This is a genomic window from Neobacillus sp. DY30 (genome assembly GCF_030123065.1).
In the GTDB taxonomy this organism is placed as follows: Bacteria; Bacillota; Bacilli; order Bacillales; family Cytobacillaceae; genus Neobacillus.
The window spans coordinates 5,173,799-5,231,469 of record NZ_CP126093.1; the positions used below are offsets into that span (position 1 = coordinate 5,173,799).

At 39.3% G+C, this 57,671-nt stretch carries 57 protein-coding genes, 1 tRNA gene, 1 other RNA gene and 1 pseudogene (1 of these 60 cut by a window edge); 9 read left to right on the top strand and 51 right to left on the bottom strand.

Annotated elements, in window-relative coordinates:
- From QNH29_RS25650 to QNH29_RS25675, 6 genes are all read right to left on the bottom strand, one after another.
- Positions 1–164 carry the 5' end (the start) of a hypothetical protein gene (locus QNH29_RS25650; RefSeq protein WP_283862087.1) on the bottom strand. 184 nt of this gene lie to the left of the window's left edge, so 164 of the gene's 348 nt are visible here — the first part of the coding sequence; the start codon lies at positions 162–164; its stop codon lies off the left edge, out of view.
- A gap of 311 nt (positions 165–475) precedes the next feature.
- Entirely contained in the window at positions 476–727 is a 252-nt protein-coding gene (locus QNH29_RS25655; RefSeq protein WP_283862088.1) for a response regulator transcription factor, read from the bottom strand.
- 95 nt (positions 728–822) lie between these two features.
- Positions 823–2,187, bottom strand: a complete 1,365-nt coding sequence (locus QNH29_RS25660) for a 4Fe-4S binding protein (RefSeq protein WP_283862089.1) — start codon at positions 2,185–2,187, stop codon at positions 823–825.
- Entirely contained in the window at positions 2,187–2,720 is a 534-nt protein-coding gene (locus QNH29_RS25665) for a hypothetical protein (protein WP_283862090.1), read from the bottom strand. Before QNH29_RS25665 ends, QNH29_RS25660 begins: the two co-directional genes overlap by 1 nt.
- Positions 2,721–3,060: 340 nt before the next feature.
- Positions 3,061–3,273 carry a DUF2933 domain-containing protein gene (locus QNH29_RS25670; RefSeq protein ID WP_283862091.1) on the bottom strand — a complete coding sequence of 71 codons (213 nt, stop codon included), beginning with the start codon at positions 3,271–3,273 and terminating at the stop codon, positions 3,061–3,063.
- A 325-nt stretch (positions 3,274–3,598) separates the two neighbouring features.
- Positions 3,599–4,591: a F510_1955 family glycosylhydrolase gene (locus tag QNH29_RS25675; protein ID WP_283862092.1), complete on the bottom strand. Its 993-nt coding sequence runs from the start codon at positions 4,589–4,591 to the stop codon at positions 3,599–3,601.
- 444 nt (positions 4,592–5,035) lie between these two features.
- On the opposite strand from QNH29_RS25675, the pseudogene QNH29_RS25680 reads away from it, so the two are divergent.
- A pseudogene (locus tag QNH29_RS25680) lies at positions 5,036–5,829 on the top strand (HAMP domain-containing sensor histidine kinase).
- Between the two features lie 438 nt (positions 5,830–6,267).
- Here the strand turns inward: QNH29_RS25680 and ssrA are convergent.
- The 14 genes from ssrA to QNH29_RS25750 all read right to left on the bottom strand — a co-directional run bounded on the left by ssrA (position 6,268) and on the right by QNH29_RS25750 (position 20,482).
- Positions 6,268–6,627: a transfer-messenger RNA gene (gene ssrA / locus QNH29_RS25685) on the bottom strand.
- 147 nt (positions 6,628–6,774) lie between these two features.
- Positions 6,775–7,242: an SsrA-binding protein SmpB gene (smpB, locus tag QNH29_RS25690; protein ID WP_283862093.1), complete on the bottom strand. Its 468-nt coding sequence runs from the start codon at positions 7,240–7,242 to the stop codon at positions 6,775–6,777.
- A 584-nt stretch (positions 7,243–7,826) separates the two neighbouring features.
- A complete protein-coding gene (gene rnr, locus QNH29_RS25695; protein ID WP_283862094.1) occupies positions 7,827–10,184 on the bottom strand; it encodes a ribonuclease R in 2,358 nt (785 codons plus the stop codon).
- Between the two features lie 21 nt (positions 10,185–10,205).
- On the bottom strand, positions 10,206–10,952 hold the full coding sequence (locus QNH29_RS25700; protein ID WP_283862095.1) for an alpha/beta hydrolase: 747 nt from the start codon (positions 10,950–10,952) through the stop codon (positions 10,206–10,208).
- A gap of 137 nt (positions 10,953–11,089) precedes the next feature.
- Positions 11,090–11,323, bottom strand: a complete 234-nt coding sequence (gene secG / locus QNH29_RS25705; protein WP_063252070.1) for a preprotein translocase subunit SecG — start codon at positions 11,321–11,323, stop codon at positions 11,090–11,092.
- Positions 11,324–11,489: 166 nt separating this feature from the next.
- Positions 11,490–12,788 (bottom strand): phosphopyruvate hydratase, encoded by a 1,299-nt coding sequence (eno, locus tag QNH29_RS25710; protein WP_283862096.1) that lies wholly within the window; start codon positions 12,786–12,788, stop codon positions 11,490–11,492.
- A gap of 27 nt (positions 12,789–12,815) precedes the next feature.
- On the bottom strand, positions 12,816–14,348 hold the full coding sequence (gene gpmI / locus QNH29_RS25715; RefSeq protein ID WP_283862097.1) for a 2,3-bisphosphoglycerate-independent phosphoglycerate mutase: 1,533 nt from the start codon (positions 14,346–14,348) through the stop codon (positions 12,816–12,818).
- A complete protein-coding gene (gene tpiA / locus QNH29_RS25720; RefSeq protein WP_283862098.1) occupies positions 14,341–15,102 on the bottom strand; it encodes a triose-phosphate isomerase in 762 nt (253 codons plus the stop codon). The genes gpmI and tpiA overlap by 8 nt, the downstream gene beginning before the upstream one ends.
- Before the next feature lie 33 nt (positions 15,103–15,135).
- On the bottom strand, positions 15,136–16,320 hold the full coding sequence (locus QNH29_RS25725; RefSeq protein ID WP_283862099.1) for a phosphoglycerate kinase: 1,185 nt from the start codon (positions 16,318–16,320) through the stop codon (positions 15,136–15,138).
- 138 nt (positions 16,321–16,458) lie between these two features.
- Positions 16,459–17,466, bottom strand: a complete 1,008-nt coding sequence (gene gap, locus QNH29_RS25730; RefSeq protein WP_283862100.1) for a type I glyceraldehyde-3-phosphate dehydrogenase — start codon at positions 17,464–17,466, stop codon at positions 16,459–16,461.
- 78 nt (positions 17,467–17,544) lie between these two features.
- Positions 17,545–18,567, bottom strand: coding sequence for a sugar-binding transcriptional regulator (locus QNH29_RS25735; protein WP_283862101.1), 1,023 nt, complete (start codon positions 18,565–18,567; stop codon positions 17,545–17,547).
- 133 nt (positions 18,568–18,700) lie between these two features.
- Positions 18,701–18,958, bottom strand: a complete 258-nt coding sequence (locus QNH29_RS25740; RefSeq protein WP_283862102.1) for a glutaredoxin family protein — start codon at positions 18,956–18,958, stop codon at positions 18,701–18,703.
- A 14-nt stretch (positions 18,959–18,972) separates the two neighbouring features.
- Positions 18,973–20,298: an RNA polymerase factor sigma-54 gene (rpoN, locus tag QNH29_RS25745; protein ID WP_283862103.1), complete on the bottom strand. Its 1,326-nt coding sequence runs from the start codon at positions 20,296–20,298 to the stop codon at positions 18,973–18,975.
- A gap of 112 nt (positions 20,299–20,410) precedes the next feature.
- Positions 20,411–20,482 (bottom strand) — tRNA-Arg (locus QNH29_RS25750).
- A 199-nt stretch (positions 20,483–20,681) separates the two neighbouring features.
- On the opposite strand from QNH29_RS25750, the gene clpP reads away from it, so the two are divergent.
- Positions 20,682–21,287: an ATP-dependent Clp endopeptidase proteolytic subunit ClpP gene (clpP, locus tag QNH29_RS25755; RefSeq protein ID WP_283862104.1), complete on the top strand. Its 606-nt coding sequence runs from the start codon at positions 20,682–20,684 to the stop codon at positions 21,285–21,287.
- Positions 21,288–21,371: 84 nt separating this feature from the next.
- Here clpP and QNH29_RS25760 read toward each other — a convergent pair whose 3' ends face one another.
- The 20 genes from QNH29_RS25760 to hprK form a co-directional block, all read right to left on the bottom strand.
- Positions 21,372–21,629, bottom strand: a complete 258-nt coding sequence (locus tag QNH29_RS25760; protein WP_283862105.1) for an HPr family phosphocarrier protein — start codon at positions 21,627–21,629, stop codon at positions 21,372–21,374.
- A 27-nt stretch (positions 21,630–21,656) separates the two neighbouring features.
- A complete protein-coding gene (whiA, locus tag QNH29_RS25765) occupies positions 21,657–22,607 on the bottom strand; it encodes a DNA-binding protein WhiA (RefSeq protein ID WP_283862106.1) in 951 nt (316 codons plus the stop codon).
- 32 nt (positions 22,608–22,639) lie between these two features.
- Positions 22,640–23,623, bottom strand: a complete 984-nt coding sequence (locus QNH29_RS25770) for a gluconeogenesis factor YvcK family protein (protein ID WP_283862107.1) — start codon at positions 23,621–23,623, stop codon at positions 22,640–22,642.
- Positions 23,620–24,513, bottom strand: coding sequence for an RNase adapter RapZ (gene rapZ, locus QNH29_RS25775; protein WP_283862109.1), 894 nt, complete (start codon positions 24,511–24,513; stop codon positions 23,620–23,622). The genes QNH29_RS25770 and rapZ overlap by 4 nt, the downstream gene beginning before the upstream one ends.
- 17 nt (positions 24,514–24,530) lie before the next feature.
- Positions 24,531–24,989 (bottom strand): NUDIX hydrolase, encoded by a 459-nt coding sequence (locus QNH29_RS25780; protein ID WP_283862110.1) that lies wholly within the window; start codon positions 24,987–24,989, stop codon positions 24,531–24,533.
- A gap of 384 nt (positions 24,990–25,373) precedes the next feature.
- A complete protein-coding gene (trxB, locus tag QNH29_RS25785; protein ID WP_283862111.1) occupies positions 25,374–26,324 on the bottom strand; it encodes a thioredoxin-disulfide reductase in 951 nt (316 codons plus the stop codon).
- Positions 26,325–26,667: 343 nt separating this feature from the next.
- On the bottom strand, positions 26,668–28,161 hold the full coding sequence (locus tag QNH29_RS25790) for a tetratricopeptide repeat protein (protein ID WP_283862112.1): 1,494 nt from the start codon (positions 28,159–28,161) through the stop codon (positions 26,668–26,670).
- Positions 28,162–28,356: 195 nt separating this feature from the next.
- Positions 28,357–28,974: a bifunctional phosphoribosyl-AMP cyclohydrolase/phosphoribosyl-ATP diphosphatase HisIE gene (gene hisIE, locus QNH29_RS25795; protein ID WP_283862113.1), complete on the bottom strand. Its 618-nt coding sequence runs from the start codon at positions 28,972–28,974 to the stop codon at positions 28,357–28,359.
- Entirely contained in the window at positions 28,971–29,732 is a 762-nt protein-coding gene (gene hisF, locus QNH29_RS25800; protein WP_283862114.1) for an imidazole glycerol phosphate synthase subunit HisF, read from the bottom strand. The genes hisIE and hisF overlap by 4 nt, the downstream gene beginning before the upstream one ends.
- Positions 29,729–30,451, bottom strand: a complete 723-nt coding sequence (hisA, locus tag QNH29_RS25805; protein ID WP_283862115.1) for a 1-(5-phosphoribosyl)-5-[(5-phosphoribosylamino)methylideneamino]imidazole-4-carboxamide isomerase — start codon at positions 30,449–30,451, stop codon at positions 29,729–29,731. Before hisA ends, hisF begins: the two co-directional genes overlap by 4 nt.
- A complete protein-coding gene (hisH, locus tag QNH29_RS25810; RefSeq protein WP_283862116.1) occupies positions 30,448–31,074 on the bottom strand; it encodes an imidazole glycerol phosphate synthase subunit HisH in 627 nt (208 codons plus the stop codon). The genes hisA and hisH overlap by 4 nt, the downstream gene beginning before the upstream one ends.
- Positions 31,075–31,662, bottom strand: a complete 588-nt coding sequence (hisB, locus tag QNH29_RS25815) for an imidazoleglycerol-phosphate dehydratase HisB (RefSeq protein WP_283862117.1) — start codon at positions 31,660–31,662, stop codon at positions 31,075–31,077.
- A 23-nt stretch (positions 31,663–31,685) separates the two neighbouring features.
- The gene (gene hisD / locus QNH29_RS25820; RefSeq protein ID WP_283862118.1) at positions 31,686–32,957 is read right to left on the bottom strand and encodes a histidinol dehydrogenase; all 1,272 of its coding nucleotides are present in this window, start codon (positions 32,955–32,957) and stop codon (positions 31,686–31,688) included.
- Between the two features lies 1 nt (position 32,958).
- Complete coding sequence (gene hisG / locus QNH29_RS25825; protein WP_283862119.1) at positions 32,959–33,597, bottom strand: ATP phosphoribosyltransferase; 639 nt, start codon at positions 33,595–33,597, stop codon at positions 32,959–32,961.
- Position 33,598: 1 nt separating this feature from the next.
- Complete coding sequence (locus QNH29_RS25830; protein WP_283862120.1) at positions 33,599–34,762, bottom strand: ATP phosphoribosyltransferase regulatory subunit; 1,164 nt, start codon at positions 34,760–34,762, stop codon at positions 33,599–33,601.
- 155 nt (positions 34,763–34,917) lie between these two features.
- Positions 34,918–35,451 (bottom strand): acyltransferase, encoded by a 534-nt coding sequence (locus QNH29_RS25835; protein ID WP_283862121.1) that lies wholly within the window; start codon positions 35,449–35,451, stop codon positions 34,918–34,920.
- 2 nt (positions 35,452–35,453) lie between these two features.
- Positions 35,454–36,101: a pyrophosphatase PpaX gene (gene ppaX / locus QNH29_RS25840; RefSeq protein WP_283862122.1), complete on the bottom strand. Its 648-nt coding sequence runs from the start codon at positions 36,099–36,101 to the stop codon at positions 35,454–35,456.
- Entirely contained in the window at positions 36,091–37,044 is a 954-nt protein-coding gene (locus QNH29_RS25845) for a nucleoside recognition domain-containing protein (protein ID WP_283862123.1), read from the bottom strand. The genes ppaX and QNH29_RS25845 overlap by 11 nt, the downstream gene beginning before the upstream one ends.
- 17 nt (positions 37,045–37,061) lie before the next feature.
- A complete protein-coding gene (lgt, locus tag QNH29_RS25850) occupies positions 37,062–37,892 on the bottom strand; it encodes a prolipoprotein diacylglyceryl transferase (protein WP_283862124.1) in 831 nt (276 codons plus the stop codon).
- A gap of 273 nt (positions 37,893–38,165) precedes the next feature.
- A complete protein-coding gene (hprK, locus tag QNH29_RS25855; RefSeq protein ID WP_283862125.1) occupies positions 38,166–39,098 on the bottom strand; it encodes an HPr(Ser) kinase/phosphatase in 933 nt (310 codons plus the stop codon).
- A 265-nt stretch (positions 39,099–39,363) separates the two neighbouring features.
- On the opposite strand from hprK, the gene nagA reads away from it, so the two are divergent.
- From nagA to QNH29_RS25870, 3 genes are read left to right on the top strand one after another with little or no spacing between them, the layout of a single operon-like run.
- Positions 39,364–40,542: an N-acetylglucosamine-6-phosphate deacetylase gene (nagA, locus tag QNH29_RS25860; protein WP_481858845.1), complete on the top strand. Its 1,179-nt coding sequence runs from the start codon at positions 39,364–39,366 to the stop codon at positions 40,540–40,542.
- 4 nt (positions 40,543–40,546) lie between these two features.
- Complete coding sequence (gene nagB / locus QNH29_RS25865) at positions 40,547–41,272, top strand: glucosamine-6-phosphate deaminase (RefSeq protein WP_283862127.1); 726 nt, start codon at positions 40,547–40,549, stop codon at positions 41,270–41,272.
- Between the two features lie 23 nt (positions 41,273–41,295).
- On the top strand, positions 41,296–42,018 hold the full coding sequence (locus tag QNH29_RS25870; protein WP_283862128.1) for a GntR family transcriptional regulator: 723 nt from the start codon (positions 41,296–41,298) through the stop codon (positions 42,016–42,018).
- Positions 42,019–42,050: 32 nt separating this feature from the next.
- Here QNH29_RS25870 and QNH29_RS25875 read toward each other — a convergent pair whose 3' ends face one another.
- From QNH29_RS25875 to QNH29_RS25905, 7 genes are all read right to left on the bottom strand, one after another.
- Positions 42,051–42,407, bottom strand: a complete 357-nt coding sequence (locus QNH29_RS25875) for a phage holin family protein (protein WP_283862129.1) — start codon at positions 42,405–42,407, stop codon at positions 42,051–42,053.
- 16 nt (positions 42,408–42,423) lie between these two features.
- Complete coding sequence (locus QNH29_RS25880) at positions 42,424–43,539, bottom strand: DUF4097 family beta strand repeat-containing protein (protein WP_283862130.1); 1,116 nt, start codon at positions 43,537–43,539, stop codon at positions 42,424–42,426.
- 33 nt (positions 43,540–43,572) lie between these two features.
- Positions 43,573–43,893, bottom strand: coding sequence for a magnetosome magnetite crystal formation protein family (locus QNH29_RS25885; protein ID WP_283862131.1), 321 nt, complete (start codon positions 43,891–43,893; stop codon positions 43,573–43,575).
- Between the two features lie 87 nt (positions 43,894–43,980).
- Positions 43,981–46,857, bottom strand: coding sequence for an excinuclease ABC subunit UvrA (uvrA, locus tag QNH29_RS25890; protein WP_283862132.1), 2,877 nt, complete (start codon positions 46,855–46,857; stop codon positions 43,981–43,983).
- Positions 46,858–46,864: 7 nt separating this feature from the next.
- The gene (uvrB, locus tag QNH29_RS25895) at positions 46,865–48,844 is read right to left on the bottom strand and encodes an excinuclease ABC subunit UvrB (RefSeq protein ID WP_283862133.1); all 1,980 of its coding nucleotides are present in this window, start codon (positions 48,842–48,844) and stop codon (positions 46,865–46,867) included.
- Between the two features lie 253 nt (positions 48,845–49,097).
- Entirely contained in the window at positions 49,098–49,331 is a 234-nt protein-coding gene (locus QNH29_RS25900; protein ID WP_283865746.1) for a DUF2198 family protein, read from the bottom strand.
- Between the two features lie 112 nt (positions 49,332–49,443).
- Positions 49,444–50,085, bottom strand: coding sequence for a YcnI family copper-binding membrane protein (locus QNH29_RS25905; protein WP_283862134.1), 642 nt, complete (start codon positions 50,083–50,085; stop codon positions 49,444–49,446).
- A 198-nt stretch (positions 50,086–50,283) separates the two neighbouring features.
- Here QNH29_RS25905 and QNH29_RS25910 point away from each other — a divergent pair, with 198 nt between their 5' ends.
- From QNH29_RS25910 to QNH29_RS25925, 4 genes are all read left to right on the top strand, one after another.
- Entirely contained in the window at positions 50,284–51,093 is an 810-nt protein-coding gene (locus tag QNH29_RS25910; RefSeq protein WP_283862135.1) for a sensor histidine kinase, read from the top strand.
- Positions 51,080–51,718 carry a response regulator gene (locus QNH29_RS25915; RefSeq protein ID WP_283865747.1) on the top strand — a complete coding sequence of 213 codons (639 nt, stop codon included), beginning with the start codon at positions 51,080–51,082 and terminating at the stop codon, positions 51,716–51,718. Before QNH29_RS25910 ends, QNH29_RS25915 begins: the two co-directional genes overlap by 14 nt.
- Before the next feature lie 272 nt (positions 51,719–51,990).
- A complete protein-coding gene (locus tag QNH29_RS25920) occupies positions 51,991–52,989 on the top strand; it encodes a permease (protein ID WP_283862136.1) in 999 nt (332 codons plus the stop codon).
- Between the two features lie 12 nt (positions 52,990–53,001).
- Entirely contained in the window at positions 53,002–53,934 is a 933-nt protein-coding gene (locus QNH29_RS25925) for a TIGR03943 family putative permease subunit (protein WP_283862137.1), read from the top strand.
- 47 nt (positions 53,935–53,981) lie between these two features.
- Here QNH29_RS25925 and QNH29_RS25930 read toward each other — a convergent pair whose 3' ends face one another.
- From QNH29_RS25930 to QNH29_RS25945, 4 genes are all read right to left on the bottom strand, one after another.
- Entirely contained in the window at positions 53,982–54,926 is a 945-nt protein-coding gene (locus QNH29_RS25930) for a cation diffusion facilitator family transporter (protein ID WP_283862138.1), read from the bottom strand.
- Positions 54,927–55,000: 74 nt separating this feature from the next.
- A complete protein-coding gene (locus QNH29_RS25935) occupies positions 55,001–55,369 on the bottom strand; it encodes an ArsR/SmtB family transcription factor (protein WP_283862139.1) in 369 nt (122 codons plus the stop codon).
- Between the two features lie 325 nt (positions 55,370–55,694).
- The gene (locus tag QNH29_RS25940) at positions 55,695–56,276 is read right to left on the bottom strand and encodes a putative ABC transporter permease (protein WP_283862140.1); all 582 of its coding nucleotides are present in this window, start codon (positions 56,274–56,276) and stop codon (positions 55,695–55,697) included.
- Positions 56,277–56,416: 140 nt separating this feature from the next.
- Positions 56,417–57,607, bottom strand: coding sequence for a PDZ domain-containing protein (locus tag QNH29_RS25945; RefSeq protein ID WP_481858757.1), 1,191 nt, complete (start codon positions 57,605–57,607; stop codon positions 56,417–56,419).
- Positions 57,608–57,671 lie beyond the last annotated feature (64 nt).

A 57,671-nucleotide genomic window follows, 5' to 3' on the forward strand; every position in this document is an offset into this window, starting at 1 on the left:
TTATCTTCTAAAACTACTTGAGTAATTAATCCTGCCCCAGATTGCGACTTTTGATTGTTAGCTACAGAATAATCTACCCTAATCAATTTGTATATAGAACTTTTCCTTATATTTTCATACATTTCAGTAGCTTGTTGTTCAATAAAATTAATAGGTGCACACACAATTATCACCTCATTAGATTGATTTTAGGTGAGATATTATTACTTTATTATACAGTCCTTTTTTCCTTAGTACTAATAATTTTCCCTAGACCAACTTTTATTTTATTTTATGATTTTTTTCCATTTTGACAACAACCATCAACATTAAATAAAAAAGAAGAACCACTATGGCTCCTCTTTAAGAATTTATAATCAAATTGTTACTTCATTATTCTTGTGAATTAATGATTGAACATATTTTATTAGGGTATATTCTTCGATTGGCTTAGATATATGACCATTTGCACCACTGTTAATACTGTTTATAATATCTACTGCCTGATGGCTGTCACCATTATAATAGGAATATTTGAAAACTCCCTTATTTCCCTTGTTGTTTCCCATCCATCTTTACCCGGCATCATAACATCCATAATAATTAATTCAGCTTTTTTTTGTTGCAAATATACAACTGCTTCATGACCAGAAGTCTTACTAACACAGTTAAATCCATATGGAACTAAATAGAGTTCTAACAACTTTAGCATTAATGGCTCATCATCTACTAATAAAATTTCAGACATGGTTGGCACCTCTTTTTTTAAGATGCTTTTATAAGTTAAGGAAGCACACCGACTTCAGTTCCAGCAATTAGACTATTTTCAGACAACTTCTATAATTAAACCCTGTGACTCATTGGAAGTGAGAATAAATAAATATTCGCAACCGCAAGTGCAAACATAAGGATATAATATGGCAGCATTGCTTTGAATGATTCCTTTTTTCCCATTCTGTACACTACATAAGTGGTACCAACTAAACCTACTAAAATAATCAAATACTGAATCATTTGTACCGTTGGGGTGGATGCAAGACTTAAGCTGGCAGGATTCGACTTTACTCCAAATAAACCAATAGAGTTATACCAAATTGCCTTTCCTTCAGTAAAGATATGGAATAGGTTATGACCTAGGTGACCTGCTAAATCTAAAGGAATAATTGCATATCCAAAACGGGTAAAGTTCTTCTTCACTGTACCTTCCATTCCAAAGAATGATGCAATCTTTGCAGTACCTAATAATAGAAGAATAGGAATAGCCATTGCAATGATAAAGGCTACAGTAAAGTTTACAACATAACTATCCGTTCTAGTAACAGTACCAATAGCATTTAAAATAGCCTGCCATGGTTCAAGCATCGTAATGTTCTGTACGAACACAATCCCCATGATAACAGCAGCTAATGAGGCATGCTCAAGCTTGGGATTCTTTAAGCCCCACAATTCTTTTGTAGGAATTCTCGTTGTAATTTTAATAGATTCATTTGGACAGTTTTTCACACAATTTCCACAAATATTACATTCTGCACTTGACTCCATTGTTCGTGGAAATTGGAACATTGGACATCCTTCAACTTTCTCCGTTCCTTTGTAGCATGATTGGACTTTACATGTTTTACAAATATCAGGGGTTGCCTGTACTTTTACTGCTCCAGACCGTGCATAGTTACCGGCCAGACCGCCTAGGAAACAAAGTGTTTTACAGAATGTTCTTCTTTCATAAAATACTGAAGTTGCTACAACCATTGTTACTAATAATAGAAGTAAATAACCTGATCCTCGCGGCGATTCTACAATTCCCCATACGTGATCACTATATGTAATTGCAATAAAAAATAAATCAATTAGCCAAATTCCATACTTTCTTAAAAATTTAGGCATTGGGCGATTGGCACCAATTGTTTTTCGAATGATATCACTTAATTTTCCAAATGGACAGATTGCACACCAGAAACGACCTGCTACTAAAAATAGGATTGGTATGATCGGCCACCAAAGCACCCAAGTCATGGTTGTACCAAAGTTTTTACTCGGATTGACTGTTCCCATTACTAATTCAAAAACAATGATAGAAAAAACGGTGATAACAATCCATTGAAAGATACCTGGATACCATTTACTTCTTACAAACTTATTAACAACTGGAATAGATAAGAGATCAAAAGGTTCTTTTTCTGGTTTTAAATTTTTCTCTGGCAATGCCATTATTTAATCCCCTTCCTTCTAAACCATTTATTCCAAACACCTATTAAAATAAATGATAGATTAACTGCTCCATACGACCCTAGTACTTTATAGTTTGGAGGAGTTTCTACTACCGGCCCATGATGATCACCAGCTCCTGCTTCCTCTTCATGAGCACCTTCCTCTTCAGCATGGGTATCTGCTTCTTCACTTTGGCCGTCTTCCTCTTCACCGTGGGCAGCCGAAGCCTCAGAATGACCATCTGCCGCATCGGAGTGAGCGTCTGCCGCTTCCGTATGAATGTCGGCCTCTTCAGGATGCGCCTTCGCCTCCTCGGCATGGGCATCCGCTTCTTCTACATGAGTAGCTGCCTCTCCTAAATGAGTATCCGCGTCCTCACTATGTTCCTTTTGTTCACCGGTTGTTCCATTTCTGAAATTCTCTGTTGCGTTCTTTACATTACTGTCATCTGAATGTCCTTCATCTGCTGAAACTGTTACATTAAAACCGAAAATAAATGCTAAAGCGAATAAAGATAAAAATATCTTTTTCAATCTTCCCACCTCCACAAAGGTAATTACGAATAAAATATTTATATTGGGTACATCTATAATTTACTGGGTATGTTTGCAGTTTTTATGCATTTTTAATGGAGATAATATGTCATATCCCTTTTATTCCAAATTTGTTCATACATTTGTAATAAAAACATCTTTTTGAAAATTTGTTAAACCGAATCTACTATTTAAGATGGCTATTTTAAAAGGTTTGGTAAACTTACCAAACCTTTTTTGCATCCTTTATGATTACCTCTCTCTACCAAGAAAATAGGTTATTTTTTATTCTTTTACTTTTTAAAATAGCCGTAACCTTTTAATGGAAACGGCTTTAAAACTATGACTCTTTTTCTTTTTTCACTAGCTCTAAAAGGAATATTATCTCCTCCCGCTGCATCTCATTTTCCTCTTGAAGATACTTAATCTTTTTATTTAAGTTCTTTAAAATATCTGTTTCATCATAGTGTTTATGCTTCCCTCCATGGCTTTTCATGCAAAGAATCATCATTATAGGACAAAGTAAAATGAGTAAGTATGATAACCATTCCATAACATCGCTCCTTTTTTACCTTTCTGATTGTAGTTATGACGCAACCAAAATGTACTCTTCCTTTTTCATTTTCTTATATAACTTTGCATTTTCTTAGGAGTTTGAGTGACGATTTTTTGAAATATTACGGCGACCATTAAAAAAAGCCCATCAGATTAGCTTTTTCTGATGAGCTTTTAAATACCAGCCTGCTTCGTAAATATAATAATGGACCCATAATCTTCCTTAACCAGAAATGTAATTACGCTTTTTCTTTATTCTTGGCTCTAATATGGCTGTTAGGAAGGGAGATTCAAGAAAACCTTCTTCTTTGTCTGATGATGATTTACTGTAACTTGCCCTCTTCTACGACAAGCTTCCAGGTTTCCGCACCATCAGTTGATTGATAGATGCTTCCATTAAAAGAAACAAACGTCATTTCTTCTTCATTCTGGGGATTTACTGCAAAATACAGAACAGCGTCCTGCTTCAACTCTGGAAGAATAACTTCCTTTTCAGTCTCGTCATTTAATGACCGCTTTACCAGTTTAGGTGTACGTCTATAACTGCCGTACCATAGGCTATCTTCTGTAAAAAACACTGAAGTTCCCTGCATCTCATTTGTGATAAGTTCGAAACTTTCTCCTTTATCCTTTGACAAATAAATACCATTCTTTCCTGCGGCAGCTACTATAGCAGCATTATCTGGATGTAAAGCAACACTTAAGATTTCATCGTTTAACCCATTAACGTTTGCTTCACTCCATGTCTCTCCACCATCTTCACTCATATAGAATTTGTTTGATTCCATTAAAGAGTTTTTCTCTGGATTTAAAACAAAAATTGCGTTGTTTCTATACCCAACACCCATTACATGAAAATCAGTCTCACCCTCGAGTGTAATATCTTCTATCGTTTCTCCATTATCAGTACTTTTTTTGATGCCTATAGGATTTGGAAGCTTTGAATCTGCACCTGGATGCCCACTTGAATAGAATCCCTGCTCTGTAGCATTAAACCCCATATAGTCATTATTTTCTTTTTTCGTCTTATACCATTTCCCATATTCATAAATCTTTAGGCCATCATGTGCAGCAAAAAAGACAGCGTTTTGATTGCCCGCATAACCAATTCCGTGGATATGGTCAATGTTTCCCTTGAATAGTTCAAAAAAACTGTTTGATGAAACAGCCCCTTTTACATCATCGTTAATAGCAGTATCTCCACCATTCAGTGATTGTTCATCAGTTTTTTTTGGCGTCTCCTTAGCTTCCTGACCACATGCGGCTAAGCTACATATAATAACCATCAGTCCTATAGTACTTAATATCTTTTTCAATTCATGCTCACTCCTAAATATTTTGAAGATGCTATTTTCCATTGTATCAAATAATACTAGCCAAAAATAACTTGGCTGTCCAAAATCTTAGAGGTAACTCCAAACACAATTAAGCTGCCGATTTCTCGACAGCTTAATTAAAAGAATATGTTTAATCTTCTGCAAGTAGAAATGCGATTTTTTGTATAGTCGTGCCTTTTTGTAATCTTGAGTTTTCTAATAGTTGGTATTCACTCACTAATTTATTGTATTCTTCGTTTGTTAGTTTTTTTTGTCTTTTTGCATCAAGATGCAGCGAAATTGCAATTTGTGAACACTGATGATGTCCAAAAGCTCATTTCCCAATTAAATAAACATATTTTTGTTGCATCGCTTTTAATCATATTTACTGTCCTAATTTTGATTTTCTTTTTATCGAAGGCTTTGACAAAGCCTTTGATTACTATGAAAGAAGCCACAAAAAAACTTAGTAAAGGTGATTTTACTGTTACCCTTCCTAAACCGTCTAACGATGAATTAGGTGAACTTTCTCATAGCATCCAAACGCTTGCGAATGACTTAAAATACTTAAAACAGGAAAGGAATGAATTTTTAGCTAGTATTTCTCACGAACTTCGAACTCCCTTAACCTATATTAATGGATATGCAGATATAGCTAGGCGAACAAACCTTGAAGAAAAGGATAGAGTACAATATCTTGAAATTATCAAGGAAGAATCCCAACGTGTAAGCAGTTTACTAAAAGAATTATTTGACCTGGCAAAGTTGGACCACAATAGGTTTTCCATAAAAAAAGAAAAGGTTAATTTATGCAATTATATCCAATCTATTTATGAACGAGTTTTGCCAGCCTTTAAAAACAAGGATATACAATTAACTTTAGACTGTCCTAAAAACTTATTTATTGATTTAGACCCAATTCGATTTGAACAAGTTTTAATAAACTTATTAGATAATAGTCTTAAATACTCTAGGGAATTTAGTACCACCTCTATAAGGGCAATTGAAGATAACGGGATAATCGAAATTACTATTATGGATCAAGGCGTAGGTATACCAGAAGAAGATCTCCACATATTTTTGACCGCCTTTACAGAGTAGATAAATCTCGTTCAAGAGCCACAGGTGGATTCGGTCTTGGCCTCGCCATAGTAAAGCAACTAGTCGAAGCCCACGGAGGAGAAATTACGGTTGAAAGTCAAGTTGATGTTGGAACTAGCTTTACTATCACTTTTTAAATAGATGATATAGATTCAGTTTAAAAAAGCAAAAAACAACGAGGACATTCGTTGTTTTTGCTTTTTCATCAATTATCATAAAGTTCAATAATAGGTATTATTGTACTCTTTAATTTTGTTTTTCTCTTTGCTGACTTCCCCAATAAATAAGTATAACTATAACATTTTCCTTTAAGCTAAAAGTGAAGTTTTTGGTAGCGATTAAACCTCTAGCTCTCAGTTGGTAACTTTTATTAATAAAAAAAATTTGTATACAATGGTATAATTCGTTTCTATGAGTTATGAGCTTAAAATAAAAAGAACTGCAGAAGGTTAGATTCTACAGTTCTTACATATTTGAAGCATATTCTTACCAGCAGTTTTTTGAAGCAGAACGTTGCCAGTAAGGCAATCTTATGGTTCAAGTCACACAGTTGATCTTGTTATCCACCTTATGTATGGTGGAGACGGCGGGAATCGAACCCGCGTCCAAAGATATCGGCACTTAAGCTTCTACGAGTGTAGTCGACATATTGGCGCTTCGCTGATCCTTTTGCCTGTCGACAGGCGTCCGGTCAGCTAGTCTGGTTGTTCTCTTCCTTCGCCCTCAGACGGTGAGCTCCGGCGTAGCCTACTAAGAGTGAGTCCGCTACCCTACCACATAGGCGATGGAGGGGCGAACAGCTATGCAGTTATTAAGCTGCGAAAGCTAGGTTGTTGTTAGTTTTGCCAGTTATAGGCTTTGACGTTTTAACGAGGCCGATCCCCTCGACTCGCAACCCAAGCTCGAACTACCCCTGTCGAATCCGTAGCGCCCCCATATAAAATGAGCTGAAATCTACTTAAAGATTAAAGCTGCAGACGTTAGGATGCTCAACAATAGTTTGAGCAAAAGTTATCATCGCTCCTTAGCGACAAACTTATTATAACACACTGAGCGAATTTTTCAATTGTAAGTATTTGTAATTATATTTTCTGACGATCGCGGAATGCTCGCTCGATATCACGCTTAGCCTCTTTTTGTTTCAAGACTTCACGTTTATCATAATTCTTTTTACCCTTTGCTAACCCTAATAAAACCTTAGCAAAGCCATTTTTCAAATAAATTTTTAAAGGAATCAACGCATAACCTGCTTCTCGAGTTTCACCGAAAAGTTTATTAATTTCCCGCTTATGAAGCAATAGCTTTCTCTGTCTCAAAGGATCATGGTTATAGCGATTTCCTTGCTCATATGGGCTTACGTGCATATTTAATAAATGCATTTCACCGTTGTGGATTCTTGCATAGGAATCCTTTAAATTTACTTTTCCGGCACGTATAGATTTAATTTCCGTCCCTTGAAGAACGATACCAGCCTCATATGTTTCTTCAATAAAGTAATCATGGTATGCCTTTTTATTTTGCGCAACCACTTTTCCTTCACCTTTTGGCATGTCTCTCACCTCGTTATGGGTTTATTTTAGCAGAAAACTGTAGTCATAACAATTGAAACAAGAGAGCCTACAATATGGTTAACCACTATTCCTCCATTATAAAACTTCAAAGTGACTGCAAAACCTTTCGTCACTATATAACTGGATATATTCCCATGAGTGAACAATTTCACAGGTTTCCTTTAGATTTTGGGCACTATGGAGACTTTATAGTTACCCAAATTCCTCTATCCTAAGTTTTCGGGCACTATGAAGCCTCTATAGTTACCCAAATTCATCTCCCCCAACGTTTTCGGGCATTATGAAGCCTCTATAGTTACCCAAATTCCTCTATCCTAAGTTTTCGGGCACTATGAAGCCTCTATAGTTACCCAAATTCATCTCCCCCAACGTTTTCGGGCATTATGAAGCCTCTATAGTTACCCAAATTCCTCTATCCCAACGTTTTCGGGCATTATAAAGCCTCTATAGTTACCCAAATTCCTCTATCCCAACGTTTTCGGGCATTATGAAGCCTCTATAGTTACCCAAAACCTTTTCATGAGAAGGTTTCGGGCGCTATAAAGGCCGCGCTAACTTACGATTTATCTTTTTTTATTCTTCCGCTTCGTACTTTTATTTTTAGGAACGTTATCGTAAAACTTCTTTTTCTTACGATTGCCAGATCCTTGACCTGATCCGCCGCCTCGTGCTTCAGACTTTTGCCCTCCGCCACGGCCTTCCTGTTTATTACGACGCGGCTTTTTCGTATCGCTGCCTGTTTTAAATACTCTCGGTGTCTCTGAACGCTCGCGGCGTGTCCCTTTCATTCCGACGATTTCAAAGTCGATGGAACGCTCATCCTTATTGACTTTAACGACTCTGACAGTAATTTCATCGCCAATACGGAATACATTACCTGTCCTCTCACCAATCATCGCAAAATGGCGCTCGTCAAAACGATAATAGTCATCCGTCAGATAGCTGACATGGACAAGACCTTCAATCGTATTTGGAAGCTCGACAAACATCCCAAAATTAGTTACAGAGCTAATGATACCATCGTACTCTTCACCAATCTTATCTTCCATATATTCAGCTTTCTTTAGCTCATCGGTTTCACGCTCTGCGTCAACCGCACGGCGTTCCATTTTCGATGAATGCTGAGCGATTTCAGGCAGTCTCGCATTCCATTTTTCCCTTGTTGACTCATCTAGCTTTCCTTCAATAAGGTATGTCCGGATTAAGCGATGAACAATCGTATCAGGGTAACGTCGAATAGGAGATGTGAAATGAGTATAGAACTCCGTCGATAACCCAAAGTGGCCTAGGCTTTCAGGATCGTATTTTGCCTGCTGCATAGAGCGAAGCATAACGGTGGAAATAACCATCTCTTCCGGTTTTCCTTGTACTGCTTCAATAATTTCTTGAAGAGCTCTAGGATGAACATCATTCGCTGTCCCTTTTACGATGTAACCAAAGTTGGTGATAAACTCAAAAAATCTTCTTAGCTTATCTTCTTTTGGATCTTCATGGATTCGATAAATAAACGGTACTTCCATCCAGTGAAAATGCTCAGCAACTGTTTCGTTTGCAGCAAGCATAAATTCTTCAATTAATCTTTCTGCAACCGAGCGCTCGCGGAGAACTACATCAGTCGGTTTACTATCTTCGTCTACCAATACCTTGGATTCTTTAAAATCAAAATCAATAGCCCCACGCCTCATTCTTTTTTCTCGTAATATTTGTGCCAACTCTTCCATTTGTTCAAACATAGGAACGAGAGACTCGTATCGGCTCCGGGTTTCTTTATCTTTATCAACTAAAATCCTATTTACATCAAAATAGGTCATTCTCTCAGTGGTCTTGATGACACTTTGGAAAATCTCATGATTCACTACCTGGCCTTCGGGGTTAATTTCCATATCACACGATAACACCAGACGGTCAACGCGAGGATTCAGTGAACAAATCCCATTGGATAAACGATGTGGAATCATTGGAATAACCCTGTCAACTAAATAAACACTTGTAGCTCGTTCTTCTGCTTCAAGGTCAATTGGCGTTCCTTCTTTTACATAATAGCTGACATCTGCAATATGTACGCCAAGCTTATAGTTGCCATTTTCAAGCTTGGTTACAGTAACCGCATCATCAAGGTCTTTTGCGTCAGCACCATCAATCGTAACAATGGTTTCATTCCTGAGATCACGGCGGTTCGCCAATTCGCTTTCATCAATGGTATCCGGTGTCTCATTTGCCTGCTTTAAGACTTCTTCTGGGAAAGCCATAGGCAGTCCATGCTTATGAATAACAGACAGAATATCTACACCTGGATCATTTTTATGTCCTAGTACAGTTATAACTTCTCCTTCAGCACTTTTACGTCCTTCTGGATAAGTAGTAAGCTTTACCACCACTTTATGGCCTTCTACCGCACCTTTGGATGCTGATTTTGGAATGAAGATATCACTTGCAAATTTTTTATCATCCGGGATTACAAAGCCGAAGCTTTTGCTTTCCACATAGGTACCGACAATTTGCTGAACGCCTCTTTCTAATATGCGAATAATACTTCCTTCTCTTCGCTGACCAGAAGTTTCAGAAGAAATTCGAGCAAGTACGGTATCACCATGCATGGCATTATTCAGTTCATTTGGCGGTATAAAAATATCATCCATTCCTGCTTCGTCTGGAATCACAAACGCAAAACCCTTAGCATGCCCTGTCAGCTTACCACGAATAAGATTCATTTTTTGCGGCAAGCCATATCGGTTGCTGCGCGTACGGACTACAAGTCCTTTTTCTTCCATCTGAACAAGCGCTTTAACAAATTCTTTAAAATCACTTGAATCCGAAATTCCAAAGGCTTCTTCCAGCTCTTGTACCGTTAGAGGCTTGTAAGCCTCATCTTTCATATACTGTAATAGTTTATCAACGTGCAGTTGAATATTATCTTCCAAATAAAATCCCTCCTCAAGAGATTAGTTCTGCCAGTCTAATTTTTCTAAAAAGGCGTAAATATCTTCATGAAGCTGATCACGTTCTTTATCCAGCGTAATCACATGTCCAGATTCCTCGTACCATTTAATATCTTTCTTAACGGACTCTACTTCATTGTAAATGATGTTTGCACTATCTGTGTTGATCATTTTGTCGTGTCGTGCTTGGACAACAAAGGTTGGCGCATAAATCATATCCACATGGCTGCGGACGTCAGAAATCAAAGTTTGCAGGGCCTTTAACGTTTTCATTGGCGACTTAGCAAACTCGTTCATTTCCAATTGTATTTGCTCTTCGGTTTTCCCTTCCCGTACTTTATATTCGCGGGCATACTCAAGAATTCCTTGATACATCACTTCTTCACTTTTTATATACATAGGTGCACACATTGGAAATATACCCTTTATAGGTACAGTGTAACCCAATTTTAAGGAAAATACGCCGCCAAGTGAAAGTCCCCCAACAGCTATTTCCTCATGACCTAGGCTTTTTAAAAAATTATAGCCATTTATAACATCCTGCCACCAATCTTCTGGACCTGTATGTACTAATTCTTCTGGCGGAACTCCGTGTCCTTTATAATGGGGGGCATGACAGGTATATCCCCTTTTTTCTAAAAAGCGTCCCAACATCCGAACATCAGCCGAATTACCTGTGAATCCGTGAAGCAATAAAACGGCTCGTTTTCCTCCTTTAAAGGTAAATGGCTTTGGTGCTGCAATTTTCATGATTAAAACTCCTTCAACTCAAAAAATCTATTACCTTAGTTTAAGCAAACATTTGGGTAACATTCCAGAAAAAAGCCTTCAATTGTTTTGCACATTAAAAAAAACCTGACATGAGCCAGGTTTTTGAGCATTCTTTATTAAACTTCGAAGTATGCAACTAAAACAGCAAGGATAATGAAAAGAACTGCTAATACAACCGTAATACGATGTAAAATCAAATCAAGTCCACGTGCTTTTTGCTTGCCAAATAATGTTTCTGCACCACCTGAAATGGCACCTGATAATCCAGCGCTTTTCCCTGATTGCAATAAGACAACAAGAATAAGTCCAATACTAACGATTACTAATAATGTTACAACCAATGCATGCATGTAGGCTACCTCCTGTTCGTTCGTACAGTTTTACAGTATTTCTAATGTACCATAATATTGAACTTTTAACAATACTACCTTTTGTGTCAGCATTTAGGAGTTATTATACTCTAATCTCATATGAAAAAAGGCACTCATTCGTCAATGAGTGCCTTAGCTTAGTTAATTATTTTTTAAGGTTATAGAAAGATTTTAATCCGTTGTATTGTGCAGTTTCACCTAATTGATCTTCAATGCGCAGCAATTGGTTGTATTTGGCTACACGGTCTGTACGTGAAGGAGCACCTGTTTTGATTTGACCCGCATTTGTTGCAACAGCGATGTCAGCGATTGTGTTATCTTCTGTTTCACCAGAACGGTGAGAGATAACTGCAGTGTAACCTGCACGCTTCGCCATTTCAATTGCTTCAAATGTTTCAGTCAATGTACCAATTTGGTTAACTTTGATAAGGATTGAGTTGCCAATTCCTTTTTCAATACCTTCAGAAAGCTTCTTCGTATTTGTAACGAATAGGTCGTCCCCAACTAATTGGACCTTCTTACCAAGACGCTCAGTTAGAAGCTTGTGGCCTTCCCAATCGTTTTCATCTAAACCGTCTTCGATAGAGATGATTGGATATTTAGTAGCCATATCCTCGTACCAATCAACCATTTCTGCAGAAGTCTTAACGACGCCTTCACCTTTAAGGTGGTATTTTCCATCTTCTTTGTTATAAAACTCTGAAGACGCAGCATCCATTGCTAAGAATACTTCTTCACCAGGCTTGTAGCCCGCTTTTTCGATTGCTTGAACAATTGTTTGAAGAGCTTCTTCGTTAGAACCTAAGTTTGGAGCAAATCCACCTTCATCCCCAACAGCTGTGTTAAGACCTTTTTCTTTAAGAACAGATTTTAAGCTGTGGAAAATTTCTGCACCCATACGAAGAGCTTCTCTGAAGTTAGGAGCTCCTACAGGCATAACCATGAATTCTTGAATGTCAACGTTGTTATCAGCGTGCTCTCCGCCGTTAACAATGTTCATCATTGGAACTGGAAGCTGCTTAGAGTTGAATCCGCCAAGGTATTGATATAAAGGAATATCTAAGTAGTTAGCAGCAGCATGAGCTACAGCCATAGAAACACCTAGAATAGCATTGGCACCTAATTTACCTTTGTTTTCAGTTCCATCAAGCTCGATTAAAGCTTGGTCAACAGCAACTTGATCTAATACGCTGAACTCTTCACCAACAAGGTGCGGAGCAATAATTTCATTTACATTATCTACAGCTTTTAATACACCTTTACCAAGGTAACGCTCTTTGTCACCATCACGAAGTTCTACTGCTTCATATTCACCAGTAGAAGCACCACTTGGAACTAAAGCACGGCCAAAAGCTCCGGATTCAGTAAAAACTTCTACTTCAACTGTTGGGTTACCGCGGGAATCTAATACTTCACGTGCATATACATCTACAATAAATGGCATTTAATTTCTCTCCTTTTAATATATAAATTATTTAATTAACGTTTTTCCTGTCATTTCTTCTGGCTGCTTAACACCAAGCAGGTTTAACATCGTCGGAGCTAAATCCCCTAAGATTCCACCTTCTCGCAGTTCCACATCATTTTTTGTAATAATGACTGGAACTGGATTTGTTGTATGAGCTGTCATTGGCTCGCCTTCAAGGGTAATAACTTCATCTGCATTACCATGGTCAGCTGTAATAATCGCTGATCCACCTTTTTCAAGAATTAAATCCACAATTTTACCTAAACATTCATCAACTGTTTCGATTGCCTTAACAGTCGGTTCAAGCATACCTGAATGTCCTACCATATCAGGGTTAGCAAAGTTTAAGATAATAGCGTCAAATTTATCGTCTTGAATTTCCTTAAGTAAAGCGTCTGTCACTTCATAAGCACTCATTTCAGGCTGCAGGTCATAGGTTGCAACCTTTGGAGAGTTGATTAAGATTCGTTCCTCTCCAGGGAACTTGTCCTCACGGCCGCCGCTCATAAAGAAAGTAACATGTGGATATTTCTCTGTTTCAGCAATTCTTAATTGCTTCAATCCATTTTGCGATAATACCTCGCCTAATGTGTTATCTAAGTTAGTAGGCTTAAACGCAACATATCCATTTACCGATTCACTGAAGTGTGTTAAACACACGAAGAATAAATCCTTCGGATGTTTCTCACCACGGTCAAACGGACGGAAATCTTCGTTTGTGAATACATTAGAAATTTGGATTGCACGGTCTGGACGGAAATTATAGAAAATGACTGCGTCATTGTCTTTGATTGTCGCAACTGGCTGGCCATCTTCCTTTGTAATTACAGATGGAATCACGAATTCGTCAAAAATTCCATGCTGGTATGAATCCTCTACGACATCTAAAGGATTGGTGTAGGTAGGTCCATCACCATAAACCATGGAGCAGTATGACTTTTCAACACGCTCCCAGCGCTTATCACGGTCCATTGAATAGTAGCGACCAGAAATGGTAGCAAATTCACCAATGCCATACTCATTAATTTTATCCAAAGTTTGCTGAATATATTTAGCAGCAGTTTTCGGACCGACATCACGTCCATCAAGGAAGCCATGAATATAAACCTTTTCTACGCCTTCCTCTTTTGCCATCTTCAATAGAGCAAACATATGATTAATATGACTGTGTACGCCGCCATCAGATAATAATCCAAATAAGTGCAAGTTTGTTCCATTTTTCTTCACATGATCCATTGCACTGCAGATGGTTTCATTTTTTACAAATTCACCTTCACGAATGGCAATGTTCACACGTGTTAAACTTTGGTATACAATCCTGCCGGCACCGATATTTAAATGACCAACTTCCGAGTTACCCATTTGTCCCTCAGGAAGACCCACCGCCTCACCGGAAGCCGTTAAATGGGAGTGCGGGAAAGTATCCCAGTAGCGATCAAAATTCGGTTTTTTCGCATGATAAACTGCATTCCCTTTTTGTTCATCCCTGCATCCAAATCCATCAAGAATGATGAGGGCAACGGGAGACTTACTCATAGCTTCCTGCCTCCAATAGCTGCAGGAATGAACCTGACTCTAGGCTGGCTCCGCCAACAAGAGCACCATCAATATCTGGCTGCGCCATGTATTCCTTAATGTTTTCTGGTTTTACACTGCCGCCATACTGAATTCTTACAGCATTAGCAACTTCTTCACTAAATTGCTGTGCTACCACTTGGCGGATATGAGCACATACTTCATTTGCATCTTGTGCGGTTGAAGATTTGCCTGTTCCAATAGCCCAGATTGGTTCATAAGCGATAACAGTTTGCTTGACTTGCTCATCTGTTAACCCAGATAATGCTTTTTGAACTTGTGAGCCTACTAGTTCATTGGTTTCACCGTTTTCACGCTGCTCTAATGTTTCGCCGCAGCAAACGATTGGAGTTAAGTTATATTTAAAAGCTGAAAGTGTCTTTTTATTAACACTTTCATCGGTTTCATTAAACATTTCACGACGTTCAGAATGTCCAAGAATCACATATTGAACCCCGATTTCAGCAAGAGGTTTTGGGCTGATTTCCCCAGTAAAAGCTCCGCTTTCTTCGAAATGCATGTTTTGAGCACCTATTTTTACATCGCTGCCTTCTGTTAGTTCCACAAGACTTTGTAAAAATAATGCTGGTGCACAAATAACGGAATCCATTTTCTCATGATGTGGAACAAGACCTTTTACTTCTTCAGTAAAGCTTTTTGCTTCAGCAAGTGTCTTATTCATTTTCCAGTTACCTGCAATAATCGGTTTACGCATGGTTACACAACCTTTCAAGATAGAAAGTTCTAATTATTTATCATTTAAAGCGACTACACCTGGAAGTTCCTTACCTTCCATAAACTCAAGTGAAGCTCCGCCGCCTGTTGAAATATGACTCATTTTTTCTGCTAAATTAAATTTTTCTACTGCTGCTGCAGAGTCTCCGCCGCCAATTACTGAATATGTACCTTCTGCCTCTGCAAGTGCTTCAGCAACAGCTTTGGTACCTCCAGCAAATTTATCGATTTCGAACACGCCCATTGGTCCGTTCCAAATAACCAGTTTTGATTTTTGAATGACGTCACGATAAATTTCAGCTGTTTTTGGTCCGATATCAAGAGCTTCCCAATCTGCTGGAATCTCATTGATAGCAACTGCCTTTGAGTTCGCATCTGCAGAAAAATCATCCGCAACGATTGCATCAACCGGCATATAGAAATTGACACCTTTTTCTTTTGCTTTTTCGATAAAAGAATTGGCTAAGTCGATTTTATCTGCCTCAAGAAGAGATTTACCAATTTCATGACCCTGTGCCTTAATAAAAGTATAAGCAAGTCCGCCGCCAATGATTAGGTTATCAACCTTTTCTAATAGGTTTTCAATAACACCAATCTTGTCCTTAACCTTTGCACCGCCAATAATCGCCGTAAATGGACGTTCAGGATTGGATAGAGCTTTTCCTAATACATCAAGCTCTTTTTCCATTAAAAGACCAGATACTGCAGGAAGATGGTGAGCAATACCTTCTGTAGAAGCATGTGCTCTGTGTGCTGCACCAAATGCATCATTTACATAGACATCAGCAAGCTCTGCGAAAGATTTTGCAAGTTCAGGATCATTCTTCTCTTCTCCTGGGTAAAAACGAACGTTTTCAAGAAGAAGAACATCGCCTTCATTCATAGATTCAATGATAGCTTTAACAGAATCACCGTATGCCTCATCAGCCTTTTGTACGTTTTTGCCAAGAAGTTCAGAAAGTCTTACACCCACTGGAGTTAAGCGCATTTCCTCTACTACTTTGCCTTTTGGACGTCCAAAGTGGCTCGCCAAAATAACCTTAGCACCTTGATCGATTAAATATTGAATAGTAGGTAATGCAGCGCGGATTCTTGTTTCATCCGTGATTTTCCCATCCTGCATAGGAACGTTAAAATCAACACGGCAGAAAACGCGTTTTCCTTTTACATCTACATCTTTTAATGTTTTTTTGTTCATGTGAAAAGCTCCTCCTTATGTATTGACAGCATATTCCACAAAAAAAGGGAAGGGGGGAATGTTCCCCGCTCCCCTTTGTATACCCTAAATCATTATAGCTTTTTGATGAGAAATTTTCCAACCTCAGCTAACTAAAGATTAAAGTCCTTTTTGAGCGATATAACCAATTAGGTCAACTACACGGCTAGAATAACCAACTTCGTTATCATACCAAGATAATACTTTAACCATATTACCTTCAAGAACCATAGTTGATAAAGAATCAATTGAAGATGAAGCTGGGCTGCCATTGTAATCTGTAGATACTAATGGAAGTTCGCTGTAGTGTAGGATTCCTTTTAATGGACCTTCAGCAGCTGCTTTTAATGCTGAATTTACTTCATCAGCAGTTACTTCTTTGTCTAATTCAGCAACTAAATCTACGATTGATACGTTTGGAGTTGGTACACGAACAGCCATACCATTTAATTTACCTTTAAGTTCAGGAAGAACTAAAGAAACTGCTTTAGCTGCACCAGTTGATGTAGGAATCATGTTCTCAGCAGCTGCACGAGCACGACGGTAGTCCTTGTGTGGTAAATCAAGGATTTGTTGGTCATTAGTATAAGAGTGGATTGTAGTCATCATTCCACGCTTAATTCCGAATTCGTCATTTAAAACCTTCGCAAAAGGAGCTAGACAGTTTGTTGTACATGAAGCGTTTGATAGTACGTGGTGGTTTGCCGGATCGTATTGATCTTGGTTAACACCCATTACGATAGTGATATCTTCGTTATCTGCTGGAGCAGAAATGATAACTTTCTTAGCACCTGCTTCAAGGTGTTTCGCAGCGTCTTCACGCTTTGTGAAACGTCCAGTAGATTCAACTACTACTTCAACACCAAGTTCTCCCCAACCTAATTGAGCTGGATCGCGTTCAGCAATTACTTTTACCTTTTGGTTGCCAACAACTAAATATTCGCCGTCAACGGTAACTTCTTGTTGAAGAGTTCCATGAACAGTATCGTATTTTAAAAGGTGCGCAAGCATTTTTGCATCAGTTAAATCATTAATTGCTACGATTTCCATTTCTGCATTATTTAATGCCGCACGGAATACGTTACGGCCGATACGACCAAATCCATTAATACCAACTTTTACTGTCATTTTATTTTCCTCCTTGTATTTAAAAAGGTTTTATTATTTAGGCTCTTTTCTTAGAAAACAGCCTTATTTAAAAAGGGATTAACCTTTTAATAACTTTCTTGCTGCACCCTCGTCGGTAATTAAAATTGTCGAGGCAGGTGCTTTTTTCATATAGGCCTTAATAGCTTTCGCCTTAGTGGCGCCGCCGGCAACTGCAATTACCTTGGGTATCTGTGAAAGGTCTTCTAGCTGAAGTCCAATCGTTAACACCTTGTGGACGATTTCACCTTTTTCATTAAAATAGTAACCGAAAGCTTCGCCTACAGCAGCATTCGCTTCTAGCTTCTGGATAACCTCAGGTCTTGATTTTCGTCTTTCAGCCATTGTAATAGCGTCCCCAATTCCATGAAGAACCATGCTTGCAGATTTAATTAAGTTCAAAACTTCATGAATTTCAGGTTCTTTTATAAGGGATTGATAAATTTCGTTACTAACTTGATCGGGTACATAGAATACACGGTGCTTAGACTGTGTATTTTTTGACATAATTGAGCTTATTGTATTTGCCTGGTTCTGGACATCCTCACCAATTCCGCCGCGTGCCGGTACAAACAATAATTCCTTTTTCCCAAGCTCGGGAGTAAGCACGTTTGCGACAGCCGCCATCGTTGATCCGCCAGTAACAGCGATAATATTTTTCCCAGTTAGATATTTTTTCATGCAATAGGCACAAGCCTTGCCTAAATCCTCTTTTACCATCTGGGATTCATCACTATTTCCAGGAACAATAATAACCTTTTGAATCTTAAGGCGGTGTTTCAATTCCAACTCCATTACATCAATACCGATTAATTCTCGGATGAGTCCTTCTAAATCTTCTAGTAAATTTTTCCCTTCGGAAGTTAAACTCATTCCAATATTGTTTATTGAAACAAGATTTTGTTCCTTTAGAAAATCAACCTCACTGCGCAAAACTCTTTCCGTGTACCCAAGGTTGGAAGCAAGACTCCTTCTTCCCACTGGCTGCATAAAACCGATATGTCTGAGGATAGAATATCGTTTATGTAGAACTTGAAGGAGATCAGGTAATAATCTTTTTTGAATATCGATGAGTGATTGCATATTGTCCTGCTCCTTTAATATATGTAACTGGTCACAAAATGTCCACCCTAGACAAATTATGTCCCACTTCATCGAAAAAAAATCACCCCTGCTAACAATTTTCATTCTAACAGGAGTAAAAACCTTTTTCAACTTAAAAGTTTTCCGTTTTTTCTTGCAAACGTTTACTTATGTCAATTTTGTTAATAATTCCAAAAGCGACTTCTTCCCCATCAATCTGAACGACTGGAATCATGATTCCGTACAATTCTGTTAACTCATCACTTGTATCTATATCAATTTCTTCTAAAGTAAAATTCCAATCTTCCTTTAGTTCATCAATCATGTTTTTGGCTTTGTCACAAAGAGAACAGCGTTTTCTAGTATAAAGAGTAATGATTGTTTGTTTCATTAATTTGTTTCCTTTCAATCGAACCTTTTTCTTTTGGAAGAAGAGGCTATACCAAGTTGATCTCGATATTTTGCAACCGTTCTTCTCGAAACCACAATTCCTTGACTCGACTTTAACAATTCGACAATTTCTTGATCCGAAAGTGGCCTTTGTTTGTTTTCTTTTGCAACCAACGCAGAGATTTCATTTTTTACTTGCTTCGAAGAAGCGTTTTCATTTGAAACCGTTTGAATCGTGCTAGTAAAGAAGGACTTCAGTGAATACGTTCCGATAGGTGTCTGCACATATTTCTCCTTCACAGCCCGGCTGACAGTAGATTCATGGATATCAAGTTCACTTGCCACTTCTTTCATGGTCATGGGAACTAGAAATTCACTGCCTTTTTGAAAAAATTGGGTTTGCTTTTCCACGATTTTACTCACGACTTTAGTTAACGTTTCCTTCCTCTGCTCAATACTTTTCATGATCCACTGGTAATCCTGAACTTTTTCTTGCAGGAAGCGGCTTACCTGAGAATCCTGAGTGGAGGTAAGTTTTTGATAATAGTGGTCATTGAAACTTAGTTTAGGAATTATATCATCACATAACCGTACTGAAAAACCATCCTCAAACCGTTCAACGATGGCATCAGGTATAATATATGAAGGAGCTTCCTGCTCCAACAACGACCCGGGACGTGGATTTAACTGCTGGATAGTATCAAAAATCTCTTGAATTTTTTGTAATGGAATCTGCAATTCTTTCGAAATTTGCTTCCATTTCTTTTCGGCAAAGGGTTGAAAATAATGAGTTAGAATGGTTAGTGCCAAGTCATCTTCTAGGTTTTCCCGTTCTATTTGTATTAGTAAGCATTCTTGAAGGTCACGCGCCCCAATCCCAGCCGGCTCTAATGTCTGGATTACAATAATGCTCTCCTCTACCAACTCGAGAGGTACACCTAAATGTTTGGAGATTTCAACAGGATCTGCGGATAAGTATCCGTTTACATCCAGGTTGTCGATTAGATATTTTATAACCTTTAATTGTTTTGCAGAGTATTTATTTAAGTTAAGCTGACTAATTAATTGGTCTTGAAGCGAAGTTGATTTTGCAGCAATTTGTTCAATCCACTCATTTTCTGTATTTTTAGTATGTTTGCGCCGATTTCGGTCAATTAATGGATTAATAGGCTGGATCGTATTATTTTCTACCTGAATAAGGGGATTTTCGAGCGCCTTGTTTTCTAAGAAAGACATTAGCTCTTGTGCTGAATATTGTAAGAGCGTAATCGCTTGAGTCAATTCCTGCGTCATCGCCAATTTCAATGTTTGCTGTTGCCATAAACCTGCTTTGATATCCATACTATCTCCCCCCTTGCTCTATTTTACATGATGATAAGGATTTCGTGTATGGTTATTAATTGTCAGAAAGAAAAAAACCTCCTGTTAACAAGTAACAAGAGGTTTTAGATGACGCGCTCGGAGGGAATCGAACCCCCATTTTAAGAACCGGAATCTTACGTGCTATCCGTTGCACCACGAGCGCATATATGCGACTTAGATATTATATGCCAATTTACGAAACTTTGCAAGTAGGATAGGTTTAAAAAAATCACCAGCGGGTATGATGTATTAGGGAAAGATGTCGAACAAATATAAAGGCGAATTGTTTGACCTTAATTGACCATCAGTGTATGATTACTATACATAAGTTAAAACCATTCATACTTAAAGGAGGAAGAAAAATGAATTTGATTCCTACAGTTATTGAACAAACAAACCGCGGAGAAAGAGCCTATGACATTTATTCTCGTCTCTTAAAAGACCGTATTATTATGCTGGGCAGCGGGATTGATGATCATGTTGCGAACAGCATTGTGGCACAATTACTATTCCTAGAAGCTGAAAACCCTGAAAAGGATATATCCATCTATATCAACAGCCCTGGCGGCAGTATTACTGCTGGTATGGCCATTTATGACACCATGCAGTTCATTAAGCCAGATGTGCAAACGATTTGTATCGGTATGGCTGCTTCTATGGGCGCATTCTTACTTGCAGCAGGTACAAAAGGTAAGCGTTATGCCCTGCCAAATGCAGAAGTAATGATTCATCAGCCATTAGGCGGCGCACAAGGGCAGGCAACTGAAATTGAGATTGCAGCTAAGCGAATTCTATTCCTTCGTGAAAAATTGAATGGAATCTTAGCAGAGCGCACTGGCCAGCCGATGGAAGTCATCCAAAAGGACACTGACCGCGATAACTTTATGACAGCTGATAGAGCGAAAGAATATGGCTTAGTTGACCATATCATTACTCGAAATATTATTGAAGAAAAGAAAAACAAATAAGATACGATAAAACAGCCGGTGCGAGCCGGCTGTTTTTTACATAAAAAGAGTTTGGCCATATTTTAAGGTCAAACTCTTTTTATTTTAATGTTCATTTTGAACAAAATTAGACAAAGCATCAATTGCTTTTTCTTCGTCATCACCGTCAGCGACAATATTAACTAACACTCCTGAACCGACAGCTAAGCTCATAAGCCCCATAATGCTTTTCGCATTTACTTTTTTTCCATCCTTCTCTAAAAAAATATCCGATGAAAAACGGTTTGCCTCCTGAACAAACAGTGCTGCTGGTCGTGCCTGAAGACCTGTTTTTAATTTAACTTCTACCTGTTTCTCTACCATTACAAAAATCCTCCTTGTGTTTTCCCTCTATTTTCTTGGAGCCAATTCACCCATCCGTAATTTTTCTGCAATTTCATCTATTTTTCTTAATCGATGATTAATTCCTGACTTACTAATTGTACCACCGGAAACCATTTCCCCTAGCTCCTTTAAGGTTACATCCGTATAGTGGAGCCGGAGTTCTGCAATTTCTCTTAACTTTTCTGGTAAAATGTGCAATCCAACCGTATCGTTAATATACCTTATATTTTCAACCTGCCGGATAGAAGCACCAATTGTCTTATTTAAGTTCGCAGTTTCACAATTAACTAAACGATTTACAGAATTCCGCATATCTCTTACAATCCGCACATCTTCAAAGCGAAGAAGAGCATTAACGGCACCAATAATATTTAAATACTCGGTTATTTTTTCTGCTTCTTTTAAGTAAGTAATATAGCCTTTTTTTCGCTCAAGTGTCTTGCTATTCAGATCAAATTTATTCATTAGTTCACACAGGGAATCATTATGTTCCTTGTATAGTGAAGCAATTTCCAAATGATATGATGACGTTTCCGGATTATTTACGGAGCCTCCAGCCAGAAACGCTCCCCGTAAATAAGAACGCCTGCAACATTTCTTTTTCACAAGATCACTATCTATGTCATGGATGAAGGTAAATCCTTCACCAAGGATTTTCATATCCTCTAGTATTTCCTTAGCCTGCTGTGACAAACGGACAATATAAACATTATTCTTTTTTAATCTCATTTTTTTTCGAACAAGCAGTTCTACGGGAACATCATAGCTCTTTTTAATTAACGTATAAATCCTTCGAGCAATGGCTGCATTTTCAGTCTGAATATCAACAACTAACTTACGGTTTGAAAATGACATCGACCCATTCATTCGGATGAGTGCGGAAAGTTCCGCTTGTGTGCAGCATTGCTTTATTTCTAAATTCGTTAATTCTTTTTTCGTTTCCGAAGCGAAAGACATCCCTTCACCCCCTTTTGCACGTGCATTAGTATTTACGCTTTATATCGCTGTTTGGTTTCACTTATTAGAATATTATATAATATTTTTGCTACTTTTTTCGGATCATGGCGCAAAACGCCAGTTTCTTGTACAGCTATATCCGCATGAACCACTTCAAGTCCAAGCTCAGAGATGCGTTCCAAATCATAATGAACTGGATCAGCAAGCTCTTCATTATACCGGAGCTGGATGTCTTCAGGAATTTCTTTATCATTTACTAATATCGTATCCATGAAAGCACAGGTCATATGATCATAAATGGCTTTAATATGGTCACTCGCTGTGTATCCATGTGTCTCACCAGCTTGTGTCATTAAATTGCATATATACACCTTTTTAGCGTGAGAACGGCAAATTTCTTCACCTAGTTTTGGTACAAGCAGATTCGGTAAGACACTGGTATATAAACTTCCAGGTCCGATAATAATTAAATCCGCTTGTCTAATGGCTTGGATGGATTCTGGCAAAGGAGTGATAATCTCTGGTGTTAAAAAAACCTTTTTTATTTTTTTGCCTGAGTAAGGAATTTTGGATTCACCTGATACGACTGAACCATCCTCCATTTCTGCATGAAGCACAACACTTTGATTGGCTGCAGGCAGAACCTTACCGCGAACATTTAACACCTTACTCATTTCTTGAATGGCGTGAACAAAGTTTCCGGTAATTGATGTCATGGCTGCCAGTATTAAATTACCAAGTGAATGCCCAGATAACTCATTGGAGGTCTTAAAACGATGTTGAAACATCTCCTCCACAAGCGGTTCAACATCGGATAGTGCAGCTAATACATTTCGGATATCCCCAGGCGGCGGGATTTGCAGGTCATCTCTAAGCCTGCCTGAACTGCCGCCATCATCCGCAACCGTTACAATGGCGGTAATATCAACCGGATATTGTTTTAATCCTCGTAATAAAACCGGCAATCCTGTTCCACCGCCAATGATGACGATTCTTGGCTGTCCTAAGTCCTTCATGTCGTCTGTTCCTTTCTCCTCTCAATGTCACGGTGTGAAACGAATGTCTTGTAATCTTTTTCAAAGTATTTAGCAAGATATTCTGCCAGAGTTACGGAGCGATGCTGTCCTCCTGTACAGCCTATTGCAATCACAAGCTGTGCTTTTCCTTCCCGCTTATAATGCGGAAGCATAAAGCTTAGTAAATCTGTAACCTTTTCTAGAAATTTATGCGTTTCGTTCCATTTTAAAACATAACTTGAAACTTCTTGATCTAATCCTGTTTTAGGCCTCATGTGATCGATATAATGCGGGTTAGGCAGGAAACGCACATCAAAAACGAGGTCTGCGTCAATTGGAATTCCATGTTTAAATCCGAAGGACATGACATTTACAGTAAAAATTGATTTTTTATTCGTAGTAAATTCCGTTATAATTTTTTCGCGTAATTCACGCGGTTTCATTTGGGAAGTGTTGTAAATAACCTGGGCCCTGCCCTTTAATTCATCAAGCAATTCCCTCTCCAATTTGATTCCTTCCAGCGGCAGTCCAGATTGTGCCAAAGGATGAAATCTTCTTGTTTCTTTATATCTTCGTACTAAAGTAGCATCGTCTGCATCTAAAAACAGGATTTGCGGGCTCACCCATGAGGTTTCTGCAAGGTCATCAAGCGCTTTAAACAAATGGTCAAAGAACTCTCTTCCCCTTAAATCCATCACCAATGCTACTTTATTCATTTTATTCCCAGATTCCTTCATAAGTTCAAGGAATTTTGGAAGCAGAGTCGGCGGTAAATTATCTACACAGAAAAAACCTAAATCCTCTAGACTTTGGATTGCAACCGTTTTTCCGGCTCCAGACATCCCCGTAATAATGACCATTTGTGTTTCATTTGTTGACCCGGTACTCATTTATTTTCCCCCTCCTATTAACTTGGATCTAATCGATAACTGATTAGTTGAAAGTCCTTGGTATATGTAAAAGTACCATAAATAATTCCATTTCCATGTATCATGTAATCAATAATATGATAGTCTCCGGCCGCCATTGGCAGGTTTTTAAGTTGATCAAGCTGCTGCCATTCAAGCTTTCCTTCATCCGATTCGTCAAAACGCATCCCATCAGAATCGGTTGCAAAAAAGGTAAACATCATCCACTCAGATAGAACCTGATCATTTTCTTTTATAATGAATGTAAAAATCCCCTTCAATTGTGGATTTTTTAAGTAAATTCCAGTTTCCTCCCGGTACTCACGAATACACGAATCTCTAACTGACTCGCCAGGCTCCATCTTGCCACCCGGTGCTACCCACCAGCCGCGGCGCGGTTTCTTCAACATTAATACTTGATTATCTCTAATTAATACACAATTGGTGACACGCTGCACAACAAACACCCTCTAACAAGAAAAGCGAAAGCCCCTAGCTGGGCTAGACATTTCTCAAAGTTAAATATTTCTTTCTCATTTAATAATAAAGCTGTTCAATAGTAAAATAGCGTAGATTTATTCTTCTTATTATACTCTTTTTGGTAAGCGGTCACAAACAAATCAAATTTCTTTATTCTGTTAAAAATATGTAAAGCAGAAAAATGGAAATTCTCCTGCCGGTGTTGCAGCTATACAAAAAAAAATAGCACAGGCGTTTTCTGCCTGTGCACCAAGTGAATATTTTAAAGGGGGTCAATTCTTATAATCATTGTACCTTATTAATATTTCACCACTGTTACAAGAGAATTAAAACGGAGTTACGATTATGAAGAAAATGTAAATTTACTTCTTAATTTTCAATTCCTCTTTCAGTTCCTCTACATAGTGCTGCACACTCTGTGCAGCGATGCTGCCATCACCAGTAGCTGTAACAATTTGTCTTAGTGTTTTCTCGCGAATATCTCCTGCTGCAAAGATTCCTGGTACTTTTGTTTCCATTCGCTCGTTTGTCTCGATATAGCCGTTTTCATTTGTAATCCCTAAGTTTGTAAATGGTTTAGAGAGTGGAATCATTCCAATATAAATGAAAACACCGTCTGCAGGCAGCTCCTGTTCTTCTCCTGTTTGCGTAGAAACAAGTGTAACGCTTCCCACTTTTCCTTCTTTATCATTAATCGATTTAATCGTGTGATTCCAAATGAAGTCAACCTTTTCATTGGCAAAAGCTCGATCTTGGAGAATTTTCTGTGCACGCAGTTCATCACGGCGATGCACAATCGTTACCTTAGATGCGAAACGAGTTAAGTAAACTCCTTCCTCAACTGCAGAGTCTCCGCCGCCAATGACGTACAATTCTTTTCCTTTAAAAAACGCCCCATCACAAACTGCACAATAAGATACGCCGCGGCCGCTAAGTTCCTTCTCACCGGGTACGCCTACTTTTTTATATTCAGCACCTGCTGAAATAATAACTGAATAGGCTTTGTATTGCTTTGAGCCAGCAACAACGGTTTTCACATCACCATTATCAATAATTTCTTTAATATCTCCATATGCATATTCTGCACCGAACTTTTTCGCATGCTCAAACATTTTTGTTGATAAATCTGGCCCTAGAATGCTTTCAAAACCAGGATAGTTTTCAACATCCTCCGTGTTTGCCATTTGACCACCAGGCATACCACGTTCAATCATAAGTGTAGAAAGATTTGCACGTGATGTATAAACAGCAGCTGTCATTCCAGCAGGACCAGCACCAGCGATAATCACATCATAGATTTTTTCCTCAGACATGTTCGTCACTCCCTTATTTAAAAGCGGAAGCGCCTTGCACAGGGGCGACAGGCATAAGACAAGCCGGCATGAAGGTTCGCTTTTTAACCTTCTTGACGGATTGTCAGAAATGTGGAGGCGACTGTCCTGGGACGAAGGAATAAGACGAACCATGAAAGAAGGCGCTTTTTGCCTTCTTCATGGGGTGGCTTATTCCTCGAGTCCCAAGGAGCCGCAACTAGACAAGCTTATGACCCCGAGCCCCTAGGCGCTGCAGCTAGATATAAATATAAAAAAATACGATTAAGTTTAGTATTACCTACTTAATCGTATTAAACAATTGCATTGAAGTCCATTTATCTGCTTAATTTAGATGTTGAGTTACAATTTTCACATATTTGCCAATGGTTGCCGGTGAGATATCGTACCGTTTGGCAATTTCTTGCTGTGATACTTTTTCATTGCTTGCCTTGTACCAGACATATTCCATTGCACCTGCCCAAGCCCGCTTGTTGTTCAAGTTAATCTCTGACTTAGACAATTCTACAAACACGGAAAACCACATTAAATATAAACCTGATTCAACCGTTCCGATTGGCTGATGTTTTTCATATAGGACCTCGGCAATTTCCTGTGCATCGAGTATCGCTGAAGGAGTACCTGATTTTATTAAAGAAACATAACTTTTTTCTAATGTTGTAAGCTTTTGATTTTGATAAAAACGTTTGGAAGTAAAGATTTCTTCTGTTTTACCAGAGACAGAAGCCAGGAATAAAGCAAATAATCGCTCTTCCATGTAATCACTTTCTAGTTTTTGAAAAATAGATCCCGAATGATCCTCGAACCCATTTGCAATTGGTTTTTCCACATTCCATGGTTCAAACCCTTCCTTATCAGGGGTATGCTCAAGGACAACCTTCCAAATGCTTTTTGCAAAGTTTTCTCGTCCTGTAAAATAAGCTGAGTAGGCTAACCAATAGTAAAATGGACCGTCGCCTTCAAAACCTTTTTTTTGCAGCTTTTTCAGCCAAAAATAGGCTGGTTCATACTCACCAATTAAGGCAAAGGTTGCACCTAATTTAAATTGATGATCAATAAGCATAGGCTGAATTTTCTTTAACGATTCCATTAAACGTGTGACAGCTTTAGTTTTACCCTGATAATGGGCAAACACTAGCCTATTACACAACGCATGAAGATTTCCTGGATTTCTTTCTAACACATCATCAAGAATGGATTCTGCTTTTTTTGTTTTGCCTAAGTAAAAATAAGCAAGAGCTAAATTATTATAGGCAGACCAATATTCAGGATATGCTTCCACAACATCGTTTAACAGTTCAATCGCTTTTGGAAAATAACCTGATTCCAATAAATCACGAGCCTGTTCCTGCTTAATGATAAGATCGTCCTGTTCATAAAGCTCATCTTCTAACCCCTCTGCCTCAAACGATAACAGCTCTAGAAGGTCTTGTGTATCTTCAATAAAATCACCATTTGGATCCAATTCTAAATACAAATTTGCGTGATGATATGCATCTTTAAATAAACCCATATGAGCATAATTATTTGCTAAAAAATAATGACATTCTGCCATATCTTCATCAAGATCTTCAAGGATTAAATGCAAGAGTCGATTAGAATTTTCAAACTCACCAAGTTCCGTTGAAACTATGGCAAGCTGACAGGTTATCATCGGTTCACCCGGCTCCAGCTGCATCGCCCGCCCGAGATACTTTTTAGCTTTTTTAAAATCACGGCGATGGTATGCCTTAATACCCTTCGTGAAATAATATTCCCCAGTCGGAACAAATGACAGGATCTTTCCCTTTTGAATTCTTGCTTTCGAATCTTTAACCATGGAGACCTCCATCTATACAATAAACTAACTTATGTAGTATACCACAACCAAAGCCCGTACGAGAAGGGTTAGAAGCAATTCCAGCACAATGGAAGATATTCCAAATATACAAAAACACGCTGCATAACAGCGTGTTTTTGCATATTTGGTGCCTGTCACCGCAGCAGCGGTGACAGGCACCAAAGTGATTTCAATTTATCTTTTATGTCTTTCTTCTAATGTTTTTAATACTTCTTTAAATGGCAGGCCTTGTTCCACTAATAGTACTTGCAGGTGGTAGAGGAGGTCGGCGGCTTCCCATTTGAGTTCTTCTTTGTCGCGGTTTTTGGCGGCGATGATGACTTCTGATGCCTCTTCACCGACCTTTTTCAGGATTTTATCGACGCCTTTTTCAAATAGATAGGTAGTATATGCTCCCTCTGGGCGTTCTTTTTCCCGTTCGATTATCAATTTCTCTAATGACTGCAAAATCTGGTAGTCTGCAAGACTAGAAGCAGCTCTTTCTGTAACAATACCTTCTGTGAAGCAGCTGACAGCTCCCGTATGGCAGGCTGGTCCTTTAGGCTGGACGAGAACAAGGACTGCATCCTGGTCACAGTCATATTTTACACTAATGACAGACTGAGTGTTACCGCTCGTTGCACCTTTATGCCATAACTCCTGTCGAGAACGGCTGTAGAACCAAGTTTCCCCCGTTTCCAGCGTTTTGGTCAGAGATTCCTGATTCATATATGCTAGCGTTAATACCTCTTTAGTGTCTGCATCCTGGACAATGGCAGGCACAAGTCCTTTTTCATCAAATCGAATATTCATCGCACCGTCACTCCTCTCTCTAGCAAATAACTTTTTACTTCATGAACTGAAGTTTCTTTATAATGGAAGATAGAAGCTGCAAGCGCTGCGTCGGCCTTTCCATTTACAAACGCCTCCTCAAAATGAACGGCGTTTCCAGCACCGCCTGAAGCAATCACCGGTATTGTTACTGCTTCACTGACTGCTGCAGTCAGCTTCAGGTCAAATCCATTTTTTTCGCCATCGCTATCCATGCTTGTCAATAAAATTTCACCTGCACCTAATTCAGCTGCTTCTTTTGCCCACTCAATGACCTTTCGATCGGTTGGTGTCCTGCCGCCATGTGTATATACTCGCCATGTTCCAAGTTCTTCATCGTACTTCGCGTCGATGGCGACAACAATACACTGTGTCCCAAAGTAGCCGGCTCCCTCAGAAATAAGCTTAGGATTCACTACAGCAGCCGTATTTAATGATACCTTGTCGGCTCCAGCACGGAGAATTCGTTTCATATCCTCCAAGGAATTAATTCCGCCTCCCACTGTAAAAGGAATGGCAAGCTCCGAAGCAACCGCCTTAACCACTTCTACCATAGTTTTCCGCCCTTCAACAGAGGCTGAAATATCAAGGAATACCAGTTCATCGGCTCCTTGTTCATCATAAAATCTGGCCAATTCCACAGGGTCTCCAGCATCACGGAGCTGAACAAACTGAATACCCTTCACAACTCTCCCTTCTTTTACATCAAGGCACGGGATGATTCGTTTTGTTAATGTCATTTTCCCACCTCATCCAGCGCTTCTTTCAATGTAAAACGGTTCTCATAAAGAGCCTTGCCAACAATTGCTCCTCTAACCCCTTCCGCATTAAGAGCGCGCAAATCTGCCAAACTGCTCACACCGCCAGACGCAATGACAGTTTTCCCCGTAACCTCAGCCATTTCACATACAGCAGCAATATTAGGTCCAGAAAGGGTACCATCCGTAGCAATGTCAGTAAAAATAAATGTCTCCGCGCCCTTATCAGCAAAGCGTTTGCTCAATTCAACAGCTTTCACTTCTGAAGTATTCAGCCAGCCATGGGTAGCAACATAGCCATTTTTCGCATCAATCCCCACAACAATTTTCCTGCCGTACTTCTGAATCATGTCAATCGCAAATTCAGGATTTGATACAGCAATACTCCCAATAATTACACGAGTAATGCCATTTTCTAAATAATGAAGGATGTCCTCTTCGGAACGGATGCCCCCGCCAATTTGGACATTTACATTGAGCTGCTTAGCTGCTTCTATTACGAAGCGATCATTAACCCTTTTTCCATCCTTAGCGCCGTCCAGATCAACCATATGTATCCATTCTGCTCCATCTGACGCAAACGCTCGCGCCATATCGAAAGGAGAATCGCCATAAATGGTTTCCTTATCATAATCACCTTGGAGGAGGCGTACGCAATTCCCGCCGCGCATATCAATTGCCGGATAAATTGTAAGTGTCATCGTACTGCCTTCCTTTCCTCAACCAATTTTAAAAAATTATTCAGCAGTGCCATTCCAAGCTTGCTGCTTTTTTCAGGGTGAAATTGCATTCCAAATATATTATCTTTGCCAACAACGGCAGAAACTTCTTCATGATAATCGGCTTTTGCCAACAGTGCTTCCGAGTTGTCTGCACTTACATAGTATGAATGAACAAAATAAACATAATCTTCTTCTAAACCATCCAATAGCGGTGATGATTTAACAAACTCAAGTTTATTCCAGCCCATATGGGGTACTTTGTATGTCTCACCTGAAGCATTTGTGCCAGAAAAACGTCGTACATGACCAGGTAATAAACCAAGACCTTTCGTAAACCCATTTTCATCACTATCTTCAAACAATAGCTGCATACCTAAGCATATCCCAAGAAGTGGTTTTCCACTTGCTGCAAACTCCTTGATGGTGTCTGCCTGTAATACTTCCATCGCGTCCCGGAATGAACCAACGCCTGGAAGTAATAATCCATCAGCGCTTAGAAGCTCTTCGCGATCACCTGAAATAAAATAATCAGCATTCAACCTCTCTAATGCCTTGCTGACACTAAAGAGATTACCCATACCATAATCGACAATACCAATCATCTATAACATCCCTTTCGTAGATGGAACTCCTTTGATGCGAGGGTCAATGGTTGTTGCTTCGTCAAGCGCACGGCCTAGTGCTTTGAAAACAGCCTCAATCATGTGATGTGTATTTTGACCGTAATGAACAATGACATGAAGGTTCATGCGAGCCTCAAGGGCAAGCTTCCATAAAAATTCATGAACCAGCTCTGTATCAAACGTACCTACCTTAGCACTTGGGAACTCAGCTCTCATTTCAAGGTGCGGTCGATTACTCAGATCAACCACTACTTGTGCTAATGCCTCATCCATTGGAACGAATGCATTTCCATAGCGTTTAATTCCTCTTTTGTCGCCGAGTGCTTCTCGTAATGCCTGTCCTAAGACAATTCCGATATCCTCTGTAGTATGATGATCATCTACCTCGATATCCCCATTAGCATCAACAGTGAGGTTAAATTGTCCATGTTTCGTGAACAAATCGAGCATGTGGCTCATGAATGGAACTCCTGTTTCAAGTTCGGATTTTCCTTCGCCATCTATATCCAGCGATAAACTGATTTGGGTTTCATTTGTTTTTCGTTCAATGCTTGCATATCTTTCCATGGAAGAGCCCCCTAGCTAAAATATTATTGATTTTTAAGCCTTAACTCAACTGCTCGCGCATGTGCTTCTAGACCTTCCATGCGGGCAAATTTAGCGATTTTTTCTCCATTTTCTTTTAACGCTTTCTCACTGTATATAACTACACTTGATTTTTTTTGAAAATCATCCACATTCAATGGACTTGAAAAACGTGCAGTCCCATTGGTTGGCAGGACATGATTAGGTCCTGCAAAATAATCACCTACTGGTTCTGAACTATAACGCCCAATAAAAATAGCACCTGCATGCCGGATTTTCCCAAGCAGTTCGATCCCATTTTCAGTTAAGATTTCAAGATGCTCTGGTGCCAGCTGGTTAACTGTTTCAACAGCTTCCTCTAAGGATGAAGTCACATAAATGACACCAAAATCGGCAATTGACTTCGAAGCTATATCCTTCCGAGGCAATTCGGCTAATTGTTTCTCTACTTCTGCCGCCACTTCTTCAGCCAATTGTGGAGAAGGAGTAACAAGGACACTGCATGCACGCGGGTCGTGTTCTGCTTGTGATAACAAGTCAGCAGCGACTTCATCTGCACGGGCAGTATCGTCAGCAATAATCGCTATTTCACTCGGCCCCGCAATCATATCGATATCAACATCACCGAAAACCTCTCGTTTAGCCAATGCGACAAAGATATTGCCAGGTCCTGTAATTTTATCAACAGCTGCGATCGACTCTGTTCCATATGCTAGAGCACCAATGGCCTGTGCTCCGCCTACTTTATAGATTTCTTTCACCCCGGCTTCCTTCGCAGCAACAAGTACAGCTGCTGGAAGTTTTCCCCCACTGTCTGGTGGTGATACCATAACAATTCTTCTCACCCCAGCCACTTGAGCAGGAATGACATTCATCAGTACCGAAGATGGATAAGCCGCTGTTCCTCCAGGGACATAAACTCCAACAGAATCAAGCGGTGTTATTTTTTGGCCGAGTATACTGCCATTTTCTTCGGTGGTCATCCATGAAGGCCGCAATTGTTTTTCATGAAATCTTCTAATATTATCAGCAGCTTCTCGAACAATCGAGATAAATTCAGCATCTATTTTCCCATAGGCTTCATTTATTTCACTTTCAGTAACCAAAAAGGAATCTAATTTTATCCGGTCAAATTTTTCCGTATAATCACGTAAGGCGTTATCCCCTGAGGACCGAATGTCCGAAATGATCTCTTTAACTACAGCTAACTGTTCCGTGGTACCCGATTCAATTGAACGTTTAATTGAAACAAGGTCATTCACTTTTACGATTTTCATACTATTTTACCTCCAAGGAGACAACTGTGCTTAACCTTGTCACTAATTCGTTTATACGTTCGTCCTTAATCCGGTAACTAACAGGATTAACGATAAGCCTTGATGTAACATCTTTAATTCTTTCATATTCAACAAGCCCATTTTCAACAAGCGTTCTTCCCGTGGAAACAATATCGACAATTCGATCTGCTAATCCGATTAATGGCGCAAGCTCAATTGAACCATTTAATTTAATGATTTCGACCTGTTCACCTTGCTCGCGGAAATATGCAGCAGCCACATTAGGATATTTTGTTGCCACTTTTGGCGCCACATCGTTCATTGCCGTCCCGGGCAGGCCGGCAACAGCCAGGTAGCAGGCACTGATTCTTAAATCTAGCAATTCGTATACATCTCGTTCTTCTTCAAGTAATACGTCCTTACCAGCTATACCGACATCCGCAACCCCATGCTCCACATATGTAGCTACATCCATCGGCTTTGCCAAAATAAAACGCATGTCCTCCGCGTCAACATCGAGGATTAATTTTCGCGAATCATCGAATTCAGGAGGCAGTGAATATCCTGCTTTTCGCAATAACTCCAACGCTTCTTCAAAAATCCTGCCCTTCGGCATCGCAATTGTTAGTTTTGTATTCATCTTAAGCCCCCCCAATTAGAAAGGTGGTATTGGCAAACTTCTTCGTAAATGCATCCAGATTCTTCACACCATTAATATCCTGCAGGACAATTTTCTTTCCTTCACCCTTCATGGTTTCAGCCAATTGAAAGGCTTCCTTTCGCCGTTCCTGGCTAAAAAAGATACATTCAACTGTATTCGTTACTTCTAGTGAACCCATTGCCTCAAGCAGTTTATCAAGCCTTACCGCGAAACCAGTGGCACTGGCCTGTTTCCCAAACTTCTCAATCAACCCGTAACGGCCGCCATTCCCAATCGGAAAGCCGACATTACCGGCATAAACCTCAAATAAAATCCCAGAATAATAACTCATATGGCTGACTATCGTAAAATCAAATTTCACATAGTCCTTAAGACCGTAGTCTGAGATTACTTCCCACAATTCCTTCAGCTGTAGAAGTGATTCTTTTCCATAGCCATCTTCAACAATATCAAGTGCCTTTCCAATTACCTCTTCGCCGCCTCTTAATTCCAGCAGCTGCAGCAGCCTTTTTTTATCAATAGATGATAGCGAATAAGAGTTCACTTGCTCACGATATCCAACAAAGTTCTTTTCATATAAAAACCGTCTGAGTGCGTTGGCACGTCCATTGGTTCCTAAAATTTGCTTAAATAATTCCTGTGCAAAGCCAACATGTCCTACTGAAACTTGAAATTGACTCAGCCCTGCCTTTTTTAACGAAGATACAAGCAAGGCGATAACCTCGCCGTCGCTTGAAACGGTATCGTCATTTATATATTCCACACCAATTTGCTCAAACTCGGCGGGTCTTCCGCCTTCTCGCTGCTGTGCACGGTATACATTTCCGGCATAGGCCAAGCGAAGCGGCAGATCGTTCTCTAACAGGCGTGAAGCGGCCACCCTGGCAATTGGTGATGTCATATCCGGCCTAAGTACAAGCGTATGTCCATCTTTATCGAGTAATTTAAAAAGCTCCGAGTCCAGTATCGCAGAGGCTGTTCCCACGGTTTCATAGTATTCCAGGGTAGGTGTTTCAATAAATTGATATCCCCACTGTTTGATGGCGTCTTCCATAAAAGTGCGTACACGGTGCTTTTTTTCATATAGTTCCGGAAGCGTATCTCTCATGCCTAAAGGCTTTTCAAACATAAATAAACGGCTCATTTCAATCATCCTTTATTTTCAGAATCCTTTAGTTCGCTAATATGCTAATAAATTAAAGTTTACCTTTTTGGGAAATTTTCGTCAACTGAAAACTGATTATTCCCCATTTATTATGTAAAAAAAAGCCAGGTACAACACCCCAGCTCAATAATTCGTTATTTATTTTTACTATATATCGGGTCTTCGGCCCATCGTTTTTCCATTTCTTCTTTAGTATAAATGACCCGCATAGGGTTGCCGCCGACAAATGCACCAGCTGGGACATCTTTATGGACGAGTGTTCCGGCAGAAACGATGGCGCCGTCACCAATCGTTACGCCAGGCAGAATAGTTGAATTCGCTCCAATCATCACTTCACTGCCAATATCAACAGGACCAAGACGATACTCTTTTATCAAATATTCATGTGCAAGGATTGTTGTATTATAGCCAATGACCGTGTTGCGTCCGACACTGATTTTCTCAGGAAACATTACATCGAGCATCACCATTAACGCGAAGGACGTTTGCTCGCCGACCTTAAGTCCTAAAAAAGTACGGTATAGCCAATTTTTCATTCCTAAAAAAGGAGTATAACGTGCCAATTGGATGAAAATGAAATTCCTGACCACCTTCCAGAAAGGAACGGTTTTATAAACATGCCATAAGGAGTTAGCCCCTTCAACAGGGTAGCGGGTCGTATTCCTCATTCTTATTCCTCTCCGAGAATCGTTAATAAATCCGTCATGTTCTCTAACATGTAATCTGGTTCATATTTTGCCAGATAATCTCTTCCCTTAATCGTCCAAGCAACTCCCGCTGTTTTCGTACCTGCATTTTTCCCGGCAAGTACATCGTGAAAATTATCCCCCACCATTAAGGTTTCTTCTGGCTTTGATTCTAACTTTTCAAGCGCCAAAAAGATTGGTTCGGGATCTGGCTTCACTTTTTTCACGTGATCGTAAGCAATCATAACATCAAAAAAGGGATCTAGTTTCATCAAGCGAAGTCCTTTAAAGGCAACATCCTCACGTTTTGTCGTTACGATTGCCAGTTTATATCCTTTTTTCTTTAATGTCTCGATCGTTTCCATCACGCCGACAAATTCTTTTACAAGTAGATCATGATTCGCTAAGTTGTAAGTGCGGTATTCTAAGATCATTTCCTCAACCCGCTCAGGATCCATATTCCCAAAAACTTCATGTAGGGTTGGACCTAAAAAAGGCAGGACATCTTCCCTTCCATATTTGCCCGGATAGTATTTTTCAAGTGTGTGCAAATAAGTAGAAATAATTAAATCATTCGTATCAATTAATGTTCCATCTAAATCAAATAAAATGGTCGTAATATTACTTTTCATATGTTGGTTGTGCTCCCTTTCTGCTCAAAATGCCTGACCGTTTCCAAATGAATCCAACGATCAAAGTTAAGATAATGGCTACACCCAGCCGGATTAAAAACAGCGGCCAGACTGGAATACCCAGCGGAATAAAAATCAATGTATCCTCCACTACCGCATGGCAGGCCATGAGAAAAAGAAAAGCGAGTGTTAAATCCTTTTTACTAACTCCATCTTCCTCCACTGCCTGGATCACCACTCCTGCACCGTAGGCAAGCCCAAATAATAAGCCTGCTGCCATCGTAGTAGAAGTATTTTCATGCATTCCAAGACTCCGAGTAATAGGAGACATTCCATTAGAAAATTTCTTCAGCCATTGCAAATCCTTTAAGATTTGAATGAAAATCATCAGCGGAATAACAATCATTGCTAACTGGAGGATTCCAAGTCCCGCTTTTTCAATTGCGGTGAGTAAGATCGCACCTATTCCCGTAATCTGTTCCTCAGCCTTTGCCTGGATGAGACCATATTGAGCGGTTTCGCTTCCTCCATGCCAAACAAGGTTAATCACGATTGCGGAGGCAAATGCAAGTCCCAGACGTGTAACCAATACAAGCCAAAGCTTAATACCCACCTTTAGAGCAACGCCTGATTCAATAATTAAATTATGAGAAAATGAGAGCATAACAGCTAATATAAAAACTTCCTTCACTGTTAAATCAAGTGTTAAAATCGCACCAATGGCAGCATATAGGTTTAGGAAATTCCCCAAAACCAGCGGAATTGCGGCGTCTCCTGACAAACCAAACAGCTTCATAATTGGCGCAATCAATTTAATTACCCAAGGCAAGATAGGTGTATACTGCAGCACTGCTACAATAAGGGTTACTGGAAAAATAATTTTCCCCAAGGTCCATGTTGTTTTTATCCCCACCTGAAAACCCTTTTTTATCGAGTCAACCATTTCTCCACAATCTCCTTCTAGTGCGTAAATGCTTGATTGTTTTTATCTAAGTATCTGTCTTTTGCTAGATTCTTTTTTCGGCGGTATATCATGATGATTACAGCACCGAGAATCAATGCAATGGAAATCGTTTGTGCCATGCGAAGACCGCCAAGCATTAAACTATCTGTTCTTAAGCCTTCAATAAAGAAACGGCCAATTGAGTACCAAATAACATATGATAGGAATAGCTCTCCGCGGCGCAGGTTTACACGTCGGAGTAAAATCAATAAAATAAACCCTAAAATATTCCAAACTGATTCATATAAAAAAGTTGGATGATAATAAGCGCCATTTATATACATTTGATTAATAATAAATTCAGGCAGCTGCAGATTTTCAAGGAAAGCTCTAGTTACTTCGCCTCCGTGGGCTTCTTGATTCATGAAGTTGCCCCATCGGCCGATGGCTTGACCCAGAATAATACTTGGTGCAGCAATATCGGCAATTTTCCAAAAAGAAATTCCGCGTTTTTTTGCAAAAACATATGTGGTTAGAACGGATCCAATTAAAGCTCCATGGATCGCAATTCCTCCATTCCAAATCTGAATGATTTGTCCTGGGTGCTCGGTATAATAATCCCATTCAAAAATTACATAATATAAACGGGCGGAGAGGATAGCGATCGGAATTGCCCAAAGCATTAAATCCGCAAACGTATCCTTTGGAAGTCCTCTCTTATCTCCTTCCCGAATAGCTAAAAACAGTGCCAATGCTAAGCCGCAGCCAATAATAAGGCCATACCAGTGTACTTGAATTGGTCCTAAGCTAAATGCAATCGGATCAAGCGGCTGAATAGTTGATTCCATACGATTTCTCCTTTTATTGAACTTGGCTGTGTTAGAATAGGCTGTTGATTTGCGCTCCAGGCGCTACGCTTTCCGCGGGCTCGCCCGTGAGCCTCCTCCGTCGTTCCGACCTGCGGGGTCTCACTCAGCTCGTTCATCCCGCAGGACATTGAATTTTCTTCCTCGAATAGGCACCGCACGAAGAAAATGCGATAGCATTTTCGAGGATCGAGCGCCTTCCACTCCAATCAACAGGTTCTAAATTCAACAGTATCCATTAATACAGCCATTAAATTATTCCTCATGGTCTCCATCCTCAATGACATCGGATAAACGCTCTGTAAATTGCTGCGCAGCATTTACACCCATTCTCTTTAAGCGATAATTCATTGCAGCTACTTCAATGATGACAGCAAGGTTTCGCCCTGGACGAACGGGAACTGTAATCTTAGTAACGTCTGTATCAATAATTTTCATCTTTTCCTCATCTAAACCAAGACGGTCGTATTGCTTTGCAGCATCCCAGATTTCGAGGTTGATGACCATCGTAATCCGCTTATTACTGCGTACAGCACCCGCGCCAAAAAGAGTCATGACATTAATGATGCCTAGACCGCGGATCTCTAATAAATGCTCAATTAAATCTGGCGAGGTTCCAACAAGCGTATCTTGGTCTTCCTGACGAATTTCAACACAGTCATCAGCCACCAGGCGGTGCCCGCGTTTAACAAGCTCCAATGCTGTTTCACTTTTACCAACGCCGCTTTTTCCAGTAATCAGAACACCAATTCCATAAATATCTACTAAAACTCCATGAACAGCTGTTGTTGGTGCGAGTTTACTTTCTAAGAAGTTGGTTAGACGACTTGAAAACCGAGTTGTTTTCATGTTTGAACGCAGCACTGGAACAGATTCACGCTCTGAGGCTTCAATAAGCTCTTGCGGTATATCCAGACCTCTAGTAACGATGATTGCAGGGGTTATGTCTGTACATAAACGCTCCATTCTTGAGATACGTTCATGTTCTGGTAATTCTGAATAGAAGGAAAGCTCTGTTTTTCCTAATAGTTGAATTCGTTCCGCAGGGTAATATTCGAAATATCCTGCCATTTCAATTCCAGGTCTTGAAATATCGCTTGTCGTAATCGGACGATTTATTCCCTCTTCACCGCTAATCAATTCCAGCTGGAATCTTTCATAAATATCCTTCGTACGTACCTTTGGCAAAAGTTTTCCTCCTTACCTGAAAAGCATAAAGCACCCTTGGCGCGGCAGCTTGACAGTTATCATCGTAAAAATTTGTTTTAATTTCTTCTTATTTTAGCACTATTTAATTTATTTTCATAACCAAATAGAAGGTTATTCGTTTTCATATAATCTTTTTTTATCGGAAAAATAAATAATAGTGCAGTACACAACTGGTATAGACAACTAAACCAGTTAAAGCTATAATATTTCATAGAGGTCATACTTTGAAATGGAGATGAAGATGTTGAGCCTACTATTGATGGTTCATGGCAAGGCAGTACTCGAAAATAAAGCGGCAGAATCAATCTATATCTTTATAGAGAATGGAAAAATTCAAGAGATTGGTCCTATTCATGCCCTTCCTGCTCATTTAAATAATGTAGAAAAAATTGAAATTGCAAAGGACCAACATGTTGTTCCAGGCTTTATAGACGTGCATATCCATGGAGCAGCAGGTGCTGATACGATGGATGCGACCATTGAGGCGTTGGAAACAATGGCTAAAGCACTCCCAGCCGAAGGCACCACCAGCTTTTTAGCAACAACCATCACACAAAAACACGAAAGTATTGAAAAGGCCTTAAAAAATGCAGCCAATTATCTAACAGGTCATAATGATGCTGGTCAAGCAGATGTACTCGGTGTTCATTTAGAGGGTCCCTTTATTAATAAGAAACGCGCCGGCGCACAGCCGAAAGAATACATTATCGATCCTGATATTGAATTATTTAAGTCCTGGCAAGAACTAGCTGAAGGCAGTATTAAACTAGTAACTGTGGCTCCTGAACTAGAGAATGGGACAAACTTTGTCCGCTATTTGCATGAAAATGGGGTTATTGCTTCCATTGGGCATACCGATGCTGTTTACGAGGAAATGAAAAAAGCCGTCCAGGCCGGTGCAAAACAAGTGACACATTTGTTTAATGGCATGCGCGGGATACATCACCGTGAACCAGGCGTCGCGGGGTCAGCTCTTATTTTTAAGGAGCTAATGGTTGAACTGATTGCAGACGGAATTCATGTACACCCTGAAGTTATGAAGTTTGTCATCGACGCGAAAGGAACAGAGGGCATGATCTTGATAACAGACGCTATGAGGGCAAAGTGCCTTAAAAACGGTGTCTATGATCTTGGGGGACAAGATGTTTCGGTTGCAGATGGAAAAGCACTTCTAGCCGACGGAACACTGGCTGGCAGTATTTTAAAAATGAACGATTCTATTAAAAATATAATGGAAGCCGCAGAGATTACACTAACAGAGGCTGTTCAAATGGCAAGTGTGAATCCTGCTAAACAATTAAACGTCTATGATCGAAAAGGCAGTATTTCGGTAGGAAAAGATGCGGATATAACAATCTTATCGAATGAATATCAAGTTGAAATGACGATTTGCCGTGGAGAACTAGCATATAAAAAGGGGTAATGACATGAAACTAATTCGTACTGAAAATTATGAAGCGATGAGCTTAGAGGCCGGAAAAATTATTGTTGATAAAATCCGATCTAACCCAAGCCTTACGTTAGGATTGGCAACTGGAAGCACACCTAAGGGACTTTATAAGTACTTAATAAAGGAACATCAGGAAAACGGCACCTCCTATAAACAAGTAAAATCGGTAAATTTAGATGAGTATAGCGGACTGCAGGCACATGACCCAAACAGCTACCATTATTTTATGAGACAGAATTTGTTTAATCATTTAGACATCAGCGAATATGAAACTCATATACCAAATGGGGCGGCCCGTGATTTAGAACAAGAATGTATCCGTTATGAACAGCTAATACAAGAGCTGGGCGGGGTTGACCTTCAAATTTTAGGCATTGGACAAAACGGACATATAGGTTTTAATGAACCAGGTACTCCTTTTTCAAGCCGGACACATATCGTCACACTAGCTGAAAATACTAGAGAAGCAAACTCTAGATTCTTCAACTCTCTTGCAGAAGTGCCGACACATGCCATAACAATGGGCATCGCTTCGATATTAGACAGCAGAGAAATTCTTCTGCTGGTTTCTGGAGAAAAAAAAGCAGAAGCATTACTCAAGTTTATGAATGGAGAAATTAGCGAAGATTTCCCGGCTTCTGCCTTAAAGCACCATCAAAATGTCACTGTTATCGCTGATAAAGATGCGTTAAAATATATCTAGTACTTTTCGCAAGGAGTGTTTGGATGATAAATAAAAATTCACCGGTTCCCATCTATCATCAACTAGAAGAGTACATTAAACAACAAATCGAGAGTGGTCTTTTAATGGAAGAGGCTGTCATTCCTTCAGAAAGGGAATTTGCTGAAAGATTCCAAATAAGCCGCATGACAGTCAGACAAGCCATCAACAATTTGGTTTCAGAAGGCTATCTAAATCGACAAAAAGGCAAAGGGACCTTTGTTAGTAAAAAGAAGGTTGAACAAGAACTTCAGGGAATGACGAGTTTTACCGAGGATATGTTATCAAGAGGAATGAGCCCAAGCAGCACTCTTTTATCCTTTCAAATCATTCCCGCTGATAAAAAAACGGCACTTGACCTTAGAATAGAAGAGAATGACTCTGTTTATAAAGTTAAGCGGATTCGTTTAGCAGATGGTGCCCCAATGGCATTAGAAACGGCCTATATTCCAGTTGATCTCGTTCCCGGGCTGACAGAGGAAAACAGTAATCTTTCTCTCTATCAATACATTGAGGAACATCTATCCCTGTCCATAAGTGAAGCGAAACAAGAAATTGAAGCTTCTATTGCAAGCAGTCATGACGCGGAAGTCCTTGGAATTCATATTGGGGATCCCATCCTCTTGATTGAACGGATATCTTATTTACAAAATGAAGTTCCATTTGAGTTGGTTAAATCTACTTTTCGGGCAGACCGGTATCGTTTTGTTCATACAATGAAACGTTAAAAAAGCAAATGGCGTAACCATTTGCTTCTTTTTTATTCCTTTTTGGATTTAAGTATTGTATTATTCAAAACCAGTGTGACAATCGACATAATCACCGCGGCCAGCAGTGCCATTCCAAACCCTGCAATTTCAAACGAATCACCCATTAAGTAATCGGTTATTTCTAGGGTGATCGCATTAATGACAAACAGAAAAAATCCTAATGTTAAAACCGTTGCCGGCAAGGTTAAAATAACTAAAATCGGGCGAACGATGATATTTATGATTGATAGTAAAACACTTGCTGTAATGGCAGCCGCAAAGCCTTCTAGAACAAAACTTTCAGAAAAATAACCCGCTATTGCCATGAACAATATCGCATTTACTAAAATTCCAATCAACCATCTCATTTACCTTAGTCTCCTATTAATTGGTTACCTCATCGGATTTATGAAGTGTAATCGATCCAGTTTTTGTATCGACAAATATCTTTAACATGCGGTCAGGATGATGGACGGATTGAAAGCGAAGCATCTTTTGGATCATTTCACTTTTTTCCTCTAGAACCTGAATTCCATCAAGCTTAATATTAAAGCCGCCCAAATTTGTCTTTAACTCCCCGCTGGCAGCCACTCCATCAGGAATAAACAAATCAACCCCGCCCGTAGTCGCTTTTGCTGCAATTAATTCACAGCGATTTCCGGTAAGGTTATAAGTAGTATTCCCATTTAATGTTTGTGTTTCTACCTTTCTAAAATCTCCATCAAGTTTTATCGCACCATTGATCGTTTCAACCTCAAGAATATCTATGATACTGGTATCTAAGGTAATATGGCCATTGGCTGTTTCGACTTCTGCCTTTTTTCCGTTTAAGCGTGAAAGTTCGATTTTTCCATTCGCTGTTTTCATCCGAAGATCATTAATCGTTAATTCTTCCCCCGAAATTGGACCATTAAACATTCTAACGCGAACCCGTTCATATTCCGCTAGAGGAACATAAACCACTGCGTCAACCTTCATCCATTTCTGCTGTGTCATGAACCGAAGCTTTTGACCATCTATGGCAAACAATACATCTTTCAAAAAGTTTTCTCGAGCTTGGTCAGTGTTTTCTACACGGTACACCTTTGCCTGACACTCGATTCTCACATCGTTCTGATCCCAAGGAACAAGTTTTAATGAACCGTTCGCAAGGTCAATATCGATATCGCGTAAGTATACATCGCCCTGATGAAAGATGTGGGAGATTTCTACAGAGTGGCCAAAATTCAAATCAAAATCAAGATCTTTTATTTTTTTAAAAGCGGTGTCGACAAAATCAATAATCTTTTCCTTTGTTGAGTGAACTTTGTTTTGTGACGATTCTCCCTTTTTTGCCTCTTCAAACTTAACGGCACTTGAAATCTCATGTGCAAATTGTTCCTGCTTCTGTTCCATCGTTTGACCAGCTTTTTCAAGCTCCTCTAATAATGTCAAGGCTTCGTCAACCTTTAGCTTTCCTTCTTCCACCATTTTTAAAATCCTTTTACGTTCTTCCTTCATGTCATCCACCCCAATAAATGTAATCTATAAATCCTATTCCATCATCAAGGCTTTTACGCCTTTTATCACATTCCAGATCGTAACAATTAGACTAACCAAGACCATAATTCCTGCTGTCACGAGTGTAAAAACAGGTATTCCTTCATTGTTAATGGTATTTATATCACTAAAAATAGCGAATATTAGTAGCGGTGCTGGAATCAGTGGTATCAAATGAGATAAGAATGCTTTTTTTGCATGGCTTTTTGTGATATCATCCCCAGAAGCAAACATGACAACAAGTGGAAAAAGAATACCTGCAAAGAAAATACTAAAGTAACATAATCCTGAAAGTACTTTTCTAGTATCCATCATCGATCACTCCCCTTACTCGTTATTTACGTATTTAGTTAAAGAAAGATTCAATTTTTTTACAAATAAAAAAAGCCAAAACACAAGGTTTTAGCTTTTTCCGATTGTTTCTTTTTCATGTATTTGTTCTTTCATTCGTAACCGGTCACGCTCTAAGATGGGCTTTAAGTATCTGCCTGTATACGATTCAGGTACTTCAGCGACCTTTTCCGGTGTGCCAACTGCGACAATTGTACCACCTTTGTCTCCACCCTCTGGTCCGAGATCAATGATATGGTCCGTCGCTTTGATTACATCTAAATTGTGCTCGATAACCAGTACGGTATCTCCATTTTCAACGAGTCGCTGAAGAACACCTAATAATCTAGAAATATCGTCTACATGAAGTCCTGTGGTCGGTTCATCTAAAATGTAGAAAGATTTCCCGTTCGAACGCTTATGAAGTTCAGAAGCCAGCTTCACACGCTGTGCTTCCCCTCCGGATAAGGTGGTAGCAGGCTGACCGAGTGTAATATAACCTAAACCTACATCTTTAATGGTTTGCAGTTTTCGATGGATTTTAGGAACATTCTCAAAAAATTCAACTGCAGCTTCGACGGTCATATCCAAAATTTCTGAGATACTCTTTCCTTTATACTTCACTTCTAATGTTTCACGGTTATAGCGTCTGCCTTGGCAAACTTCACATGGTACATAAACATCAGGCAGGAAATGCATTTCGATTTTGATTATTCCATCACCACGGCATGCCTCACAGCGGCCGCCCTTTACATTAAAGCTAAAACGTCCTTTTTTATATCCCCGGACCTTTGCTTCATTCGTTGTCGAAAACAAATCACGGATATCATCAAATACTCCGGTGTACGTAGCCGGGTTAGACCGCGGCGTTCTGCCAATTGGTGATTGGTCAATGTCGATGACCTTATCTAAATGCTCAATACCTAAGATATCCTTATGTTCACCAGGCTTTGTTTTAGCACGGTTAAGCCTCTGGGACAGTGTTTTAAGTAGGATTTCATTGATTAAGGTACTTTTTCCTGATCCAGAAACACCTGTTACAGCTATAAACATTCCAAGCGGAATCTTTACATTCACATTGCGCAAATTATTTTCAGCAGCACCCTTTATTTCGATATACCTTCCATCAGACTTACGGCGTTCGAGTGGCAGCGGAATAAACTTTTTACCAGCTAAATACTGCCCTGTTAGCGAATTAGGATCAGCCATTACTTCTGCAGGTGAACCAGCTGAAATGATTTGTCCGCCGTGGACACCGGCACCTGGACCAATATCGATTAAATAATCTGCCGCCAGCATGGTATCCTCATCATGTTCAACCACAATTAAGGTGTTTCCAATATCCCTCATGTTTTGAAGTGTTCCGATTAAGCGGTCATTATCACGCTGATGAAGTCCAATCGATGGTTCATCTAAAATGTAAAGAACCCCGGTTAACTTAGAACCAATCTGAGTTGCCAAACGAATCCGTTGTGCTTCTCCGCCGGAAAGGGTTCCGGCTGCACGGCCTAAGCTTAAATAGTCAAGTCCTACATTCATAAGGAAGCCGAGGCGCTCGTTAATTTCGTTTAAAATTAACTTAGCAATTTGATGTTCTTTCTCGGATAAAGTTAGATCAGTAAAGAAGTGGTGAGCTTCTTCAATGGATAACCCTGTTATTTGAGAAATATGGCGACCTGAGATAAGCACGGCTAAAGTTTCTTTCTTCAACCGATGACCTTTACAAACATGGCAAGGCTGCTCCCCCATATATTTCTCCATTTGTTCCCGAATCCAATCCGAGCTGGTCTCTTTATAACGGCGTTCTACATTCCGTATGACTCCTTCAAATTCAATATGACCTTCCCGGGTCTGACCAAAATCATTTTCATAGCGGAAATAGATTTTATCACCTTTAGAGCCATAAAGAACTTTATCTATAAGGTGTTTAGGAATATCTTTAAACGGCATATCCATGTCGATCCCATAATGATTGCAAACTGCTTCAAGCAGCTGCGGATAATATTGCGAGCTAGTTGGCTCCCATGGAGCAATGGCATGCTGTTTCAATGTTAATTCCTTATTTGGAATGACTAAATCAATATCTACCTCAAGCTTCGACCCAAGCCCATCACACTCGGTGCATGCACCAAATGGGCTATTGAACGAGAACATTCGCGGTTCTAATTCACCGATCGAAAAACCACAATGCGGACAGGCATGGTTCTCGCTGAAAAGAAGCTCTTCTTCACCAATAACATCAACAATTACCTTTCCTTCTCCGAGCCTTAAAGCAGTTTCAAGAGAGTCAGCAATCCTCGCTGTAATCCCTTCTTTCACAACAATACGGTCGATGACAACTTCAATAGAATGCTTTTTATTTTTATCTAGAACAATTTCATCACCAAGATCGAGCATTTCACCGTTAACACGGACACGAACGAATCCTTGTTTTTTTATATCTTCGAAAACCTTCACATGCATTCCTTTGCGTCCTGAAACAACTGGAGCGAGTATTTGCAATTTTGTCCGCTCAGAATATTCCATGATACGGTCTACCATTTGTTCAATCGTTTGCGAGGAGATTTCGATATTATGGATTGGACAAGTTGGTCTGCCGACACGGGCAAAAAGTAAACGCAAGTAATCATAAATTTCCGTCACCGTCCCTACTGTTGAGCGAGGGTTCCGGCTTGTTGTTTTTTGATCGATTGAGATTGCTGGAGATAATCCTTCAATAGAATCAACATCTGGCTTATCCATCTGCCCTAAGAATTGTCTTGCATAGGCAGACAGTGATTCAACGTAGCGACGCTGTCCTTCTGCGTAAATCGTATCAAAAGCAAGCGAGGACTTTCCAGAACCAGAAAGTCCCGTTAAAACAACAAGCTTATCTCTCGGAATGGTGACATCTATATTTTTTAAATTATGGGCTCTGGCGCCTTTAACAATCAATTTATCCATCGCCATGGTTACGTCATCCTTCCGCTTTTAACTCTAATAATAAATCACGAAGCTCAGCAGCCCGCTCAAAGTTAAGCGCCTTTGCTTCTTCTTTCATTTCTTTCTCCATGGTCGCAATTAGCTTATCTCTATCCTTCTTCGACATCTTACCGAAGGCGGCAGCTGGTTTGTAGTCCTCCTGCTCCTCGGCAGCATGTGTCGCGCGAATGACATCACGAATTGCTTTTTGAATCGTCGTAGGTGTAATTCCATGCTTTTTATTATATTCTTCTTGAATCGCTCGACGGCGCTTCGTTTCACCAATCGCCAATTCCATTGAATTCGTCATTTTGTCTGCATACATTATGACGTGCCCATTGGCATTACGGGCTGCACGGCCAATCGTTTGGATTAAGGAACGTTCTGAACGCAGGAAGCCTTCTTTGTCAGCGTCGAGAATCGTAATGAGCGAGACCTCAGGGATATCAAGTCCTTCTCTCAAGAGGTTGATTCCGATGAGAACATCATACTTCCCTAATCGCAGCTCGCGAATGATTTCTATCCGTTCAAGCGTTTTTACTTCAGAGTGTAAATATTGGACCTTGATCCCAATTTCTTTAAGATAATCCGTTAAATCCTCCGACATTTTCTTCGTCAATGTCGTAACGAGAACACGTTCATTCTTCTTCACTCGCTCTTGAATTTCTCCAATGAGGTCATCAATTTGCCCTTCAATTGGACGAACCTCGATGGTTGGGTCTAATAATCCAGTCGGCCGGATGATTTGTTCAATCATATCCGGTGTATGTTCAAGCTCAAAAGGACCTGGTGTAGCCGAAACAAAGATTGCATTATGAATATGCTTTTCAAATTCATCAAAGGTCAATGGCCGATTATCAAGTGCTGAAGGCAGGCGAAAACCATGGTCCACAAGAACCTGTTTTCTTGCTTTGTCTCCATTAAACATTCCTCTAACCTGAGGTAAAGTAACATGCGACTCATCAATAACTAACAGAAAATCTTCAGGAAAGTAATCAAGCAGAGTATACGGTGTAGAACCAGCAGGTCTAAGAGTTAGATGGCGTGAGTAATTTTCGATTCCTGAACAAAAACCCATTTCACGCATCATCTCAAGATCATAACGAGTACGCTGTTCGATCCGCTGTGCTTCGAGCAATTTATTTTCCTCACGCAGCTCTTCTAACCGATCCTCAAGTTCCTTTTCAATGTTCTCAATGGCTACCCGCATTTTTTCTTCTCTTGTTACGAAGTGGGAAGCTGGGAAAATGGCGATATGATCGCGTTCACCAATAATTTCCCCTGTTAAGGCATCGACTTCACGAATACGATCGATTTCATCACCAAAAAATTCAATCCGAACGCAATGCTCATCACGTGATACAGGGAAAATCTCCACCACATCTCCACGAACCCGGAACGTACCACGCTTAAAATCAATATCATTCCGTTCATATTGGATATCAACCATACGGTGCAGCAGTTGGTTCCGTTCAATTTCCATACCAGTCCGAAGTGAAACGACCATCTCACGGTATTCCTCCGGAGAACCGAGACCATAAATACATGAGACACTCGCAATGATAATGACATCTTTCCGCTCAAATAAGGCGGATGTTGCCGAGTGCCGAAGTTTATCAATTTCATCATTGATACTTGCGTCTTTTTCAATAAATGTATCTGTCTGCGGAACATATGCTTCCGGTTGATAATAATCGTAGTAGCTGACAAAGTACTCTACTGCATTGTTAGGGAAAAACTCCTTAAATTCGCTATAGAGCTGCCCTGCTAATGTTTTGTTATGTGCAATCACAAGTGTTGGTTTATTTACCTCTTTAATCACATTGGAAACAGTAAACGTCTTACCTGTCCCAGTGGCACCAAGCAATGTTTGATAGCGCTTGTTCTCTTTGATTCCTTCAACTAACTGTCGAATTGCCTCAGGCTGGTCGCCTTGAGGTGAGTATTTCGAAACCAATTCAAATTGATCCTTCACTGATTTTCCTCCCGATAAATAATCATTTTCTAGCAAGAAAAACGTGCAAGTTGACCGGGACGGTGCTAGAAAATGTATCCTGAAATTCTAATAGTATCATTCTAACACAATTCCTCCAAAACAAACCACTAATATGCGAACGAACATTCGATTTCCTTGTAGAATTTGGCTTTTCTTTACGTATACCCCGTTTTTATCCACAAAAACAAAAAAGCCTGCCATTTTATTGACAGACTTAATCTACGATGAGTGTTTACGTTTTTTTGAAAACCCGTTGTTTCATTTTTGAAGCGAGCCAAAATCCAGCTGTAAGCGAAAACGCATCAACCACGATGAGCGGCAGAGTGTTGGTATATCCTTTAAAAGCAGAGGCAGCGATGAGCCCGACGGTTAAGGCAAGCCCGATAAGCCGATTGTATGTGACCCGGGTAAATAGCAATACGAGCAAACCCGGCAAAATAAGCGCAGACAAATATCTTATAACCATCTCCAAAATGGGTCCACCTCATTTTTTCATTTCTGTTTATTAATTTTAGAAATTTATTCACAAAATTGCAAGAAAAAAGACAAGAGATTTTAAGCTCTTGTCTTCGAATCAATTATCCTCTCTTTTTAAGAGATAGTACCAAACCTATTAATCCTGCTGCTAAAGCTGCGATTGATAGATATAGCGGTGTATTTGATGAACTCGTTTCCTTAACTTCTTCCTTTACTTTTTCTTTTGATGAAGCATCCTTCTCAGTTGTTTTTTCTCCATGGCCATGTGCAGAAGCACCAGCTGGATTTACAACCGTTACAGAGGCAGGGTAATTAGCCTCTTCTGCTTCTACCCATTCTACAACACTTCCATCCGAGTAGGTTTGGATCGCTTTCCAAACGATTTCTGTTGCTTTGTCGCCTACTTTTCCATTCATGTTAAACTGACCAAATTCAGTCGCAGAAAGTCCTTCTCCTTCAGTTGTCCAAGTAACAGATGTAATTTTATCTGAGTCATCCTTTTGAATTTCATAGGTCCACCCTGGCTTCGGTTCAAATCGAGTAATATTAACATCTTCAGGAATTAACACTTGAACTTTTGTTGTCGTAACATCCCCTTTTTCAGAGGGAACTTTTAACGTGAACATTTCATATGCTCCTTGTGACGTTTCTTTCGGTCCGACGGTAACATGGGCACTAGCAGCCCCAGCAAAAAGCGATAAAGCAACAATCAGTGTTACCAGAGAAATTATTAATTTTTTCATTCTCATATCTCCATTCTTTTAATAGTTTATTAGATTAATAAGTTCCTTACCTATAAAATTAAAGATTTTAACTCGTTCTTTATATGACCCTAATGGGCTATTTTTTTAAATATTAGACTAAAATGTTCATAAAAACGTCACAGTGATAGATATATCATGTAGACTGATAAAAGCAATAAATTAAAGGAGATTAACACTTTGTCATACCGACTAATGAAGTTCTTCACCGTTTTAATACCAACTCTTCTAATTGGAGGTTTTGAATTCTTTCGGCATAGTGTGATTCATCACCATCTCTCAATGGAAACAGGGAACTATTTAATCACAATCCTAACTTTGATTATTTCCTATGCCTTTGCTTCTTGGATGTTTAAAACGATTGAACTGAAAAATCAAAAACTAACAAACGAAAGGGAAATGCGGGCAATATATGAAGAAAGGGAACGGTTAGCAAAAGAATTACATGATAGCATTGCCCAAACTCTATTTTTACTAAAAGTCTATTTAAAAAAAGGGAAAAGTAAAGAAGCTGCTTCTCTTGTTAATTCAATCGATACCCAATTACGGCAAGCAATTTTTAACTTACGGATGAACCCAGCTGAACATGTAAATTTTTCAAACAGACTCCAAAATTGGTTAGAAGACTGGATGACAGTATCAGGAATTGACATAGATTCTGACATTCAATTAAAAGATCGGTATTTTACTGCTGCAGAAGAAGTGCAGATTTTTGGAGTCATTCAGGAAGCTTTGATAAACATTAGAAAGCATTCGGCAGCTACTACTGTTACCTTTAAGTTCCATACCTGTAATAATGAATGGGAGCTGAATATAGAAGATAACGGGCGAGGCTTTAACTTAGACGAAATTGGTTCAAACCATTATGGACTTGCTATGTTAAAGGAAAGGTCAGAAAAGTTGAACTGCAGCTTAGTGATTGATACACAATTGAATCGAGGAACAAAAATTAGTTTGCGAGGTAATAAGGAATATGATAAATCCATTTAGGATAGTAATTGCTGATGATCATCCACATGCTCGGAAAGCGATATTAGCAATGCTTGAGGATGATCCCTATTTCGACATCGTCGGACAAGCACATAATGGGAAAGAAGCAGTAGAAATGAGTCAGCAGCTTCATCCAGATATTATTTTAATGGATATTGATATGCCTGTTTTAAATGGTCTAGAAGCAACAAAACTAATTAAGGATAAGTCCCCTTTTATTAAAGTAATTATCTTAAGTGTTTCTGATAATGTCGCCGATTTGTTTACTGCCATTCAATATGGCGCCCAAGGCTATCTTCTGAAAAATATGGACCCAGATGAATGGATTCAATATCTGCACTCTGTTGTCGAAGGAAAAAGTGATGCAACTCGCGGATTGGCTGGTAAGCTACTCTACCAATTTAGGGAAAAAGATTTGCAGAATTCCTCCAAAACCAATTCAATTACTAAGAGGGAGAAGGAAATCCTTCTCTTAATTAGTGAAGGTATTTCCAATAAACAAATTGCTGAGCAATTATTCATCTCTGAAAATACGGTAAAAAATCATATCAAAAATTTATTAGAAAAACTAGAGCTTGAAAATCGTGTCCAACTTGCAATATATGCCGTTAAACAATTTAAATAAATCCTTAGGTTAATTCCTAAGGGTTTTTAATTTGAGCAAAATGTGTTAAAAAAGCTTCAAGTTTTCATTTACAAACTTATAGCCATGTTTTAGAATATAAAACGAAATAATTACGATTTATTACTTTTAAAAAACTTTTATATTAGACCTTCCCTTCTGTATTTTTATGGTCGGGTTTTCCTTTACATATTTTACAATAGGTATTTTTATAGTTTCTAATTCATACTGTATTTTAAATTGTACAAATTAAATAATAGAATCAGGAGGTATATATGTATCGAATTATCCGCAATAATATCATAGAATTTTCAGGTATTACAATCATTGTTTTAGCGTTATTACTGCTTTCATTTAGCACTAGCTTTACACTATCATTTGAGATACCTTCGTCACTTTTAAATCTAAATACGATATTTCTAAGTATTTTAATAGAGGCACTTCCTTTTGTTTTAATAGGAGTCCTCATCGCGGGTGTGATTCAAATATTTGTCACCGAAGAACATATTCAACGCTGGATTCCAAAAAATAAGGTGTTAGCTATAATCACGAGTTGTATCATTGGAGCCCTCTTCCCTGCATGTGAATGTGGTATTGTTCCTATCGTCCGCCGTCTAATTGGGAAAGGAGTACCCATACCTGCCGCTATTGGTTTTATGTTAACAGGGCCATTAATTAATCCAATTGTGATTGCCTCTACTTATATGGCATTTGGCAACGATTTTAAGATTGCAGGATTAAGGATGGGGTTAGGTTTTTTTGTCGCTTTGGTGGTGGCATTGGTTGTCGGCACCATATTTAAAGGTAATCAATTAAAGTCTTCTATTGTTACAAATTCTTCAAGCACATTCACAAAAAACGAATCTTTTTTAACAAAATTTTGGTCGATGTTAACCCATTCTATTGATGAGTTTTTTGATATGGGTAAGTACCTGGTTATGGGAGCTTTTTTAGCTGCATTTGTACAAACCTATCTGCCGGCAAAAGCCCTCCTGGAAGCTGGAAGCGGAACAATATCATCTTTAGCTGTCATGATGGGCTTAGCTTATGTTTTATCACTTTGTTCTGAAGCCGATGCTTTTATTGGTGCCTCCTTCAGAAATATCTTTCCAACTTCAGCCATTTTAGGATTCTTAATCTTTGGTCCAATGATGGATTTAAAAAACACCCTTATGATGCTGAGCGTCTTCCGAATGAGATTTGTTATCGGTGTGCTGGCTTTAATCATTTCGGTCATTTTTATTACGATTATGTCTGTTCAAAGCTTTATTTAAGGGGGGAAAGTCGTGAGATTTCATTTTCAGCAGGCAGTCAGAGCGTTTATTTTATTAGCTTTTTCAGTCATGCTATTCAAACTCCATTTCGCCGGAGAAATTACGAAGTTTATTAATCCTAAATACGAGGGCTTAAGCCAGTCAGCAGCTGTATTATTTATTCTATTGTTTATCATCCAAACGACAAGAATATGGACAATTAAGGAAAACAGCCACTATCACCATTGTCATGAAGAATCACACGGCCATAGCTGTAACCACGATCATGGAGATTCTCCATTTAATACAAAGAAGTTATTCTCTTATCTTGTGATTGCTTTTCCCTTGGTTACCGGATTCTTGCTTCCTGCCAAGGTGCTCGACGCCTCTATTGCTGATAAAAAAGGCGGCTTAGCCGTATTATCTAATCAGATGGCAGACAAACAACAAGCGGAAGAAGGGGAAACTAACACTAACCAACAGGAAGATCCAGTTATTAATGAGGATCTTGTAGACCTTTCACGTATCGAAGACAACATTTATACAAACGAAGAATACGAACAATTAATAAAACAATTAGAACAAAGTTCAAGTATTGATATGAACGATCAAGTTTTTTCTACTTATTATGAAGAAATGCATATGGACCTCGATAAATTTAAAGGAAGAGAAATCACTTTAAATGGATTTGTATATAAAGAAGATGGGCTTCAGCAAAACCAGCTTGTTTTAGCAAGATTCTTGATTACTCATTGTGTCGCAGATGCTGGCATCATTGGATTTATATCGGAATTACCAGAATCAACAGAATCAATTGATGTGAATACTTGGATTGAAGCTACAGGTGTCTTAGATATTACTAACTATAATGGAATGGAATATCCAATCATAAAAATCACAAACTGGAAAGAAATCAAAGAGCCTAGTGAACCTTATCTCTATCCGATTAGCGTAAAGGTCCTATAAAAAAACATAGAGGGTGTCCAAAAAATATGGGACACCCTCTATTCTATTTAGTTACATGTTCCATGCGGGCTCGGACAGCCTATTTCCTCTTTCTCGACTTGTATTGTACTATGCTCAATATGAAATTCATCATGAAGAATCTTTTGGGATCGAGCTAGAATCTCGTCATGTATTCCTTCGTCTAAAATGGTTATATGACAGCTCAATACTGGATAGCCGGACGTAATCGTCCAAATGTGTAAATCATGGACTTCCTTTACCAATGGGATTTTACTAAGTGCATCTTTGACCTGTTGGATATCAATTTGTGTCGGTGCACCCTCCATCAAGATATGAAAGGAATCTCTTGTTACACGAAAACCGCTAATAATGATTAAAACAGCGACAATGACGCTGGCAATTGGATCGGCAATCGTCCAGCCGAAAAACATAATCAGCAGGGCAGCTGCAATGGCTCCGACGGATCCGAGCATATCACCCAGCACGTGTAAAAAGGCACTTCTTACATTAAGATTATCATCCTTGTCACCACTCATTAAAATCCACGCAGCGATAATATTTACCACTAATCCCGTGATCGAAATCATTAACATTCCTGTACTTTGAACCTCAGGAGGAGCAAAGAAACGCTGAAATGCTTCATAAAATATATATAAGGATATGATAATGAGTGTAATCCCATTTAGTGCGGCAGCAATGATTTCGAAGCGTTTGTATCCATACGTTTTTTCTTGTGATACTTGTTTTTCCCCAAGTTTAATAGCGAAAAAGCTAAGTCCAAGTGCGGCAGCGTCACTTAACATATGCCCAGCATCAGACAATAGAGCTAAACTATTGGTTAATATCCCCCCGATGACTTCTACTACCATAAACGCTGCGATCAAAATAAAGGAACTTAACAGTGCTTTTTTATTACTTGTATGTGAATGACCGTGTCCATGACCATGTGAGTGCCCATGAGAATGTCCATGGTGGTGATGATGGTGTCCCATAAATATCTCTCCCAACTAGAGTTGTCTCTTAGTTTTTTCTGATCTCTTTATTGTGATTCGTTTTTCAAACAATTTTACTCTCGTCCTGCAACCTCTTGCTGATGTTCGAAGGCAATGTAAATGAGCTGTTTCACATGATCATCATCAAGAGAATAGTAGACTAGCTTTCCTTCTTTCCGGTATTTTGCCAGTCCCATGCTATTTAAGTGACGTAAATGATGGGAAGCAGTTGCCGTTGTCGCACCAACAATATTGGCCACATCGCATACACATAGCTCATCTTCAAGTGTGAGCGCATAGGCAATTTTCATGCGCGTTTCATCGGACAAAGCTTTAAATATCTTAGTCACCTCAAAAATATTGCTTTTTTCAATTAAGGGCTGCAATCTTGTCGTTTTATGATCATCAACGCAAGTTACTTCGCAAATATCACGATCCTTCATTCCATCACCTCATACATTCAAATCTTTATTTGATTCTATGATATTCAAATGGATATTTGAATGTCAAATAAAATTTATATTTTATGAAAAAAATAACTCCTTCTTTATTAAGGAGAAGGAGTTGGGATTGTATTATTGAGGCTGTGTTAAAGTAAATATAGATATTGGCACTCTGTTGATTTGCGCGGAAGGCACGAAGACTCCTGCGGGAGGACGGGGCAGGGGAGACCCCGCAGGCGCTAAAGTGCCGAGGAGGCTTCCCGGACCGCCCGCGGAAAGCGAAGTGCCTGGAGCGCAAATCAACAGACATATATTAACACAGCCATTATTGAATTGGATTTGGCGATTCTGCTTCTTCGAGTGCTTGGGCAGAGTGTCTGCGAATGGACAAAGCCAATTCAGCAATGAAATATAAAATAACTGCAGGCCATATCCATGTCCACAACAGTTCAGCAGAATCATAAAAAGAAACCACAGCAGGATGAACCCACTTAATACAAGCGTAGGATAGCAGGATCCAACAAAGTGAAAATGGCAGACAAATATGTCCGTGTATTTGCATCGGCATATTTGAGTAGTCCCACCATTGACGTTGAAAAAACTTTAGAAGTAAGACACCGCTGATATACTCTATCAAGGTAGGAATGAAAAAACATAACAAAAGAACAATACCCCAATTTGTTTCAGGACCTATTAAATAAACCAAGATTACAGGGGCAAAACCATACATAGGCTTAAACGGTCCATGAAAAAAATTCGGTTTAAAAAATTTTCGGTTTGTAAAGTAATTATAGCTATTTTCTAACAGCCACCCCATCAATGAATACATGGTAAAATAAAATACAAGCGCTGAAACTGCCTCAAAATTAAACGTTGTGGGAGCGTAAAAATCTAAGTAACTAACCATATGGCTAAACCACCTTTCTTGGATAGGAATTTCCCACTTTAGGTTTAGCTCTCCAGTCTCCAAATATACAGAAAATAGAAGTTTTAGAATCCCTTTAATAAAGAAAATAAGCCAAAGGAGTTATCCTTTGACTTCATTCACTACCCAATTTTTTCATCATACTTTTTCTGATCCTGTACAAATAGAATACCTAACTCATAATGGTCTCCTTCATACAAAGCGCGTTGAACAAAACGGACCTCGCCATTAATGTCTAAAACCTCGAGCTTACAATGGGCACGATTTTTTTGTAACGCTTCATAAAAAACTTGTTCATCCCGAATAGTAACACCATTTACTTTTGAAATTAACTCTCCTACTTGAAGTCCCATTTTGTCAGCAGGTGATTCGGGGATAATCCCGATAATCATTAAGCCATTGTTTTTCTTAGAAAAATAAAAAGGTAAATTGTCATCCTTCAATCGCTGCATTAAGGAAATGAGTTCACGGGCAATTATCGCCAGGGCTGCTGATCCAATAGAGATAAGCGGATACCAATAGCCGATAACAGACAGTATCAAGGTTACAATTCCCAATGCGATTACTTTACGACCATGCAGCTGAATCGATTGTTTAGGCAGCAAGCCTTGGATATGCTGGTTAAAACCAACTGCAAACGGAACAAGGATCAGCGAGTATGACTCTGCTCCAATATGAAAGATGGGCCAGAACGATAACGGCAGTGTTAGGACATCTCCTGGGATGAGCAGAAATACAGGAAGCAGCCAGAGTCGCTTCACTTCATGTGCACCTACATTCTGCCCGCGCTTGCTCCTAACCAGTTTGGGAGAGGTTCCTTTGACTGCATTCCTGCTAATAAGAATCCCTTCTGAAATTAATAAGAGCGCCAATAAGACCACTATCGAAGGATAGACCTTTTCATCTATACTTTGAAAGGCATCTTTAAAAAACGGGACATTCCATCCGTATTCAGCAATTAATATGACTCCGAAAAATGCGGCACCTACCGTGTAAACTGGCGACATTAATCGTATATTAGTTGTAAAACTCCATAATAGCGTAAAGACAACGATAAGAAGAATGGCTGCAAATGGAACGCTAAGACCAGAGGTAACTGTGACGATGGATAGCACAAGACCCAAGATTAAACCTAATGGGAACAACTGTCGAAGTTCAAAATAAGCATCAAAGGTCCTCGTATGGAAATTTTTACGCTCCCGTTTAACTCTTAATACACCCAGTATTCCGGAAAGGAAAATGAGATAGTAAAAAACTGGATGAAGAAAGAGTCTTCCTGTCCCCTTTAACAGCTCAAACAGCCATAATTGCACCAATTTTGCCACCTGCCTCTATCATAAATTCTATTAATCTAGCTCTAATGATTATTTTACCAAA

Coding starts and splice junctions, on each gene's coding strand:
- trxB (WP_283862111.1), bottom strand. CDS start 26,324: ATGTCTGAGGAAAAAATCTATGATGTGATTATCGCTGGTGCTGGTCCT.
- hisD (WP_283862118.1), bottom strand. CDS start 32,957: ATGAAAATCGTAAAAGTGAATGACCTTGTTTCAATTAAACGTTCAATT.
- QNH29_RS25935 (WP_283862139.1), bottom strand. CDS start 55,369: ATGAAGGATCGTGATATTTGCGAAGTAACTTGCGTTGATGATCATAAA.
- QNH29_RS25875 (WP_283862129.1), bottom strand. CDS start 42,407: ATGAGATGGTTGATTGGAATTTTAGTAAATGCGATATTGTTCATGGCA.
- QNH29_RS25725 (WP_283862099.1), bottom strand. CDS start 16,320: ATGAACAAAAAAACATTAAAAGATGTAGATGTAAAAGGAAAACGCGTT.
- QNH29_RS25790 (WP_283862112.1), bottom strand. CDS start 28,161: ATGGTTAAAGATTCGAAAGCAAGAATTCAAAAGGGAAAGATCCTGTCA.
- QNH29_RS25740 (WP_283862102.1), bottom strand. CDS start 18,958: ATGAAACAAACAATCATTACTCTTTATACTAGAAAACGCTGTTCTCTT.
- QNH29_RS25830 (WP_283862120.1), bottom strand. CDS start 34,762: ATGAGCCGTTTATTTATGTTTGAAAAGCCTTTAGGCATGAGAGATACG.
- ppaX (WP_283862122.1), bottom strand. CDS start 36,101: ATGAAAAGTAATATTACGACCATTTTATTTGATTTAGATGGAACATTA.
- QNH29_RS25760 (WP_283862105.1), bottom strand. CDS start 21,629: ATGGTAGAGAAACAGGTAGAAGTTAAATTAAAAACAGGTCTTCAGGCA.
- nagB (WP_283862127.1), top strand. CDS start 40,547: ATGAAACTAATTCGTACTGAAAATTATGAAGCGATGAGCTTAGAGGCC.
- QNH29_RS25920 (WP_283862136.1), top strand. CDS start 51,991: ATGTATCGAATTATCCGCAATAATATCATAGAATTTTCAGGTATTACA.
- QNH29_RS25660 (WP_283862089.1), bottom strand. CDS start 2,187: ATGGCATTGCCAGAGAAAAATTTAAAACCAGAAAAAGAACCTTTTGAT.
- tpiA (WP_283862098.1), bottom strand. CDS start 15,102: ATGCGTAAACCGATTATTGCAGGTAACTGGAAAATGAATAAGACACTT.
- QNH29_RS25735 (WP_283862101.1), bottom strand. CDS start 18,567: ATGCAATCACTCATCGATATTCAAAAAAGATTATTACCTGATCTCCTT.
- hisIE (WP_283862113.1), bottom strand. CDS start 28,974: ATGAATATTCGATTTGATGAAAAAGGACTTGTGCCTGCCATTGTCCAG.
- gap (WP_283862100.1), bottom strand. CDS start 17,466: ATGACAGTAAAAGTTGGTATTAATGGATTTGGTCGTATCGGCCGTAAC.
- QNH29_RS25655 (WP_283862088.1), bottom strand. CDS start 727: ATGTCTGAAATTTTATTAGTAGATGATGAGCCATTAATGCTAAAGTTG.
- QNH29_RS25700 (WP_283862095.1), bottom strand. CDS start 10,952: ATGAAAATTGCAGCACCAAAGCCATTTACCTTTAAAGGAGGAAAACGA.
- QNH29_RS25930 (WP_283862138.1), bottom strand. CDS start 54,926: ATGGGACACCATCATCACCACCATGGACATTCTCATGGGCACTCACAT.
- QNH29_RS25905 (WP_283862134.1), bottom strand. CDS start 50,085: ATGAAAAAATTAATAATTTCTCTGGTAACACTGATTGTTGCTTTATCG.
- smpB (WP_283862093.1), bottom strand. CDS start 7,242: ATGCCAAAAGGTGAAGGAAAAGTGGTTGCGCAAAATAAAAAGGCATAC.
- gpmI (WP_283862097.1), bottom strand. CDS start 14,348: ATGAGTAAGTCTCCCGTTGCCCTCATCATTCTTGATGGATTTGGATGC.
- QNH29_RS25885 (WP_283862131.1), bottom strand. CDS start 43,893: ATGATGGATACTAGAAAAGTACTTTCAGGATTATGTTACTTTAGTATT.
- hisG (WP_283862119.1), bottom strand. CDS start 33,597: ATGAATACAAAACTAACAATTGCGATGCCGAAGGGCAGGATTTTTGAA.
- whiA (WP_283862106.1), bottom strand. CDS start 22,607: ATGTCTTTCGCTTCGGAAACGAAAAAAGAATTAACGAATTTAGAAATA.
- QNH29_RS25835 (WP_283862121.1), bottom strand. CDS start 35,451: ATGAGGAATACGACCCGCTACCCTGTTGAAGGGGCTAACTCCTTATGG.
- clpP (WP_283862104.1), top strand. CDS start 20,682: ATGAATTTGATTCCTACAGTTATTGAACAAACAAACCGCGGAGAAAGA.
- uvrA (WP_283862132.1), bottom strand. CDS start 46,857: ATGGCGATGGATAAATTGATTGTTAAAGGCGCCAGAGCCCATAATTTA.
- hisA (WP_283862115.1), bottom strand. CDS start 30,451: ATGACACTTACAATTTATCCGGCAATTGATATGCGCGGCGGGAATTGC.
- QNH29_RS25900 (WP_283865746.1), bottom strand. CDS start 49,331: ATGGTTATAAGATATTTGTCTGCGCTTATTTTGCCGGGTTTGCTCGTA.
- lgt (WP_283862124.1), bottom strand. CDS start 37,892: ATGGAATCAACTATTCAGCCGCTTGATCCGATTGCATTTAGCTTAGGA.
- QNH29_RS25940 (WP_283862140.1), bottom strand. CDS start 56,276: ATGGTTAGTTACTTAGATTTTTACGCTCCCACAACGTTTAATTTTGAG.
- hisB (WP_283862117.1), bottom strand. CDS start 31,662: ATGGAAAGATATGCAAGCATTGAACGAAAAACAAATGAAACCCAAATC.
- secG (WP_063252070.1), bottom strand. CDS start 11,323: ATGCATGCATTGGTTGTAACATTATTAGTAATCGTTAGTATTGGACTT.
- QNH29_RS25670 (WP_283862091.1), bottom strand. CDS start 3,273: ATGGAATGGTTATCATACTTACTCATTTTACTTTGTCCTATAATGATG.
- hisH (WP_283862116.1), bottom strand. CDS start 31,074: ATGATTGGTATTGTCGATTATGGTATGGGTAATCTCTTTAGTGTCAGC.
- QNH29_RS25870 (WP_283862128.1), top strand. CDS start 41,296: ATGATAAATAAAAATTCACCGGTTCCCATCTATCATCAACTAGAAGAG.
- rpoN (WP_283862103.1), bottom strand. CDS start 20,298: ATGGATATCAAAGCAGGTTTATGGCAACAGCAAACATTGAAATTGGCG.
- hisF (WP_283862114.1), bottom strand. CDS start 29,732: ATGACATTAACAAAACGAATCATCCCGTGCCTTGATGTAAAAGAAGGG.
- QNH29_RS25880 (WP_283862130.1), bottom strand. CDS start 43,539: ATGAAGGAAGAACGTAAAAGGATTTTAAAAATGGTGGAAGAAGGAAAG.
- eno (WP_283862096.1), bottom strand. CDS start 12,788: ATGCCATTTATTGTAGATGTATATGCACGTGAAGTATTAGATTCCCGC.
- rapZ (WP_283862109.1), bottom strand. CDS start 24,513: ATGAGTACCGGGTCAACAAATGAAACACAAATGGTCATTATTACGGGG.
- QNH29_RS25770 (WP_283862107.1), bottom strand. CDS start 23,623: ATGAAGGACTTAGGACAGCCAAGAATCGTCATCATTGGCGGTGGAACA.
- QNH29_RS25845 (WP_283862123.1), bottom strand. CDS start 37,044: ATGGTTGACTCGATAAAAAAGGGTTTTCAGGTGGGGATAAAAACAACA.